Raw genomic sequence first — 56,778 nt, forward strand, 5'->3', positions numbered from 1 at the left:
CATCGTGTCAATACAACATCAGATTTTTACAACGTGCGGTGGCGGATTCTAGCCTTATTTTTCACGCTTTCAGGCCCTATTCGTAAGCACACCCTGTATTTCAGGGACGGCCTCTCGCAGACTGAACGGCACGTTTCAAGCCAGCGCCGCCGCAATGGCTTTGCCCACGTCGGCCGTGCCGGCGGTGCCTCCCAGGTCGGGGGTGCGAGGCGCACCACTGTGGGGAGCCAGGACTTTTTCAATCGCTGCGAGCACCGCGTCATGCGCATTCTTGTGCCCGAGGAATTCCAGCATCATGGCACCGCACCAGATCTGCCCGATCGGGTTCGCGATGGCGCGGCCCGCAATGTCCGGCGCCGATCCGTGCACCGGTTCAAACAGCGAAGGAAACTTCCGCTCGGGATTGAGGTTGGCGCTGGGGGCAATGCCGATGGTGCCGGTGCAGGCCGGACCCAGGTCGCTCAGGATGTCGCCGAACAGATTGCTGGCCACCACCACATCGAAGAAGTCCGGGCGCTGGACAAAATGCGCGGTCAGGATGTCGATGTGAAACTTGTCGAGCTTGATGCCCGGGTAACCCTTGGCCATCTCGACGACACGTTCATCCCAGTAAGGCATCGAGATGGAGATGCCGTTGGACTTGGTCGCACTTGTCAGGTGTTTCTTCGGACGCGACTGCGCCAGCTCGAAAGCGAACTTGAGTACGCGGTCCACGCCGATACGCGTGAACACCGACTCCTGCAACACGAACTCGCGCTCCGTTCCAGGGAAGGCCTTGCCGCCTATGCTCGAGTACTCGCCCTCGGTGTTCTCGCGCACGATGTAAAAATCAATTTCACCGGGGGCACGCGCCGAGCCATCGCGCCGCACCACGGGCGCGATAATGCCGGGCATCAGTCGCGCGGGCCGCAGATTGATGTACTGGTCAAACTCGCGCCGGAACAGCAGCAGCGAACCCCAGAGCGACACGTGGTCGGCAATCTTGTCGGGCCAGCCCACGGCGCCGAAATAGATCGCATCGTGTCCGCCGATCTGGTCCTTCCAGTTGTCGGGCAGCATCTGGCCGTGTTTCTCGAAGTAGTCCCAGCTCGAAAAGTCGAAATGATCAAACTGCAGGTCGATGCCGAACTTGACCGCCGCCGCCTCCATCACGCGGATGCCCTCGGGCATCACTTCCTTGCCGATGCCGTCGCCTGCGATGACTGCAATTCTTTTCTTTCCGGTGGTCTTGCTCATGTTTGTCTTCCTTGGGTTTCAGGGGTTCAGGGTTTGAAAAAATTCAGGGCTTGCGCCAGCAGCAGTGCCGGCGCCTCTTCCGCAATGTAATGCCCACAGGGCAGGCTCAGGCCCGAAACGTCTACGGCACGTTCGCGCCAGAGGCGCATCACGTCGAAACACTGGCCCACCGCGCCATGCTCGCCCCAGAGAACATGCACCGGCTGCGTCAGCCGCTTTGCTGCGGCCACATCGGCACGATCGTGCACCAGGTCCACCGTGGCCGACGCGCGGTAGTCCGCGCAAATGCTCTCTGCCGTGCGGGGAATCTGGATACAGCGCTCGTACTCGGCCAGCGCGGCCGGTGCAAAGGCGGCCAACCCGGCATGGCGCTTGCCCATCACGCTGCGCAGGTAACGTACCGGATCGGATTCGATCAGGGCTTCGGGCAGGGGCGGCGGCTGGATCAGGAAGAACCAGTGCCAGTAGGCACGTGCAAAAGCCTCCGAGGTGTTCTCGTACATGGCCAACGTGGGCGCGATGTCGAGCAGCATCAGGCGCTGCACGGCCGCGGGGTGATCGGCGGCCAGCCGGTGCGCCACACGCGCACCGCGGTCGTGTGCCAGCACCTGGAAAGTGTCGAAGCCGTGGTGCTGCATCACTGCCAGCGCATCGCGCGCCATGTCGCGCTTTGAATAAGCCAGGTGCCCCGGGTCGGCCGCCGGCCGGCCGGAATCACCGTAGCCGCGCAGGTCCATCATGACCACGGTGAAGTGCCTGGCCAGCGCGGGGGCCACCGCGTGCCACATCACGTGCGTCTGTGGATGGCCATGCAGGAGTAACAGCGGCGCGCCCTGCCCGCCCTTGCGGCCGTGCAGCCTGACCGCCCCGCGGCTGGTTTCAAAGGTCTCGAATGCTTCAAGCATGCAGCGATTGTGATTGCCAGCCTCCCCTGAATCAAGAAATAATAAGAGAATTGATTGTTCTCGGAATGGAAATTATGGAACGTGCCGACCTGGCCCTGGTGGTCGCGATTGAGCAGCATGGCAGTCTCGTGGCCACCGCCGAGGCCCTGCAGATGGCGCCTTCTGCCGTGACCAAGCGCCTGGCCCAGCTGGAGGCCGAACTCGGCCTGCTGCTGTTCCAGCGCACCACCCGCCGGGTAGCCCCCACCCTCGACGGCGAACTGCTGTGCGAACGTGCGCGCCTGATGCTGGCACAGTTCGATGCGCTGGAACAGTCCCTGCAGGAGCGCAAGACGGAAGCCTCAGGCCTGATCCGCCTGGCGGCGACCTTCGGCTTCGGCCGCCTCTGGCTGGGGCCGGTGCTGGCCGAATTCCAGGCCAGACACCCGGCCATCCAGATCCAGCTGCAGCTTTATGAACAGCTGCCCGATCTGGCGGCGGAAGGTTTTGACGGTGCCGTCTGGCTCTGGTCACCCCGGCCGCAACGCGCGAGCGAGTGGACAGCACGCAAGCTGGCCGGCAACCAGCGTGTGGTTGTGGCCGCCCCGGCCTATGTTCGCCAGCACGGTCAACCTGCCACGCCGGCGGAACTGGCGCAGCACAACTGCCTGATCACGCGCGAGAACGACCGCCAGTTCGACACCTGGCATCTGCAGGCCTTGCGCGGCGCACGCAGAAAATCAGGCATCACAGCAGAGACCCCCGCCGATCAGCGGGTTCGCGTGCAGGGCAAGCTGTCATCCAACTCGGGCGAGCTGGTGCGCGACTGGTGTTTGCAGGGTCGCGGCGTGATGCTGCGCAGCCTGTGGGACGTCCAGCCCCATCTCAACTCGGGCAAGCTGGTGCGGCTGTTACCCCAGTACGCCATGCTGGATGCCGACATCCAGTGGCTGGCGCCCTTCCGGCCGCAGACACCGAAGCGGGTGCGTTTGCTGATTGACTTCCTGGCGGAAAGATTCAAACACGAGCCCTGGCGGCTGCCCGCCTGATCCCAAAGAACCTCAGGCGGCGCGCATGCCGTTGCGCACCACCAGCCAGACCCCGAGCGCTGTCAGCGCCGTCCCCAGCACGGTGACCACGGTGATGGACTCGCCAAACAGCAACCAGGCCATCAGTGCGGTGGTGGGCGGCACCAGGTACAGCAAGCTGGTCACGGCCGTGGCTGCACCGCGCTGGATCAGCATGTAAAGCAGCGAGCTGCCGCCCAGCGTGAGCGCGAGCACCGACCAGGCCAGCGCCCCCAGGAACTCCGGGGTCAGAAGCACGGGCTCTGCCTCGAACCAGGCAAAAGGCAGTGTCACCAGCAGCGCTGCGCCGAGCTGGATGGCGTTGGCGCTGCGCACATCGGCCGCCTGGACAAACCGCTTCTGGTACAGCGTGCCGATGGTGATGCTGAGCAACGCAAAAACGGCACAAGCCAGGGTGTAGGCGGTCGCCTCGTTGCCCGCGCCAAACTTGCGCGAAACCACCAGCAGCAGGCCGGCCAGCCCGAGCACCAGGCCCAGCCACTGACGTGCACTGACACGGTTGTCGCTCTGGCTGGCGTCGCCCATGCGCGAGACCCAGACCGCCGTCAACACCGGCTGCAGGCCGACGATCAGTGCCGACAGGCCCGAACCCATGCCGCCCTTGATGGCCGACCAGACGCCGCCGAGGTAACCCGCGTGAATCAGGATGCCGGTGACCGCGAGATGCAGCCACTGCGAGCGGCTGGCAGGCCAGGCCACCCGTGCGATGGCGATCCAGACCAGAAAGCAGGCCAGCGACAACACATAACGGATCGCCAGAAAGGTCAGAGGCGGCGCATAAGGCAGGCCGTATTTGGCGACGATGAAACCCGTGCTCCAGATCAGCACAAAAACGGCAGGCATGGCCCGGATCAGGGCGCTGTTCGAGCCGGGAGAGCTCATTTGGCGCGCGCGCGGATTTCGGGAATGGCTTTTTTCAGGTAGTAGGCCATGGACCAGACCGTCAGGATGGCCGACAGCCAGATCAGCCAGGTGCCCCAGACGTTGGTGTTGATGACGCCGAACAGGATGCCGTCAAACAGCAGGAAGGGAATCGCGATCATCTGCACCGTGGTCTTGATCTTGCCGAGCATGTGCACCGCCACGCTTTTGGTCGCGCCTATCAGCGCCATCCACTCGCGCAGTGCGGAAATGGCGATCTCACGCCCGATGATGATGAGCGCCACAAACACATCGGCGCGACGCAGATGCACCAGCACCAGCAATGCGGCACACACGAGGAATTTGTCGGCCACCGGATCGAGGAAGGCGCCGAAGGACGAGGTCTGATTGAGTTTGCGTGCCAGAAAGCCGTCGAGCCAGTCGGTGGCCGCAAACACCACGAACATGGCGGTGGCAATCAGGTTCTGGCTGGCCGGCGTCATGTCGAGATAGAAAATGCCCACGATCAGCGGAATCGCCACAATGCGCGTCCAGGTCATCACGGTGGGTATGGTCAGGAACATGGCCCGATTTTGACATGCGCGGCGCCGGGCCGAACGTGCGCGCCGTCAGCACCGGTCAAATACCGCCGCTTTGAGCCCACTTTCACGCCGCTTCGTGGCGCAAATACGTCTCAGGCCATAAACCGGGTTCAGTGCAGCGCGCGGTAGATTTCTTCGGCGAGCTCGCGGGAAATCCCCTCCACCGTGGCGATGTCCTCGGCACTGGCCGAACTCACGCCGCGTATGCCGCCAAAACGCTGCAACAGGTTGGCGCGTTTTTTGGGGCCAATGCCGGCGATGTCCTCCAGGCGGCTGGCGCCGACCCGCACCTTGGCGCGTTTGGCCCGCATGCCGGTGATGGCAAAGCGGTGCGCCTCGTCGCGGATCTGGGCAATCAGCATCAGGGCCGCCGAGTCGCGACCGAGGTAGACCTTCTCGCGGCCATCGGCAAAGACCAGCTCCTCGAGCCCGACCTTGCGCCCCTCGCCTTTCTCGACGCCGGCAATCAGGCCGAGGTCCAGGCCGAGCTCCTCGAACACCTCGCGCGCCATCGAGACCTGCCCCTTGCCGCCGTCGATCAGCACCAGGTCCGGCAGCCGGGCGGTGTTGTTGCGCGCCGCTTCAGCGAGCTTGCTGTAGCGGCGCATCAGCACCTGGCGCATGGCGGCGTAGTCGTCGCCCGGCGTGATGCCCTCGATGTTGTAGCGGCGGTATTCGGCGCTTTGCATCTTGTGGCCATGGAACACCACGCAGGAGGCCTGGGTCGATTCGCCCGCCGTGTGCGAGATGTCGAAACATTCGATGCGCAGCGCATCGAGCTTGTCCAGCGACAGGTCCAGCGCCTCGGCCAGCGCGCGCGTACGCGCCTGCTGCGAACCCTGCTCGGCCAGCAGCCGGGCCAGCTGCAGGTCGGCGTTGGTCTGCGCCATCTCCAGCCAGATGCGGCGCTGCTCGCGCGGCTGGTGGATCGCCGTGACCTTGCTGCCCGTCTGCATGACCAGCGCAGCGATCAGCTCCCTGTCCACCGGTTCGCTGCACACCAGCACCGGCGGCACCGGCACGCCGACATAGTGCTGGGCGATGAAGGCTTCCAGCACCAGGGCCTCGAGCTTTTTGGTCTTTGCTGGCACGGCGAGCTCTGCGCCCTCAGCGCCTCCACCGCCTTCAACACCTTCGACACTGTCTTCATCGAGTCCGGCCAGGTCGGCCGCGTGTTCGACATGGGTGGGGAAATACGGCCGGTCGCCCAGGTGCCGTCCGCCGCGCACCATGGCCAGGTTCACACAGGCCTTGCCGCCATGCACCTTGACCGCCAGGATGTCCACGTCCTTGTCGCCGCCGGTTTCCATGGACTGCTGGTGCAGCACCTTGGACAGCGCCGAGATCTGGTTGCGCAGCTCTGCCGCCTGCTCGAACTCCAGCTTTTCGGCGCGGCCCCGCATCTGCTTTTCCAGCTCGGTCAGGATGTCCCCGGCCTGCCCCTGCAGAAAACGCTCGGCGTTGGCCACGTCCAGCGCGTACTGCTCGGGCGTCACATGACCGACGCAGGGCGCGGAGCAGCGCTTGATCTGGTACAGCAGGCAGGGCCGGGTGCGGTTGTTGAACACCGTGTCCTCGCAGGTACGCAGCTTGAAGACCTTCTGCAGCAGCAAGATGGTCTCCTTGACCGCCCAGGCGCTGGGGTAAGGCCCGAAGTAGCTGTGCTTTTTCTCGACCGCGCCGCGGTAGTAGGCCACGCGCGGAAAGGTGTGCGACGCGAGCTTGAGGTAGGGGTAGCTCTTGTCGTCCCGGAACAGGATGTTGAACTTCGGGTTCAGCGTCTTGATCAGGTTGTTTTCCAGCAGCAGCGCCTCGGCTTCGGAGCGCACCACGGTGGTTTCCATGCGCGCGATCTTCGTCACCATGTGGCCAATGCGCGTGCCGCCGTGGTTTTTCTGGAAGTAGGTGGAGACCCGTTTTTTCAGGTCGCGCGCCTTGCCGACATACAGCACCGCGCCGTCCGCATCGAAGTAGCGGTAAACGCCGGGCATGGCCGGCAGCGCCGCCACTTCGCTGAGCAGCTGGGGATCAAATTCGTGGGATGGGGTCATGGTGGTGGGTGCGCGTTGGGCCGGCGTGGGCCGGCGTGGGCCGTCATCGTGAAGAAGTATCGGCATTTCCGGCTGGCAGCCCCCGTATTGTGGACAATCCGGACATGGATCATCGCCCGCAATGGGACATTTTTTGCAAGGTCATCGACAACCACGGCGACATCGGTGTCTGCTGGCGGCTCAGCGCGGAACTGGCGGCGCGCGGGCAGCGTGTGCGGCTGTGGGTGGACGACGCGTCGGCGCTGCACTGGATGGCGCCCGACGGGTGCGACGGTGTCGACGTCCTGCCCTGGCTGGAACCGCTGGGCATGAACATCCTGCGTCTGGAGGCCGCCCCCTGCGAGGTGCTGGTGGAGGCCTTCGGCTGCGAAATTGCTCCTGAATTCATAGCTGCTTGCGCAGACAGGGAAAGGGCTACAGACCAAAAACCTGTATGGATCAACCTCGAATACCTTTCTGCGGAGCCCTGGGTGGAGCGCTGCCATGCCCTGCCCTCGCCGGTGCCACGTGGCCCCGCTGCCGGCTGGACCAAGTGGTTTTTCTACCCCGGCTTCAGCGCCGCCACCGGCGGGCTGCTGCGCGAGTCCACGCTGGCGGCGCGCCAGGCAGCCTTTGACCGCAAGGCCTGGCTGGCGGGGCGCGGCATGGAGTGGAGCGGAGAGCTGCTGGTGTCGCTGTTCTGTTACGAGCCCCCCGCCTTGGCGCAGCTGCTGGAGCAGCTGGTACAGGTGGGCTCGACCGCCGCGCCGGTGCGCCTGCTCGTGACCGCGGGCCGCGCCACGGCCGCCGTGCAGACCGCCATTCATGACAAAAAATGGCCTCAGCCCAATAAGGACGGGCGTGAGCCGCTATCAATTTCATACCTTCCCTGGCTGCGCCAGGACGATTTCGACCATCTGCTCTGGGCCTGCGACCTGAACTTTGTACGCGGCGAGGATTCTGTGGTGCGCGCGCTCTGGGCCGGCCAGGCCTTCGTCTGGCAGATTTACCCCCAGGCCGACCAGGCCCATCAGGCCAAGCTGCAAGCCTTTCTCGACATGTTGCAGGCCCCGCCGGCGCTGCGGCGTTTTCATGAAGTGTGGAACGGCCTGCAGGGCGACTTGCCGGTTCCCGACCTGCAGCTGTGGTCCGGCTGCGCCCGCGCGGCCGGTCAGCGCCTGAAGGAACAGGCCGACCTGGCCACGCAGTTGCTGGAGTTTGTCACGCTGAAACAGGTGCCTGCACCATGAGGCTGCTGCTGGTGGAAGACGACACCATGATCGGCCGGGCGATGCGCCAGGGTCTGGTCGACGCCGGGTTCAGTGTGGACTGGGTCATGGAGGGGCACGCCGCCGAGCGCGCGCTGGCCAACGGGGTCTACGACCTGGCCGTGCTGGACCTCGGCTTGCCGGGCCAGGACGGCATGGCGGTGCTCAAGGGCCTGCGCACACGCGGCAACGCCGTGCCGGTGCTGATCGTGACGGCACGCGACGCGGTCGCCGACCGCATCGCCGGGCTCAACGCGGGCGCCGACGACTATGTGCTCAAGCCCTTCGACCTGGATGAGCTGATCGCCCGGGTGCGCGCCCTGCTGCGCCGCCATGCCGGCGGCGGCTCCCCCCTGCTGCAATGTGGCGAGCTGATCCTTGACCCGGTCCACAAACAAGTCAGCCTGAAAGGTGAAAACGTGAACCTGTCCGCCCGCGAATTCGCGCTGCTGGAGACCCTGATGCAGCGGCCCGGCGCCGTGCTGTCGCGCGCCCAGCTGGAAGACTCCATTTACGGTTGGGCCGAGGAGATCGGCAGCAACGCCGTCGAGGTGTACCTGCACAAGCTGCGCCGCAAACTCGGCGCCGACACCATCCGCAATGTGCGCGGTGTGGGCTACAAGGTCTGCGCGCCATGAGCACCGGTCCGGTTCAATCCATCCACCACCGGGTCCTGCTGTGGACCATGGGCGCACTGGTGGCGGGCGCCAGCCTGCTGGTGGGCATCTCGTACTGGACGCTGGCCCACGAGATGGGCGAGGTGTTCGAAGACAACCTCAAGCAGGTCGCGCTCGCGGTGGCCAACCACCACGGCACCTACGGCATGGCACGCACCCCCAGCCTGGCCGAGCAGTTACCGCGGGTCTACGAGGAATACGGCAAGTTCGAGTTCGTCACGGCAGCGTGGACGCGTACCGGCACCCTGCTGCACCGGTCCGACCCGGCCGTCAACCTGCCCTTTCGCTCACGCAGCGGCCTGAGCGTGGTCAACATCGGCCATGAGCGCTGGCACCTTTACACCATCGTGCTGGAAGACGGCATTGTGCAGGCCGCCCAGCGCGACAGCGAGCGCCAGGCGCTGGCGCGTGAAACAGGCTCCGTGCTGATCCTGCCCGCCCTGGTGATGCTGGGCCTGCTCGCCGGCATGCTGACGCTGGCGCTACGGCGCGGTCTGGCACCGCTGGCGCTGGCGGCCAGCGAGGTCACGGCGCGCAGTGTCGAGGCGCTGCATCCGATCGCCCTGTCGGCCCACCCCCCGGAGCTGCACCTGCTGATAGGCGCCATCAACGACCTGATGGCCCGCCTGGGCGGGGCCCTGTCGATGCAGAGGCTGTTCCTGGCCGACGCGGCCCACGAACTGCGTACGCCGATCACCGCGCTGCGGCTGCAGTTGCAATTGCTCGAGCGCGCCAGCGATGCGGCCCAGCGCGAGGAGGCGCTGGGGCAACTGCGCGCCGGCATCGAGCGCGCCCAGCACCTGGTCGAGCAGTTGCTGCAGTTGTCGCGCCTGGCGCCGGAAACCCCGGCCCTGCGCCGGGAGCCGGTGGATCTGGCAGAGCTGGCCCGATCCACCGTGGGCCGCTTCAGCGCCCGCGCCGAGGACCGACAGATTGACCTGGGTGCGGTGACTGAAGGCACGCCGGCCGTTCACGCCGATGTGCAGCAGCTGGCCATCCTGCTGAACAACCTGGTCGACAACGCCCTGCGCCACACGCCTGCAGGCGGGCGCATCGACGTGTCCGCCCGGGTTGAGCAGGGCCGCCCCTGCCTGAGCGTGACCGACAGCGGGCCGGGCATCAGCGCCGCAGAGCGGGAACGGGTGTTTGACCGCTTTTACCGGGGCAGCAGCGTCAGTGCCGACGGCCATGCGCCGCATGGCAGCGGGCTGGGCCTGGCGATCGCCCGGGCAGTCGCCGAACGCCATGGCGCCGACATCACGCTGGAAGAAGCGCCCGGCGGCACCGGCTTGCGGGTCAGTGTGCTTTTTCCGGCCCGTTGAGGGCCACCACCGGCGCCGGACGGCAAGGCGCAAACAGATCACGCGACTTGTCATAGGCCTGGGTCTCGACATCAAGCACGCCGAGCAGCGAATGAAACAGGTTGTCGTGGCTGACCGCGGCGCCCGCGTTCGAGCGCAGGCAGTCCTGGTCGATCTTGAAGCTGCGACGAAACCCCGGCGACAGCCACATCACAAACGGCACCTGTGTCTGCACCGCGGGCGCGATCGGGTAAGGCATGCCATGCAGGTAGAGGCCACCCTCACCCAGCGACTCGCCGTGGTCCGAGACATACAGCATGGCCGTGTCGTACTGCTGCTGCGCGCCCGCCAGGAAATCGATCACCTTTGAAACAAAGAAGTCGGTGTAGAGCAGCGAGTTGTCATAGGCATTGACGATTTCCGCCGTCGTGCAGGTGCTCAGGTCCTCGTTCTGGCAAGCCGGGGAAAACTGCCTGAACACCGCCGGGTAACGCTTGAAATAGGCCGGACCGTGACTGCCGAGCTGGTGCATGACGACCAGCAGGTTGCCCTTGTTGTCACGGGCGATGCCATCCATGCCCTGCAGCAGCACCTCATCCAGGCAGTGGCCTTCGGCGCAAAGTGCCTCCACCTTCGCATCGTCGAGCTGCTCGGCGGGCAGGCCTTCGCAGACTCCCTTGCAGCCGGACTGGTTGTCGCGCCACAGCACCTTGAAGCCGGCACGGGCCAGCACGTGCAACACCGATTCATGCCCGCGGATCTTCTCCTCGTCATAGTGAACACGGCCATAGGGGGAAAACATGCATGGCAGGGAAACCTCGGTCGAGGTGCCGCAGGCGGTGGCATGCGGGAAATTGATCACGTCCTGCCTGGCCAGTTGCGGATTGGTCTGGCGCGCGTAGCCGTTGAGCGAAAAATTCTGTGCGCGCGCGGTTTCGCCAACGATCAGCACAAACATGACCGGCCGGGTCCGGCCGCTCCAGCTGGCACCCAGGCGGGCATCCTCGCCCACCGGCAGCCTGGGCTGCGACGGCCGCTGCGCGCCGCCCAGTGCATTGCCGGCCAGCGCGGCCACCACATTGCCCGGGGTCAGCAGATAACGCACCTCTTTGTGGTTGCGCATCAGAGAGGCAAAGTCGGCGAACACCAGCAGCAGGCTGGCCGCGCCCAGCGCCAGCGCGACCGCGATCCAGCCCAGCCGGACGGCCAGCGCCCGGCCCAGGCTGCGCTGCTTCAAGCGGGGCCACCAGATCAGCGCCGCCGGCAGCACGCCAAGCAACAGAACGCGTGGCACCATGCCCCAGACAAACAGTTCCCGGGCTTCGTTGACATTGGTGGCCAGCACATTGCGCAGCATGGCGCGGTCCAGGTAAATCGCGTAATGGTCCATGTACCACGCCGCGAAAGCCGTGCACACGACCAGCAGGCTCAGCAAGGGTCTGACGGTCAGGCGTGTTGCCAGCAGCGCCAGAAAAGCGAAATAAAAGGCCGAAAAAGCAGCAAACAGGGCGGCGGCAAACCCCCAGGTCGCCACCAGTTCCCAGCCCCGGCCCGCCAGCGCGGCGCGCCAGAACGGCCCGTTGCCGCTGAGGAGCAGAAAGCCGACGCACAGAAGCACCAGGGTTTCGACCTGCAGGGATGGCCGCTGAAACCAGGGTTTCGAAGGCAGAACTGGGGCCGGCGTCAGGGCGCCGGCGGCGGAAAGATTCATCATCGGGGCGGAGGGGATGACCATGGAAGGCCAGCCAGGAGTCAGGAAGCCTTGAAGTCTGTCTCCGGGACACTTAAACCACCCTTAAGGACGTCCGGCAAGGAGGTCGGGGCCATTCTGGGGGTTTGTCCGAAATAAAGTTAAAATAGCAGGCTTTGCATTGCCCCGGGTTTGGGCCATGCCGCATTCCCCGCCGCGGCCCCGCGTCACCCCAAAGGCATTTGGCGGCCAACTCACTACTAGAAACTGTTATGAAAATCGCTCAAGAAATACGCGCTGGCAATGTCATCATGCACGGCAAGGACCCGATGGTGGTGCTCAAGACCGAATACAGCCGCGGCGGCCGCAATTCGGCCACCGTGCGCATGAAGCTGAAAAGCCTGATTGCCAACTTCAACACCGAGCAGGTGTTCAAGGCCGACGACAAGATCGACCAGGTCATCCTGGACAAGAAGGATTGCACCTACTCGTACTTCGCCGATCCCATGTACATCTGCATGGACGCCGACTACAACCAGTACGAAGTCGAAGCCGAAAACATGGGCGACTCGCTGAACTACCTGCAAGATGGCATGGAGCTCGAAGTCGTGTTTTACGACGGCAAGGCCATCTCGGTCGAACTCCCCACCAGCGTCAACCGCGAGATCACCTGGACCGAGCCTGCCGTCAAGGGCGACACGTCCGGCAAGGTGCTCAAACCGGCCAAACTGGCCACCGGCTTTGAAATCGGCGTGCCGATTTTTGTCGCGCAAGGTGATGTGGTGGAAATCGACACGCGTACCGGCGAATACCGCAAACGCGTCTGATCCGCAACATCCCTGTATCCTGACAAAAAGGCTCCTGTTGGAGCCTTTTTGCATCCCGAAAACTTACTGAACGACCTATGGAACAAACAGACGACCTATCCGCCAGCCGGATCGCAGACGCGTGGGCAGAACTGCAGGCTCATTCCGACAAGGGTATGCCGCTGGAGGCCAACGCCTACCGGCTGGCCTTCGCCGACCCCGAGTTCCTGCTGCGGCGCGAGACCCGCGGCATCCGGTTCCAGCTGGAAATGCTCAAGCCGGACATGGAGCAGCAGTCCCAGGGCATCGAGAACACCATCGTGGTGTTTGGCAGCGCTCGTTTCCCGGCACCGGAACAGGCCGAGGAGGCCCTGAAACTCGCCCAGGCCTGCGGCGATGCCCAGGCCCTGGCGCTAGCCGAGCGGCAAGTACGCAACGCCGCCTACTACGATCAGGCCCGTTTGTTCTCGCGCCTGGTGGGTGCGCACAGCAAAACCCGTTCACCCGACGAGCAGCTGTTCATCTGCACCGGGGGCGGTCCCGGCATCATGGAGGCCGCCAACCGGGGGGCGCAGGAGATGGGCGTGCCGACGGTGGGCCTGAACATCGCGCTGCCACACGAGCAGAGCTCCAACCCCTACGTCACGCCTTCACTGAGCTTCAAGTTCCACTACTTCGCGCTGCGCAAGATGCACTTCATGATGCGCGCCAAGGCACTGGTGGCATTTCCGGGCGGTTTTGGCACGCTCGACGAGCTGTTCGAGGTCATCACGCTGGTGCAGACACGCAAGGCCAAACCGGTACCCATCATCCTGTTCGGCACGGAGTACTGGCAACGCCTGATCAACTTCGACGTGATGATCGACGAAGGGGCGATTTCACCCGAGGATCTCAAGCTCTTCCAGTACGTCGACGATCCCCAGGTCGCCTGGGACGCGATCAAGACCTTTTATCAGTTATAGAGCCCCCACGGTTGCTCACTCCGTGTAGCGCCCTGCCCCCCGAGGGGGCCGCTGCGCCTGCGGGCCGGCAAAGCCGGACCCGCGGCCCCTGCTTGAATGGAAACAAACCCCGTCGCCGCTGCGTGTGACTCAGTTTCGCAGGAGCCAGGCCACTCGCGCGCCGGCGCCCACCACCGCGCCGGTGGCCCAGAACACGCCGGCAATGCCGATCACCGCGCCCAGGGTGCCGAACAGCATGGGCATGACCACACTCGAGGCGTTGATCGCCATCAGGCGCAGGCCCAGCGCCTCCCCGTGCCTGGCCTCGGGCGTGATCTGGTGCAGCATGCTCATGATCATGGGCTGCACCGTGCCGAGTGCAAAGCCCAGCAGCACCGAACACAGGCCCATGCCCAGGGCTGTCCGCATGAACGGGTAGACGGCAAACAGCAGCGCGGTCACGAGCATCGCCGTGGCGAGAACGCGCCACTCGCGCAGGTGCGCCGCCACCAGCGGCATCACCATGCGAATCGCTGCGGCCGCCACGGCAAAGGCGCCCAGGATGGAGCCGATCACCGAGGCGCTGATGCCTCTTTCAAAGCCCAGCACCGGCACAACAAAGGTGTGCACGTCCCAGCAGGAAGACAGGAACCAGTTGACCAGCATCAGTCGGCGAAAAGTCGTGTCGCGCAGCAGGTCCCAGGCGCGGCCCCGCCTCGCGCCGTGTGCGGCAATCACTGGCGGCAACTCGCGCGTTTTGCGCACCAGAAACCAGCTGGCCAGCGGCAGCACCGCCATCAGGAAAAACGCCGCACGGTAGCCTGAGGTGCTGTTGGGCATGGCGCCCGCATGGTCAATCAGCAGACCGGCCGAGAACGGTCCGACAAAATTGGAAATCGCCGGGCCGATCGACAGCCAGCTGAACACCTGCCGCAACTGCAGGCCCCCCGTCGCCGCTCGACCCACATGGCGCTGCAGCGAAATCACGGCGGCACCGGTCGCCCCGCCGGTCGGCAGTGCCGCCAGGCAGAGCACCGGAAACACCGGAAAAGCCACCGCCAACCCGGCCCCCAGCACAGCCGCCACGACGCTGTAACCCATGGGCCGGCGCAGACCGTTCCGGTCGGCAAAACGCCCTGCCGGCAGGGCCAGAAACACCTGGGTCAGGGCAAACAAGGCCAGCAACACGCCGACCGCCGCCGGGCTGTAACCCTCGCGCAGCGCCAGCAAGGGCGCGGCCATGCGGGTGCCCGCCATGCAGGCGTGCAGGCAGATCTGGGCCAGGATCAGGCGGGCGAGTTCAGGCGTCATGCAACTCAGGTCACCAGGGTGCCGGTCAGCCTTCGTCCGGGTCCCGGTCCATGGGAATCAGCCGCGCCGAGTCAAGCTCCGGCAGGGCCTCGACGTTGCGCAGGGCCTTGCCCATGACCCGGCTGCGCTGCTCGGCGCTGCTCAGGGTATTGAGCACGGTTTCGGTCTGCGACTTGACCTTGGCGAGCACGTCGCCGAACTTGCCGAATTCGGTCTTGACCGCGCCCAGCACCTGCCAGACCTCGCTGGAGCGTTTTTCCAGCGCCAGGGTCCGAAAGCCCATCTGCAGCGAGTTCAGCATGGCCAGCAAGGTGGTCGGGCCGGCCAGCGTCACGCGATGCTCGCGCTGCAACACCTCCATCAGGCCGGGCCGGCGCAGCACTTCCGCATACAGGCCCTCGGTCGGCAAAAACAGGATCGCAAAGTCCGTGGTGTACGGCGGCTCGATGTATTTTTCCGAGATCGACCTGGCCTCCATGCGGATGCGCACTTCCAGCGCCTTGCCCGCCACTTCGGCGCCGGGCACATCGGCACGCTGCTGCGCATCGAGCAGACGTTCATAGTCTTCGTTGGGAAACTTCGCGTCGATCGGAAGCCAGACCGGATCGCCATTGTCCGAGCGGCCAGGCAGCCGGATCGCAAAGTCCACCGGGTTCTTGCCGCCGCGGCGCGTGATGACCTGGGCCGCGTACTGGTCCACGGTAAACACCTGCTCCAGCAGCGCCGAGAGCTGCGCCTCGCCAAAAATGCCGCGCGCCTTGACGTTGGTCAGCAGGTGCTTGAGGTCTCCCACACCCTGCGCCAGCGTCTGCATTTCGCCCAGACCCTTGTGCACCTGCTCGAGCCGGTCGGCCACCTGCTTGAAACTTTCGCCCAGGCGGGTTTCCAGCGTGGTCTGGAGCTTTTCGTCAACCGTCTGGCGCATCTCGTCGAGCTTGGCCGAGTTGGTCTGCTGCAACTGTGCCAGCTGTTTTTCCAGCGTTTCCCGGACCTCGCCCATGCGCCGCGCATTCGATTCGCTGACGGACTGGAGCTGCGTGGTCAGCGTGTCGGACAGGGTTTTCTGCAGCAGCGTCAGTTGCTGGGAAAACGCGTCGATCTGCGCATTCTGCGTGCGGATGGCCTCCGCGCTTTGCTGCACCAGGGTTTGCTGGAAGGTGGCAAAACTTGTCGCCAGTTCCTGACGACTGGCGCGCGAGCTGTCGCCGATTTCCCGCCGCAGCTCGCGCTCGAGTTTGTCGTTTCCGGCGGCCAGGCCGGCGAGCAGCTCTTCGCGGCCACTCTCGGCCGGCTTGCGCAACAGCAGCCAGACCAGAAGCAGCAGGACCAGCAGCAGTGCGGCGAGGATCAGCCAGGCTTGCAAGGAGTTCATCAGTGCTATTTATTTCGTAGCTAACACCGCAGGATTCAAGGGCGTCACCGGCCTTTTTTCCTTGAAGAAGCCGATCAGGTTGTCAGCCGCCAGCATGGCCATGGCCAGACGCGTGGGCACCGTGGCACTGGCGATGTGGGGCGTCAGCACGACGTTGGGCACCGTCAACAGGTCGGGATGAACCCGGGGCTCGCCTTCAAACACATCGAGACCCGCGGCGGCAATACGCCTGTCGCGCAGCGCCGCAGCCAAGGCGGCATCGTCCACGATGCCGCCGCGTGCGATATTGACCAGGGTCGCCGTGGGCTTCATCATGGCCAGCTCGGCAGCGCCTATCGTGTGGTGCGAGACGGGTGAATACGGCAACACCAGCACCACATGGTCGGCGGTGCGCAGCAGTTCTTCCTTGCTCACATAGGAAGCCTTGCATTCGGCCTCAAGTGCGGCGTCCAGGCGCGAGCGATTGTGGTAGATCACCTTCATGCCAAAGCCGTGTGCCCCGCGCCTGGCAATGCCCTGCCCGATGCGGCCCATGCCCAGCACGCCCAGCGTGCTGCCGTGGATGTCGGCGCCGGCAAACATGTCGTAGCTCCACTTGCTCCACTTGCCGGCACGCAGGTAATGTTCACTTTCGGTGATGCGCCGGGCTGTGGCCATCAGCAGGGCAAAACCGAAGTCGGCGGTGGTTTCGGTCAGTACATCGGGTGCGTTGGTGGCCAGAACTCCGGCGGCCGTCATGGCATCAATGTCAAAGTTGTTGTAACCCACCGCCATGTTGGCGCAGATTTTCAGCGTCGGGCAGGCGGCCAGCACCTCGGCATCGATGCGGTCGCCACCGGTGGTGAAGGCGCCGTCCATGCCGCGCAGCTTCTCCATCAGCTCGGATTTCGACCAGGCGTCGTCAGCCTGGTTGGCATGGACCTCGAAGTGCTGCTGCAGATGGGTGATGACCTCGGGAAAGACGGCGCGGGCAACAAGAATCTTGGGTTTGCTCATGGGACTTTTGGAGTGCGTTGAAGGGGACTTACCGGAACCAGATCAAGGTCATGACGATGAACAGCGGGATCAGGACCGCGCCCGACCACGCCATGTAGCCAAAGAAACTCGGCATCTTGACGCCACGGTCTTCGGCAATGGCCTTGACCATCAGGTTGGGCGCGTTGCCGATGTAGGTGTTGGCGCCCATGAACACCGCACCGGCGGAGATGGCGGCCAGCGTCGGTGCCAGCGTGGTCATCAGGGTGGCGGGGTCCCCGCCCGCCGTGTTGAAAAACACCAGGTAGGTCGGCGCGTTGTCGAGGAAAGAACTCAGTGCGCCGGTAGCCCAGAAATACATGGCCGGGTCGGGTTGGCCGTCGGGCCGGGTGACGGCCGACACCACGGCGCCAAATGGCCCGGCGGTACCTGCCTTGAGCATGGCAATGACCGGGATGATGGTCAGGAAAATGCCGGCAAACAGCTTGGCCACCTCGGCCATGGGCCCCCAGGAAAACTGGTTGTCCTCGTGCACCTTGTCGGCCGTCATGTTCAGCGACAGCAGCGTGATGGCAATGAGGCCGGCATCGCGCACCAGGCCAGGCAGGCCGACCTCGGTGCCGAAAACATCAAACACCACCGCCGACTTCCAGAAGCCGCTGAGCAGCACCAGGCCCGCAACGCCGGCCAGCAGCGCAAAATTGAAGGCGCCGTCAAAACCCAGCCGGCCGGTGTCCGGCGTCGGGTCCACCGGTTGCACGCCCTCCCTGCGGTAATACCAGCTGTCCAGCAGGTAAAAGATCACCAGCAGGCTGCCGATCAGAAAAAGCGTTTCCGGAAAAATATGCTTGACTGTCCAGAAGAAGTCCACGCCCTTGAGGAAGCCGAGGAACAGCGGCGGATCGCCCAGCGGGGTCAGCGAGCCGCCGGCATTGGAGACGATGAAAATGAAAAACACGACGATATGGGCAGAGTGTGTGCGGTTGTCATTGGCGCGGATCAGCGGGCGAATCATCAGCATGGAAGCCCCGGTGGTTCCCATGAAGCTCGCCAGCACGGCGCCGATCAGCAGCAGCCCGGCGTTGAGCCCGGGGCTGCCATGCAGGTTGCCGCGAATGAAGATGCCGCCGGCCACCGTGAACAGCGCCGTCAGCAGGATGATGAAGGGAATGTATTCGGCGACCAGCGCATGCACGAGGCTGGTGCCCGCCAGTGCCGGGCCGAAAAGCACGGCAAACGGCAGGAAAAACGCCAGCGTCCAGGCCGCCGATACCTTGCCGAAATGGTGGTGCCAGAACGTCGGAAGCAGTAGCGGCATCAGGGCGATCGACAGCAGCAGGCCCGCAAACGGAATGCCCCAGAGCGGCGACAGCTGGCTGCCGTCAAAGTCGGCCGCCAAGGCCCAGCCGGGAAGAAACGACAACAAGGCCGCAAGCGCGATCCAGCGCAATTTTTTCATGAGGTCTCCTGTATTTTCATGATGCCGCACGGCGGCACACCACCGCCCATTGTCCCTCTCAGGCAATGTCAAAAACCTGACGCAGGTAAGCCAGGTATTTCTCGTCATCACACATGTTCTTGGACGGTGTGTCAGAGAGTTTGGCCACCGGCTGGCCGTTGCAGCGCACCATCTTGATGACAATCTGCAGCGGTTCGTAGCCCAGGTCATTGGTCAGGTTGGTGCCTATGCCGAAGGCGAGCTGGCAGCGGTCCCGGAACTGCTGGTAAAGCTCGATGGTGCGGGGCACCGTCAGGGCATCGCTGAAAATCAGTGTCTTGGTCCGGGGATCGACCCGGTTCTTGCGGTAGTGCTCGATCAGGCGCTCGCCCCAGGCAAACGGGTCGCCGCTGTCGTGGCGCGCGCCGTCGAACAGCTTGCAGAAATAGAGGTCGAAATCACGCAGAAAGGCGCTCATGCCGTACACATCGCTGAGCGCAATGCCCAGGTCGCCGCGGTACTCCTTGGCCCAGGACTCGAAGCCGAACACCTGGCTGTCACGCAGGCGCGGCCCCAGGGCCTGGCAGGCCTGCAGGTACTCGTGCGCCATGGTGCCCAGCGGCGTCAGGCCCAGCTTCATGGCAAATAGCACATTGCTGGTCCCGGCAAACTGGCCGGCACTGCCGGCGCCCAGGCGCGCAATCAGGGTGCGCAGCACTTCTTCATGCCAGGCCTGGCCAAAGCGGCGGCGCGTGCCGTAGTCGGCGATCTTCAGGGCGGCCAGGCCTTCGCCCTTCAACAGTCCGATCTTGGCGTCGAGCCGCTTGCGTCCCTCCATCACATCGGCGAGCTTTTGCGTATTGCGGAAATAGACCTCGTTGATGATGGCCAGCACCGGAATCTCGAACAGGATGGTGTGCAGCCACGGCCCTTCGATCACGACCTCGATTTCGCCCGTGGGCAAGGCCTTGACGCTGACGTATTTTTCGTTGAGGTGAAACAGCCCCAGAAAATCGACAAAATCGCTCTTGATGAAACGCATGCCGCGCAGGTAGGCGAGTTCGGCATCCTGGAAATGCAAGCCGCACAAGGCACGGATTTCCTCGCGGATTTCACTGACGTACGGAGCGAGGTCGCTCACGCCGGGCGCACCGGCGTTGCGGCACTTGAAACGGTACTCGACCTGCGCACCCGGAAACTGGTGCAGCACCACCTGCATCATCGTGAACTTGTAGAGATCGGTGTCCAGCAGGCTGGTGATGATCATGGTCGGGCACCTCCATAAATCCATTTTTTGGGCGAATTGCGGCGTTGCGCGGTGCTCGGAATCCTCATGCACCCAAGTGCATTCCGGTATCCTGCGCGCCGTGCGCCTTGCACTTCATCCCAAAAAACTGAATTTCTGGAAGTGCCCAGGCCGCGTGGAATCACAGAATACTTAACCCAGAAAATCGACTTCGAACAGCAGCGTGGCGTTCGGCGGGATCACGCCGCCCGCGCCGCGTGCACCGTAACCGAGGTCGGCCGGAATGACGAGACGGCGCGTGCCGCCCACCGACATGCCCTGCACGCCTTCATCCCAGCCCTTGATGACCTGGCCGGCACCGAGCGAGAACTCGAAAGGCTGGCCGCGATCCTTGCTGGAGTCGAACTTGGCGCCCTGCACGCCATCGTTGTAGAGCCAGCCGGTGTAATGGACCTTGACATTTTGGCCGGCCTTGGCGATCGCGCCAGTGCCGAGCACGGTGTCTTCGTACTGCAGGCCGGAGGGAGTGGTGTTCATAGGGGTCTTTCTGTAAAAAAATGGAAACTACGCTATTCGGCGCCAACCCCTGACTTTACCCGCAAGCCCACCCTTTCCGCAGAGCCCTTCGACAGGCTCAGGACGAACGGAAAGGTGGGAGACCACGGATGCCCCCTTCAAGCCGGGGCCGCGGATCTGGCTTTGCCAGTCCGCAGGCGCAGCGGCCCCCTCGGGGGGAAGGGAGCGACACGCAGTGAGCGACCGTGGGGGCTCAATCAATCCAGCCAGGTCGTGAAGGCCTGCACACCGACGCGCGGCGTACGGAAAGTGTTGACCAGCGCCGACTCGTCGGCATAACCCAGCGCCATGCCGCAGACCAGCATTTCGTCGTCGCCGGCGCCGATATGCGGCAGGATGATCTTGGCAAAACCATTCCAGGCGGCTTGCGGACAGGTGTGCAGGCCATGGCCGCGCGCGGCCACCATGATGTTCTGCATGAACATGCCGTAGTCCACCAGGCTGCCGCGGCCCATGACGCGGTCCAGCGTGAACATCAGGCCGACGGGTGCGTCGAAAAACCGGTAGTTGCGCTGGTGCTGGGCATGCATCTTGTCCTTGTCACCCTTGCCGATGCCAAGCAGGCCGTACAGGCCCCAGCCGTTTTCGCGGCGCCGGTCAATGTAGGGAGAAACCCATTTTTCCGGGTAGTAGTCGTATTCCTCCTTGTACTGCGCGGCCAGCTCGGGGTTGGCGCGGATGGCGTCATGCGCGGCGCAGACCTTGCCGACCAGGCTGTCACGACTGCCTCCCTGCAGCACATACACCTTCCACGGCTGGGTGTTGGTGCCCGAGGGAGCGCGGCTGGCGATCGCCAGCAACTGTTCCAGGGTTTCGCGGGGCACGGCTTTGGGCAGGAAGGCGCGCACGGACATGCGGCTGTGGATGGCTTCATCCACGGCATTGAGGGGTTCGGTCACTTCAGGGTCTCCAGGGTGGTCAAAAGTTGGGGCGGCAAGGGCACGGGCCGACGGGTGTGCAGGTCCACATAGACGTGGATGAAATGGCCCCTGGCGGCGCTCAAGGCTGCACCGTCCCGGCCAGGGAACAGCCCGACCTCGTAGCGCACGCTGGACGAGCCGACATGCGCCACGCGGATGCCTGCGAGCACCGGCTCGGGAAAGGACAGAGGCGCAAAGTAGTTGCACTGCGTCTCGATGACCAGCCCGATGACAGGGCCCGCGTGAATGTCAATGGCGCCGCTCTCGATCAGGTAGCCGTTGACCGCGGTGTCGAACCAGCTGTAATACACCACGTTGTTGACGTGGCCGTACACATCGTTGTCGGACCAGCGTGTGGCTATCGGACGGAAGACCTTGTAGGCGCTGCGGGGCTCAGCCTGGGGGCGTGTCGGGGAAGTCATGAGGAAGCATTCTGCCAGCGCCGATGGTCAGGCAGGACCGCGCGCGGGGATCAGCCGTTCCAGCGTTTCCAGTACTCGATCGCCACGCGGAAGGTGTTCATCTGCACCTGCACCGTCTCGTCGATGTTGACGCCATAACCGCCGGCCATGGCGAAAGCCAGCGGAATGCGGCGTTGCCAGGCCCAGTCAAACACGCGCCGGTCCCTGGCCTCCAGGCCGTCATAACTGAGCTTGAGCCGTCCCAGCCGGTCGCCTTCGAACGGGTCGGCACCTGCCAGGTAGATCACCAGGCCAGGCGCGAAGCGCCGCTCGAGCTCGTCGAGTGCATGCTCCAGCGCCTGCAGGTAAGGGGCATCCGTGCAGCCGTCCGGCAGGTCCACGTCCAGGTCGCTGGCCTCCTTGCGGAAGGGGAAATTCTTTTGCCCATGCAGTGACAGGGTGAACACGCTGTCGTCAGCGCTGAAAATGCTGGCCGTCCCGTTACCCTGGTGCACGTCCAGGTCGATGATCGCTACCCGCAGCGGCGTGTAGTGGCTGCGCGCCCACTCCATCTGCATCTGGCGGGCCGCGACGGCCGCATCGTTGAACACACAAAAGCCCCCGCCCTTGCCTGCCGACGCGTGGTGGGTGCCGCCAGCCAGGTTGGCGGCCACGCCTTCAGCACGGCCCTGCAACCCCAGGGCCGCACGTGCTGCCGCCGATGTGGCGCCCACCGAGCGGCGTGAACGCTCGACCATCTCCGTGCTCCAGGGAAAGCCAATCTCGCGCATGGCCGCCGCGTCCAGCGTGCCGTCGGCCACCGCCTGGATGTAGGCCGGTGCGTGCGCCAGCGCCAGCTCGCCGTCGCTGGCCCGCGGTGCCACGCCCAAACGCACCTGTGGCAACTCGCGCGCCACGCGGTCACGCAGGCGCTGGTATTTGGCCATCGGAAAGCGGTGCCCGGCCGGCAAGGGCAGGACAAAGTGGTCGGCGTAGAAGGCTTGCACGGATGGATGTACCGGAAGAGTCGACAAGAGGAATGCGCCACCCGCGCGGTGGCGGTCGCCTGCATTGTGACGGGAACCCAAAACCCGCGGTTTTCCTCTGTCGCTAGAGCCTGATCTCTAAAATGCTGCATTGCAACATAAATCGCTTGCTATCGCGCATCCAGTCCGTATACTTCAGTTATGTTGCAGTGCAGCAATCGACAAGACAAGCCCAACAGCAGATTGTCCGGCAGCGCAACTAATTGAATTCTTAACCCACCTATTGGAGATTTAAATATGTTGACCGCTGAACAAATCATGGCTTCCCACAAAGCAACCGTTGAAACCCTGTTTGGTCTGACCAGCAAGGCTTTCGAAGGCGTCGAGAAACTGGTGGAACTCAATGTCCAGGCTTCCAAGGCTGCCCTGGCTGAAACCGCCAACCACACCCAGACCATGCTCGGCGCCAAAGACGCGCAAGAACTGCTGGCCCTGCAAGCGAGCCTGATGCAGCCCCTGGCTGAAAAAACAGCCGCCTACAGCCGCCACCTGTACGACATCGCCACCGGCACCGGTGCTGAAGTCGGCAAGGCCTTCGAAGGCCAGGCTGCTGAAGCCCAGGCCAAATTCATGGGTCTGGTTGACAGCGCCGCCAAAAACGCGCCGGCCGGTTCCGAGTCCGCTGTGGCCGTGATGAAAAGCGCCGTGGCTGCCGCCACCAACGCTTTCGAGTCGGTCCAGAAGGCCGTCAAACAAGCCAGCGACATGGCCGAAGCCAACCTCACCGCCGTGACCAACACGGCTGTGAACGCCACCAAAACCGCTTCCAAAAAGCGTTAATGAACAGGGCTTGAATTCGCTGGCCGAGCCGCCAGCTGATTCAAGCCGGGTTTGAAAAATCCAAACCCCTACAGATTCCGGAGCTGGCTGCCGATAGACAAGTATCGGGGCGCAAGTTTCCACCGGTTGTCTCCTCGGGTCCTTCCAGAAATCAAGTTTCACGGACCCCTTCAAAGCCTGATCGCAAGATCGGGCTTTTTTTTGGCAGAAACGGCCTTGAGCCCTGTCCCGCCGTTCGCGGTCAGCTATAAAAAGAAGAGCATCACCGGGCCGCGGTGCGCAAGGTGTCCATCCTGGTCCGCAGTGCAGGCAGGGCCGCCTGCATCGCCGCCCGACCGGCATCGATGGCCCGTTGCCGGGCCGAGAAGTCGGCGCTTTTCAAGCCCACCTGCGAGGGCTGCACCACCACATCGGCATCCTTCAACTCGTACTGGTTGATGCTTTTGCCCATGATGGCAAAGGTCTGCAGCAGGATCTGCAGCGTGCCGTCGGCGGTGTTGGCCTCAGGCGGGTTGGAGATATCGACGGCAATCACCAGCTCGGCGCCCATCTGGCGCGCAAAACGTACGGGCACCGGCGAGACCAGGCCGCCGTCCACATACTCGCGACCATTGATTTTGACCGGCACAAACACCGCCGGCACGGCGCTGGATGCCCGCACGGCCATGCCGGTGTCGCCGCGCCGGAACAGCACCGGCTGGCCATTGCCCAGGTCCGTCGCCACGATGCCCAGCGGAATGGCCATGTTCTCCATCAGACGGCCGGCGACCAGATCATTCACATAACGACTCAGGGCCTCGCCGCGAAACATGCCGCGGCCGAAAATCGGCAGCATCCAGTCGGTGATCGCGACCTCTTCCATGGCCAGGGCCGTCTGCTGCAGTTGCGCGCTGCTTTTGCCACTGGCGTAAAGGGCTGCGACCAGGCTGCCGGCCGAGGTGCCCACCACCACGGAGGGCCGGATGCCGGCCTCTTCCAGCACCGCAATCACGCCTACATGGGCAAAACCGCGCGCAGCCCCGCCACCCAGCGCCAGGCCGATACGCAGCGGGCGCTGGGCCGCGCTCCCGCTCACCGGCGCCCCCGGACCGGCAGGGCCGCTGGGCAGGCCGGCGCAACCGGCCAGCATGGCGAGCCCGGCCGCAACAGCAGACCGTGCCACCCGGCGACGCAGCCAGGTCGCCGCCCGGCCCGCCAAAGCTTTCGCGATCTCAAAGCTATTGCGAATAATTCGCGTTTGTATTACACTAATTTCCATTCCAACCTTCACAGCGAACACCATGTTGAAAAAATCCCCGATTCTGGCCACCCTGGCTGTGGCTGCCACCCTGATGGGCGGCGCAGGCGGCGTCAGTGCGCAGGAACAGGTGGTCAACCTGTATTCTGCCCGCCACTACCAGACCGATGAGGCGCTTTACAGCAATTTCACCAAAACCACCGGTATCAAGATCAACCGCGTGGACGCGGACGATGCCGGCATCCTCGCGCGCCTGAAGGCCGAGGGCGCAGCCTCCCCGGCCGACGTGATCCTGCTGGTGGACGCCGCGCGGCTGGCCAAAGGCGACAGCGAAGGCCTGTTCCAGCCGATCAAGTCGCCCCTGCTGGAAAAGGCGATTCCGGCACAGTTGCGTGCCCAGGCCACGCCTGAAGGCACGACCTGGTTCGGTTTTTCTACACGCGCCCGCCTCATCGTCTATGACAAGCTCAAGGTCAACAAGGCCGATGTCGACACCTACGAAGAACTCGCCGACCCGAAAAACAAGGGCCTGCTGTGCACCCGTTCGGGCTCGCATCCCTACAACCTGTCGCTGTTCGGCGCGGTGACCGAACACCTGGGCGCCGCCAGGGCCGAAGAGTGGCTCAAGGGCCTGGTGGCCAACATGGCCCGCCCGCCCAAGGGCGGCGACACCGACCAGATCAAGGGCGTGGCCAGCGGCGAATGCGGCATCGCGATCACCAACAGCTACTACCTCGCGCGCATCCTGCGGTCTTCCGCGCCGGAAGACAAGGCGATTGCCGACAAGGTCGGCGTGGTGTTTCCCAACCAGCAGTCCTGGGGTACCCATGTGAACATCGCCGGAGCGGCCGTTGCCAAAAATGCCAAGAACAGCGCCAACGCGGTGAAATTCATGGAGTACCTGGCCAGCCCCGACGCGCAGAACTACTTTGCCAACGGCAACAACGAGTGGCCCGTCGTCGCGGGGGTGAAGGTCAGCAACCCGGCCCTGCAGGCCATGTCGGGCGGCAGCTTCAAGTCCGAGACCATCCCGATCAGCACCGTCGGCGCCAACCAGGTGAAGGTGCAGCAGATGCTGGACCGCGTCGGCTATAAATAACGCTCCCACGTTCGCTCGCTTCGCGTAGCTTTCTGCCCCCCGAGGGGGCGCTGCGCCTGCAGGCCGGCAGAGCCGGACCCGCGGCCCCCGCTTGAAAAGAGAGCGCCCCGTTCATCAAAAAGCCCGGTCCGCCGGGCTTTTTGATGCGTGATTGTTATGCGTGATAATTGCCCCTTGACGTTGACGTTAACGTCAACTCCGCAACACCCTCCCCTCACTATTTCTCCAAGGAACATCACATGGACATCGCAGGCAAAGTATTCATCGTCACCGGCGGGGCATCGGGTCTCGGGGAAGGCACGGCGCGCATGCTGGCGGCCAAAGGCGGCAAGGTGGTGATTGCCGACATGCAGGTTGAAAAAGGCGAGGCGATTGCCAAAGACATCGGTGGCGCCTTCGTCAAGTGCGATGTCAGCCAGGAGGCCGATGGCCAGGCTGTCGTCGCCAAGGCTGTGTCCATGGGCAAACTCATGGGCCTGGTCAACTGCGCCGGCATCGCACCCGCCGAAAAAACCGTCGGCAAAAACGGCGCCCACAACCTTGGCGTGTTCAGCAAGACCATCACGGTCAACCTGATCGGCAGCTTCAACATGATCCGCCTGGCCGCCGATGCGATGTGCAAGAACGAACCCGAAGCCACCGGCGAGCGCGGCGTGATGATCTCCACCGCTTCCGTCGCGGCCTACGACGGCCAGATCGGCCAGGCTGCCTACAGCGCGTCCAAGGGCGGCATTGTCGGCATGACCTTGCCGATCGCGCGCGACCTGGCGCGCAACGGCATCCGCAACATGACGATCGCGCCCGGCATCTTCGGCACGCCCATGATGTTCGGCATGCCCCAGGAAGTGCAGGACTCGCTGGCCGCCTCCGTGCCCTTCCCCAGCCGGCTGGGCACGCCGCAGGACTACGCCAAACTCGCGCAGCACATTTTTGAGAACGACATGCTCAACGGGGAAGTGATCCGCCTTGACGGCGCGATTCGTCTGGCGCCGCGCTAAGCTGCTCAAAAAAATGCTATCGTATTGATAGCTTCTTGCGCCCGCCCCGTCTGGGCTGAAGGCCGATCTGACTGTAAACCCCGTCAGCTCGGCCTTTTTTCTGCTGCTTACAAAATCGGCCTCCCAGCGGGGCTGATCCGGCTCCGCCACACCGGGCTTGGGTTTACCATGACCCCTCCCCCACTGGAGAAGCCATGAAAACCGTTGCCCCCGCGTTCATGACCAAGCACCCCGCTTTCCCGTCACCGCTTGCTGGCCTGGCCCTGGCCGCCGCCCTGCTGATGGCCGGTTGTGCCACGGCCCCGCCCTTCGCCTACAACGTGCCGGCGCAGCCCGAAGGCGCGTCGGGGTACACCGAAAAGCCCGGTTGGGCTGCCAGCAAATTCGCCGTCGCTGCGGCCAACCCGCTGGCCACCGATGCCGGCTATCAGGTGCTCAAGGCCGGCGGCTCGGCAATCGACGCGGCGATTGCCGTGCAGATGGTGCTCACGCTGGTCGAGCCGCAATCGAGCGGCATAGGTGGCGGCGCCTTTTTGCTGCACGCCAGCGGCGGCAAGGTCGAGGCTTTTGACGGCCGCGAAACCGCGCCGGCAGCCGCCGACGAAAAACTCTTTGTCGGCGGCGACGGCAAACCCCTGGCCTTCATCGACGGCGTGGTGGGCGGCCGTTCGGTCGGTGTGCCGGGCACGGTGCGCATGCTGGAGATGGCGCACCAGCAATACGGCAAGCTGCCCTGGGCGCAGCTCTTCGTGCCGGCCATCACACTGGCCGAGGGCGGATTCAAGGTCAGCGCACGGCTGGCCACCCTGCTGAAAACCGAGCCGCACCTGAAAAAAGACCCGGTGGCCGCCGCCTACTTTTACCAGCCCAACGGCGAGCCGCTGGCCGCCGGCAGCCTGCTGCGCAACCAGCCGCTGGCCGATGTCTTGAAAAAAATCGCCGCCGGTGGCTCCAGAGCCCTGCTTGAAGGCGACATTGCCCAGGCCATCGTGAGCAAGGTGCAAAGCCACCCGACCAACCCCGGCAAATTGAGCCTGGCCGACCTGGCCGGCTACCAGGCCAGAAAACGCGAGCCGATCTGCCACGACTACCGGGCGCAGGCACGCGACTACCGCATCTGCGGCATGCCGCCGCCCAGCTCGGGGGCGATTGCGGTCGGGCAGATCCTGGGCATCCTGAACAACACACCCGCTGCCACGCTGGGTCTGGTCACCGGCACCGGTGGCGACGGCGTCACACCCGCGCCCACACCGTCGGCCGACTGGCTGCACCTGTACACCGAAGCCGCGCGGCTGGCCTTTGCCGACCGCGCGCAGTACCTGGCTGACCCCGACTTCGTGCAGCCGCCTGCAGGCAACTGGATGAGCCTGCTGGAGCCGGCCTACCTGGCCGAACGCGCCAGGCTGATCGCCGCGCAGCCCGGCGGACAAAGCATGAAGGTCGCCAAACCCGGCCTGCCCGGCGGCATGAAAAGCGCCTACGCGCCCATGGCCGACCAGCCCGAATACGGCACCTCGCACATCAGCATCGTGGATTCATTCGGCAATGCGATCGCCATGACCACCACCATCGAGGACGCTTTTGGCTCACGCCAGATGGTCAGGGGCTTCTTGCTGAACAACGAGCTGACCGATTTCAGCTTTGCGCCCACCGATGCCGATGGCAAGCCCGTGGCCAACCGCGTGCAGCCGGGCAAACGCCCACGTTCGTCGATGGCGCCCACCCTGGTGTTTGACAAGGCCACCGGCGAACTCGTGATGAGCGGCGGCAGCCCGGGCGGCGCGCTGATCATCCACTACACCGCCAAGACGCTTTACGGCGTGTTGAACTGGAGCCTGATGCCGCAGCAGGCCATCAACCTGCCCAACTTCGGCTCGCTCAACGGCCCGACCCTGCTGGAAGAAAAACGCTTTGCGCCGGCCACCGTCGACGCGCTCAAAGCCCGCGGCGCTGAAGTACGCGAAATGAACATGACCAGCGGCCTGCAGGCGATCACCCGCGGCCAGGCGCACGGCACGCCCTTGTGGCTGGGCGGCGCCGACCCGCGCCGCGAAGGCGTGGTGATGGGGGACTGAACAGAAAAAAAACGACTGCAGCCCTTGCAGGACGGGCGCAAAAAGCTATTGTTTTGGTAGCGCGCTGGTTCGCATCGGCTTGGCCGGTGCGTCCTGCTTGCCGGTGCCTAAACGTTCGTATTCCGAAATCACCTGCGCGCCCACCAGCAGCAGCGTCGCGGCCAGCTCCAGGCTCAGCAGGACAATGATGGCCGTGGTCAGCGAGCCGTACACCAGGCCAACCTGTGACAAGGTGCCAAAGTACCAGACCAGCAGATGGCGCGTCACTTCCCACAGCAGCGCCGCCGTGATGCCGCCAATCAGCGCATGGCGCAGCGAGAGCTTGCCGACCGGCATCACCAGGTAGACCGAGGTCAGCACAAAAATCTCGCCGGCCAGGCCCAGCAGGTAAAGCAGCACGCCCGACATCCCGCTGAGCGACCAGCTGTAGCCCAGAAACTCCAGGCTCTGGTCGCCCAGGGCCTGGAAGCTGCCCGAGACCAGCGTCACCAGCAGCAAGCCCATACCCAGACACAGGATGTAGACGTAAGGCAGCAGCGCGGACACCAGGAAACGGCGGCGGCGTATCGCCACGCGGTGCAGGAAAATCACCGACATCGCGTTTTCCAGCACGGTGAAGGCCAGCGAGCTGAAAAACAGCATGGTGGCCAGCAGCACCCAGCCCATCAGTTCGCGGTGGGCGAGAAAGTTTTCCAGCTCGCTCACGATGAAGTCGGCCTGGCCCGGCGCCAGCCAGCCGATGTAGCGCCCCAGCGCCTCCAGCAGCGCCGACTGGTCAATCACATGCGACAGCGCAATCGCCATCAGGATCAGCAACGGAACAATCGACAGCAAGGCGTAATAAGCCACCGCCCCGGCCAGCAGCAAGCCCTGGTTGGCGCGAAAACCCCGCAACACGCGCAGCGCAAAGGCGCCGGGGTGCCGGATCACATAAGCGGCCTGGGGTCCGGGGGTCATGGCAGCGGCCTGTTTAACATCAAATATGCCTCAAGCCCCTACCGGACATGCGCAAGCAGCTATTGTTTTTATAGCGAACCAGCCTGGTGTCATACATCAATCGCCGCCGCCGATCCGGCCAGCTTGCGCAGCTCGAACTTCTGGATCTTGCCGGTGCTGGTCTTGGGCAACTCACCGAACACCACCGCGCGCGGCACCTTGAAGCCGGCCAGGTGTTTCTTGCAGTGCGCCACGATGTCCTCCCTGGTCGCCGTCGCCCCGGCCTTGAGCTCGACAAAGGCGCAGGGGGTTTCGCCCCAGCGTTCGTCGGGCTTGGCCACCACGGCAGCGGCCAGCACGTCGGGATGGCGGTACAGCACGTCTTCGACCTCGATCGAGGAGATGTTTTCGCCGCCCGAGATGATCACGTCCTTGCTGCGGTCCTTGATCTTGATGTAACCGTCGGGGTACATCACGGCCAGGTCGCCGCTGTGAAACCAGCCCCCGGCAAAAGCCTCTTCGGTCGCCTTGGGGTTTTTCAGGTAGCCCTTCATGGCGATGTTGCCCCGGAACATGATCTCGCCCATGGTCTCGCCGTCTTGCGGCACCGGCTGCAGGGTCTGCGCATCGAGCACGCGCACATCGCGCTCCAGGTGGTAACGCACCCCCTGGCGCGCGTTGAGGCGGGCACGCTCGCCGATATCTAATTGTTCCCAGCCGTCCTGCGCGGCGCACACCGTCGCCGGACCGTAGACCTCGGTCAGGCCGTAGACATGGGTCAGGTCAAAGCCGAGCGCCTCCATGCCCTCGATCATGGACGCCGGCGGCGCCGCACCGGCCACCATGGCCTTGACGCCGCGCGGCAGGCCGTGCTTCATGCTGTCGGGCGAGTTGACCAGCAGGCCGTGCACGATGGGCGCGCCGCAGTAGTGCGTCACGCCATGCTGGCGGATGGCGTCGAAAATCGCCTGCGGCTCGACCCGGCGCAGGCAGACATTGACGCCGGCGCGCGCCGCCACCGTCCACGGGAAACACCAGCCGTTGCAGTGAAACATCGGCAGCGTCCACAGGTACACCGCGTGTTTGGGCATGTCCCATTCGAGGATGTTGGACACCGCATTGAGCGCCGCGCCGCGGTGGTGGTAAACCACGCCCTTGGGGTTACCGGTGGTGCCGCTGGTGTAGTTCAGCGTTATCGCGTCCCATTCGTCGTCAGGCTGGCGCCAGGCAAAACCCGCGTCGCCGCTGGCCAGAAACTCGTCGTAAGTGATGCTGCCTATACGCTCGACCGGCCCGGTGTAGAGCGCGTCTTCCACATCGATAACCAGCAGCGGCGCGACCGACTGGCGCAGGGCCAGCGCCTTTTTCATGACACCGGCGAACTCGGAATCAACGATGAGCACTTTGGCCTCGCCATGGTCCAGCATGAAGGCAATGGTTTCGGGGTCCAGCCGGGTGTTCAGCGCATTGAGCACTGCCCCGGTCACCGGAATGCCGAAATGCGCCTCCACCATGGGCGGGGTGTTGGGCAGCATCACGGCCACCGTGTCGCCCTTGACTATGCCGCGCTGCTGCAACGCGCTCGCCAGTTGCCGGCAGCGCGTGAAGACCTCGGACCAGCTGCGGCGCAAGCCGCCATGCACCACCGCCAGCCGATCCGGGTAGACCTCGGCGGTGCGCTCAATGAACGACAGCGGCGACAGCGCAGCGTAATTCGCCTCGTTGGGCGCTAAGTCCTGGTCAAAAATGCTGGGCATCTAAATCTCCTCGGGGTTGGGCGGTCTGTGCAGCCATGGTAGCCGCAGCCTGGCGCCTGGCCCTTGACCCGCCTCACGTCCGGCGCTGGAGGCACAATACAGCCGTGGCCATTCCCCAATCATTCATCCAGGAACTGCTGGCGCGCGCCGACGTGGTGGACATCGTCGGGCGTTATGTACAACTCAAAAAAGGCGGCGCCAATTTCATGGGGCTGTGCCCCTTCCACGGCGAAAAATCACCTTCCTTCAGCGTGAGCCCGTCCAAGCAGTTCTACCACTGCTTCGGCTGCGGAAAAAACGGCAACGCCATCAGTTTTCTGATGGAGCACGGCGGCATGACCTTCGTTGAGGCCGTGAAAGACCTGGCCCAGCAGTACGGCCTGCAGGTGCCCGAAGACGACGTCTCGCCGCAGGAGCGCGCCCGCGCCGCCCAGGCGCGCGAGCAGCAGGCCACGCTCACAAGCGTGCTGGAAAAAGCCGGCATCGCCTACATCAAGCACCTGCGGAGCGCACCGCGCGCCATTGATTACCTCAAGGGCCGCGGCCTGTCCGGTGAAATTGCAAAAACCTTCGGCCTCGGTTACGCGCCCGAAGGCTGGCGCGCACTGGCCAGCGTCTTCCCCGACTACAACGACCCGTTGCTGGTCGAAAGCGGGCTGGTCATCACCGGCGAGCCGGGTGAGGAAAATTCGCAGGGCGAAGCCAAGCGTTACGACCGCTTCCGCGACCGCATCATGTTTCCGATCCGCAACGTCAAGGGCGAATGCATAGGTTTCGGTGGGCGCGTGCTGGGCGACGAAAAGCCCAAGTACCTGAACTCGCCGGAAACCCCGGTGTTCAGCAAGGGCCGCGAGCTCTACGGCCTGTTCGAGGCGCGCACCGCCCTGCGTGAACACGGCTACGCGCTGGTCACCGAAGGCTACATGGACGTGGTGGCGCTGGCCCAGCTCGGTTTTGCCAACGCCGTGGCCACCCTGGGCACGGCCTGCACCGCCGACCATGTGCAAAAACTGTTCCGTTTTACCGATTCGGTGGTCTTCAGCTTCGACGGCGACAGTGCCGGCCGCCGCGCCGCGCGCAAGGCGCTGGACGCCGCCCTGCCCTTTGCCACCGACGTACGCACCGTCAAGTTCCTGTTTTTGCCGGCCGAACACGACCCCGACAGCTACATCCGCGAACACGGCCAGGAAGGGTTTGCCGCCTATGTCGCCAAGGCCGTGCCGCTGAGCAGATTCATGCTCGAAGCCGCCGGCGAAGGCTGCGACCTGGACACCGCCGAAGGCCGCGCCCACATGGCCAGCAATGCGCGCCCGCTGTGGAGCCTGCTGCCCGACGGCACGCTCAAGCACCAGTTGCTCGCCGAGATCGCCGACACCGTGCTGATCGACAGCCGCGAACTGCTGCAAATCTGGCAGCCGGCCGCGCCGCACTATAAAAACAGTAGCAGCTCGCGCACACCGGGCAAGGGCCAACGGCCTAAAACACCTGAAATGTCGGGCGGTGCGCCGGATTTCGGGGAGTTTTCCGGCAACTTCGCCGACCTGCACGACGAAGGCGCTTACGCTGCCTCGCTGCCCATGGACACGTCGCCGGCAGGCGGGTCTGCCGGCCGCAGCTTCGGCGCCAAGCCCGGTGCCAGCCGCCCGCCGCGGCGCATCGCCGGGCGGGTGTTGCCGGCCGGCCGGGAGGACCGGGTGCTGCGGCTGATGCTGACCGAGCCACAAAGCTGGGACAAGCTCAGCGGGGAAGAACACGTGCTGCTGTCGGAGCTGCCGGCGCCGCACGGCCCGCTGTTTGTCTGGCTGGAGAGCCAGCTGCACGAACACGGGCCGCAGCCCTGGGCGGCGCTGCGCGAGGGCCTGCGCGAGCACCCGCACGAGAAACACGCGATTGACCAGATCGCCCAGCTTCTGGACGGCATCGAGTGCGACTGGAACGAGGTCCGCGCCATCCTGGACCAGCTCCTCAAGCTCAAGCGCCAGCAGGAAATGGTTGATTTGCTGCCCCGGGTGCTGACCGACCCGGCGGCCAGGCAGCGTTACGAAGCCTTGTCCGGCCTGCTGAAAAATAGCTGATCCAGGCCCATTTTTGTTGCCCAAAAATGAGGCAACAGGGTATAATCCGATTTTCCGCTACGGCAAGCGCGACAGCAGCACCTCCGGTACCAGCCCCCCGCAAGAACGGGACCTCACAGGTTGAAGGGCCACCTCCCCGCAAGGACTGCACACCAAATGTTCGCCCAAACAACTTGCCTGCAAATGCCCAGCCGTCCGGCCCGGGCATTTTTTGTGCCCGCGTGCTGACTTTCGTCAGGTGCCCGGGAACCCAGTCTGTTGAAGGAAGTTTTTCATCGGGAGTTCGCCATGCCTGCTCAAAAGTCCAGCAAGTCCGCCAAAGCCGTGCCCAAGTCCAAAGCCGCAGCCAAGCCTGCGGCCCGACCGCCCGTCAAGAAGACTACCAGCAAGCTTGAAAAACCCGCAAAAACCGCCATATCCAGACCAGTTCCCGGCAAAAAAGCCGCAGCGCCCAAAGCGCCCCTGAAATCTGAAAAGCCCGTCAAGAAAGTGCCCCCTGTGCCGACCAAGTCTCCCGCCTCCACCGCCAAACCTGCTGCCAAAAAAGAAGCCGAGCTGAAAGTCACCCCGACCGCAGCCGGTGCCGACGTGCCCGTGAAAAAGAAACCCGGTCGCCCGCCGAAGAACCCCGCTGCCGCCGTGGAAGCCGGCGGCGCCAAGCGCGGCCGCAAGCCGAAGGTCGCCATCAAGGGTGACGGCGACGAGGACATGTCCGACATCGAGGACGATCTGGTCGGCGAGCCGGTGGTGGAAACCACCGAAAAGGTCAAACCGCTGCGCATGAAGATCAGCAAGGCCAAGGAACGTGCCTTGATGAAGGAATTCGGCCTGGACGAAACCGTGCTGTCCGAAGAAGACATGGCCAAGCGCCGTGCCCGCCTGAAAGCGCTGATCAAGCTCGGCAAGACCCGCGGCTACCTGACGCACGGCGAAATCTCCGATCACCTGCCCGACAAGCTGATCGACGCCGAGACGCTGGACGCAGTGATCGTCACCCTGAACGACCTCGGCGTGGCCGTGTACGAGCAGACACCCGATGCGGAAACCCTGCTGATCACCGCCAACGCGCCCGCCGGCTCCACCGAAGAGGAAGCCGAGGAAGCCGCCGAAGCCGCCCTGTCCACCGTGGACAGCGAGTTCGGCCGCACCACCGACCCGGTCCGCATGTACATGCGTGAAATGGGCACGGTCGAGTTGCTGACGCGCGAAGGCGAGATCGAGATCGCCAAGCGCATCGAGGGTGGCTTGATGAAGATGATGGAAGCCATCTCCGAAAGCCCGGCCACGATTGCCGAGATCCTGCGCCTGGGTGAAGACATCCGCGAAGGCAAGGTGGTCATCTCCACCGTGGTCGACGGTTTTTCCAACCCCAACGAAGCCGACGACTACGTGGCCGAAGAAGACTTTGACGAGTTCGACGAGGAAGACGACGACGACGGCAAGGGCGGCTCCAAGGCGCTGACCAAGAAGCTCGAAGAGCTGAAGAAGGAAGCGCTGAGCCGCTTCGACACCATCGCCTCCCTGTTCGAAAAAGTCCACAAGACCTACGACAAGGAAGGCTGGGGCACACCCGCCTATACCAAGGCCCAGAAAGCCCTGAGCGACGAACTCATGACCGTGCGGTTCACCGCCAAGACGATTGAAAAACTGTGCGATCTGCTGCGCGGCCAGGTGCTGGACGTGCGCAAGAAAGAGCGCGAGCTGCGCCGCATCATCGTCGAGAAGTGCGGGATGCCGCAGGAAGTCTTCATCAAGGACTTCCCGCCCAACCTGCTCAACCTCAAATGGGTCGAGAAACAGGTGGCTTCCGGCAAGCCCTGGTCCGTCATCATGGCACGCAACATTCCGCCCATCCAGGAACTGCAGACCAAGCTCGGCGAGCTGCAAGCCCGCGTGGTCGTGCCGCTGGCCCAGCTCAAGGACATCAACAAGCGCATGAACGAAGGCGAGACCAACTCGCGCGACGCCAAGAAAGAGATGATCGAGGCCAACTTGCGCCTGGTGATCTCGATCGCGAAAAAGTACACCAACCGCGGCCTGCAGTTCCTGGACCTGATCCAGGAAGGCAACATCGGTTTGATGAAGGCGGTCGACAAGTTCGAATACCGCCGCGGCTACAAGTTCTCGACCTATGCGACCTGGTGGATTCGCCAGGCGATCACGCGTTCGATCGCCGACCAGGCCCGCACCATCCGCATCCCGGTGCACATGATCGAGACCATCAACAAGATGAATCGCCTGTCGCGCCAGCATCTGCAGGAGTTCGGCTTCGAGCCGGACGCCAGCATCCTGGCCGAGAAGATGGAAATTCCTGAAGACAAGATCCGCAAGATCATGAAGATCGCCAAAGAGCCAATCTCGATGGAAACACCGATTGGCGACGACGACGATTCGCACCTCGGCGACTTCATCGAGGACAGCGCCAACACCGCACCGCTGGAAGCAGCCATGCAGGCCGGCCTGCGCGATGTGGTGAAAGACATCCTCGACAGCCTGACACCGCGCGAAGCCAAGGTGCTGCGCATGCGTTTCGGCATCGAGATGAGCACCGACCACACGCTGGAAGAAGTCGGCAAGCAGTTCGACGTGACGCGTGAACGCATCCGCCAGATCGAAGCCAAGGCCTTGCGCAAGCTCAAGCACCCTTCGCGTTCGGACAAGCTGCGCAGCTTCATCGACACGCTCTGATCCCCTGCCGGGGGCTTGTCCCGGGATGGATAAAAAAAGCCTCAGGCCCGCGTCCAGCGGTCCTGAGGCTTTTTTATGGGTAAACGATGCCCTGCAGGCGAGCTGGCCGTCATCTCAAAATCTTGATCAAATCGGCCCCCGACCCTTTCTGGACGGGCGCTACCAGCTACTCAAACGATAGCAACTGCCACTTGCTGGCCACAGCCTTTGGCGCAGGAGCCCGTGTCCTCGGGGCCAGCTCCCTACAATCCCATCACCAGCGCGGCAGGCGCCGTGACGAACCGGGAGTTCTTATGCAAGCTGCTGTCCTTCACACCTTCGGCCACACCCTCAGCATCGAAGAGGTGCCGCGTCCGGTCCCGGGGCCGGACGATGTGCTGATCGCGGTCGAGGCCTGCGGCGTCTGTCACTCGGACCTGCACGTGGCCGAGGGCGACCAGCCCGCGCTCCAGGCCATCACCAAGCCTGACCTGATTCCCGGCCATGAGGTGGTCGGCCGTGTCGTCGAGCGCGGTGCCAACGTGACGCACCTGGCCCTGGGCGAACGCGTGGGCGTGGCCTGGAACCACAGCACCTGCGGCATCTGCGCGCCCTGCCTGGAGGGCCTGGAAAACCTGTGCCGCCGGGCCGTCATCACCGGCGTCATGGTGGACGGTGGCTACGCCGATTACATGGTGGCGCGTGCCAGCCACGCATTGCCGATTCCCGCCACGCTGAGCTCCGAAGAAGCCGCGCCGCTGTTTTGCGCCGGGCTGACGGTGTACCGGGCGCTCAAGCGCGCCGGCGTGGCGGCCGGTCAGAAGGTCGCCGTGTTCGGCGTCGGCGGCCTGGGCCACCTGGCGGTGCAGATCGCGCGGGCCTGGGGCGCGGAGGTGATTGCGCTCGACCTGGATGCGGCAAAGCTGGTGCTGGCCAAGGAACTGGGCGCCGCGCAGGTGCTGAACGCCGGCAGCGCCGACGACATCAAGGCGCTGCGCAAGGCCGGCGGCGTGCACGTGGCCGTGGTCACCTCGGCCGCGCGGGCCGCCTACGACACGGCGCTCAAGTGCCTGCGGCCCAACGGCGTGTTGTCAGTAGTGGGCCTGCCCGCCGAGCCGCTGAGCTTTCCGGCACTGGCGCTGGTGGGGCTGGAAGCGCGCATTGTCGCCTCGTCGGTGGGCACGCGCGACGACATGCGCGCGGTGCTGCAGATGGCCGCCGACGGCCAGCTGCGCTGCATCATCGACACGCAGCCGCTGGCCGAGGTCAACGCGGTCTTCGAACGCATGCGCCGCGGCCAGATCAACGGCCGTGTGGTGCTGCGCTGTTGCGGCGACGCCCACGCAGACGGCCGCGCCGCTTGATTTATAAGGAAGAGGCCTCCAACCCTTTCTGGACGGGTGCACCAAGCTCCTGTTTCAATAGCACTCAAACCTGAAGCGCCCGGCCCCGACTGGCGCTTTAAAAGTCTTCAGTATCCACCTCGCTGCGGCTTTGGGTGCTGTAGCGATGACCGGTGACCGTGCCCTGGTTGATCAGCGCTTCCACCTTCGCGAAAACCTCGGTGCTGAGTTGCACCGCCGCCGAGCCCAGGTCCTCCTGCAGGTGCGCCACGCTGGTCGTGCCAGGAATCGGGATGATGTGCGGCGCCTTGTGCAGCAGCCAGGCCAGCGCGAGTTGTGCCGGCGTGCAGCCCGCCTCCTGGGCCAGCGCCTTGTAGGGCGGCAGCAGCTTCAAGTTGGCTGCGTAATTGTCGGGGGCAAAACGCGGCATGGCGCTGCGGATGTCCTTGGGCAGCAAGGTGCCGACATCGTGCAGCGCGTCACACAGAAAGCCGCGCGCCACCGGGCTGAAGGCGACAAAGGCCGCGCCCAGTTGACGGCAGGTATCGAGCACGGCGATCTCGGGGTTGCGCGTCCACAGCGAATACTCGGTCTGCACGGCCGCAATCGGATGCACCGCATGGGCCTTGCGCAGCGTGCTGGCCGAGACTTCGGACAGGCCGATGGCCCGCACCTTGCCTGCGCGTACCAGTTCCGCCATGGCGCCCACGCTGTCTTCGATCGGCACCTTCTTGTCCCAGCGGTGCGGGTAGTAGAGGTCGATCACATCGGTCTGCAGGCGCTGCAGGCTGTCCTCGCAATTTTTGCGGATCGTCTCGGGCCGGCCGTCGATGACGCGTTTGATGCCATCGTCAAACTGCACGCCCGCCATGCCGCCTTTGCTGGCCAGCGTGAAGCGGCTGCGGTGTTTTGAGAGCACCCTGCCAATCAGGGTTTCATTGGCGCCAAAGCCGTACAGTGCAGCGGTATCGAACAGCGTGACGCCGGCATCCAGCGCGGCCAGCAAGACGCGTTCGCCCTGCTCGGCCGACGGTGGCGTGCCGTAGGCGTGGCTCAGGTTCATGCAGCCCAGGCCGATGGCCGAGACGTCGAAGGGACCGATCTTGCGGACAGGAAGTGCCATGGTTTCTGTTCAGTTGTTGTTCAATGGCTGTTCAGTTGCTGTTCAGTTGCTGTTCCAGGTCGTGCAGCACCTGGTAACACGGCAGCACTTTGGCGACGCTGGCATTGGGTTCGCGGCCTTCGCGGATGGCGGCAAAAAATTCGCGATCCTGCAGCTCGATACCGTTCATGGACACGTCCACCTTGCTGACGTCGATCTTTTCTTCCTTGCCGTTGAAGAGGTCGTCGTAACGCGCCAGGTAGGTGGCGCTGTCGCCGATGTAGCGGAAGAAGGTGCCCAGCGGCCCGTCGTTGTTGAAGGACAGGCTCAGGGTGCAGATGGCGCCGTTGGCCGCCTTGAGCTGGATGCTCATGTCCATGGCAATGCCCAGTCCCGGGTGGATCGGCCCCTGGAGGGCATTGGCTTTCACGATGGGGCTGCCGCACTGATAAGCAAACAGGTCCACCGTGTGGGCCGCGTGGTGCCACAGCAGGTGGTCGGTCCAGCTGCGCGGCTGGCCCAGCGCATTCATGTTGCTGCGGCGGAAGAAATAGGTCTGCACATCCATCTGCTGGATGTTGAAGCGCCCTGCCGCAATTTCCTTGTGCACATACTGGTGGCTGGGGTTGAAGCGGCGCGTATGGCCGCACATGGCGACCAGCCCGGTCTGCTTCTGCAAGGCCACCACGTCCTGGGCGCCCTTGAGCGTGTCGGCCAGCGGGATCTCCACCTGCACGTGTTTGCCGGCCTTCATGCAGGCAATGCTCTGCTCGGCATGCATCTGGGTCGGCGTGCACAGGATGACGGCATCCACTTCCTTGAGCGCCAGGCTGTCGGCAAGGTTGGTGGTGACATGGCCGATGCCGTATTTGGCAGCGACTTCTTTCGTCTTCTCCAGATCGCGGCTGATCAGCGAAACAACTTCCACGCCTTCAATGTTCTTGATGCCGTCGAGGTGTTTGATGCCGAAGGCACCGGCGCCTGCGAGTGCAACTTTGATGGTTTTGCTCATTTACTTGTTCTCCAGGATCAGGTGGCCCACCGCGGTGTTGCTGGCAGGCACATGGTAAAAGCGGTGGGCGACCTTGGGCGCAGGGCCACCGGCCACGTCGGACATGGCGCCACGGGCGATCAGCCACATCACGAGCTCAATCCCTTCGGAACCGGCCTCACGCACATAGTCGATATGCGGTTTCGATGCCAGGGCTTCCGGGTCGGCGATCAGCTGATCCAGGAAGGCGTTGTCGAACTCCTTGTTGATCAGGCCGGCTCGCGGGCCCTGCAGCTGGTGGCTCATGCCGCCCGTGCCCCAGATCTGCACCTTCAGCGGTTTGTCAAAACTCTCAACCGCCTTGCGGATCGCCTTGCCCAGCTCGAAGCAGCGCCGGCCCGAGGGCACGGGGTACTGCACCACGTTGACGGCAAACGGAATCACCGGGCAGGGCCAGGCCTGCGGCTGGCCGCACATCAGCGAGAGCGGCACGGTCAGGCCGTGGTCCACGTCCATTCTGTTGACGATGGTGAGGTCGAAGTCCTGCTGGATGACCGACTGCGCAATGTGCGCGGCCAGTTCGGGGTGGCCGATCACCTTGGGCACCGGGCGCGGGCCCCAGCCCTCGTCGGCCGGCGTGAACTCGGCCGCCGTGCCGATGGCAAAGGTCGGAATCATCTCCAGGCTGAAGGCGGTGGCGTGGTCGTTGTAGACCAGGAAAATCACGTCGGGCGGGTTGTCCTTGAGCCACTGTTTGGAGTAGTCGTAACCCTTGAACACGGGTTGCCAGTAAGGCTCGCCGCTTTTGCCGAGGTCGAGCGCCGCGCCGATGGCGGGCACGTGGGAGGTGTAAACGGAGGCGGTGATTTTGGCCATGTCAGGTTCTCATTTCTTACCGGCTTTGCCTTGGGGTTGGTGCTGGGCCTGGGCCGTGCCGTCTTCCCCGACCACGCGGTTGCCCTCGACGGAGCGGCCGCCGGCAATCATCATGTCGCGGTATTCCTCTTCGGTCATGCCGGTCATGCTGCCGGCCATCTGCTGGAAGCTCTTGCCGTCGGTCGCGCCGATCTTGGCCAGGAAGTAGATGTTGCCACCGGCCTTGATGCAACGGTTCAGGTCGCGCGCCAGCACCGCCTGTTTCTGCTCCTCCGTCATCGGCCACTCGTCGAGGTAGGCGCGTTCGTTGGCCTTGAAGCGCGCACGGTTGTCGGCCTTCATCAGCGACATGCAGAACTGGTTCAGGTGGTAGCCCAGACGGGATTGTTCGGCGTCAAAAATGGTGGTACCGGGAACGTCGAGGTAGGGTTTTTCGAGGGACATGGTGGTTTCTCTTTGACCAGTGGTTACGCCTGGCGGCAGGTCAGCTCCAGTAAAGCCGGGTCGGGTTGTCCACCAGCAGCTTGTGCTGCAATGCGGGTGTGGTGGCGATATGGGGAATGTAGTCCACCAGCAGGCCATCGTCGGGCATGTGGTTTTTCAGGTTGGGGTGCGGCCAGTCGGTGCCCCACAGCACACGATCGGGGAAGCTCTCGACCAGGCGCCGGGCAAAAGGCACCACGTCGCGGTAGGCGTTCTGCTCGCCGTTCAGCGCCGGCGGGCCGGACACGCTGAGCCGTTCGGGGCAGCTGACCTTGCTCCAGATGTTGTCATGCTCGCGCATCATCTTCACAAACAGCCCGAACTCGGGGCCGTCCACCGGCTTGCTCACGTCTGGTCGGCCCATGTGGTCCACCACCACCGTGGTCGGCAGCGCGGTGAAAAAGTCGTACAGCTCGGGCAGGTCCTGGGCCTCGAAATACACCACCACATGCCAGCCCAGCGGCGCAATGCGCCTGGCAATTTCCAGCAAGACCTCGCGCGGCGTGAAGTCGGCCAGGCGCCTGACAAAGTTGAAGCGCGTGCCGCGCACGCCGGCGTCGTGCATGTCCCGGAGTTCGGCATCGGTGACGTTGCGGTTGACGGTGGCCACGCCGCGCGCCCTGTTGTTCGAGTGCCGCAGGGCATCGACCAGCGCACGGTTGTCGCTGCCGTGGCAGGTGGCCTGCACGATCACGTTTTTGTCAAAACCCAGGTGGTCGCGCAGTGCAAACAGCTGGCCTTTGGAGGCGTCGCAGGGCGTGTACTTGCGCTCGGGCGCATAGGGAAACTGCGCGCCCGGGCCGAACACGTGGCAGTGCGCATCCACCGCGCCGGCAGGCAGCTTGAAGCGGGGTTGGGCGGGGCCGGCGTACCAGTCGAGCCAGCCCGGGGTTTTGGTGAAGTCGCCCGTCGCAGGTTTTTCCATCATCAGCATTCAGTCGGTGTTTCAGTCGATGTACTTGAGGCCGGCCTTGGCCAGCGGTTCACGCATGTTGTACATGTCCAGACCCAGGATGCCGGAGCCCAGCCTGGCGCGTTTTTCACCTTCGTTGGCTTCACGCGCGGCGGCGGCATCGGCGGTCTTTGCCGCCAACGCGGCCGGCACCACCACCACGCCATCGTCATCGGCGACGATCACATCGCCGGGGTTGACGCTCATGCCCGCGCACACCACCGGGATGTTGACCGACCCCAGCGTCGCCTTGACCGTGCCCTTGGAACTGATGGCGCGGCTCCACACCGGAAAGCCCATCTCCTGCAGGGTTTTGACGTCGCGGCAGCCGCCGTCGATGATCAGGCCACGGGCGCCCCGCGCCATGAAGCTGGTGGCCAGCAGGTCACCGAAGAAGCCATCGGTGTTGTCGGTGGTGCAGGCCGCCACCACGATGTCGCCGGGCTGGATCTGCTCGGCCGCCACATGCATCATCCAGTTGTCGCCGGGCTGCAGAAGCACCGTGACCGCCGTGCCCGAGATCTGCGCTCCGGGGTAAATCGGCCGCATGTATGTTTTCATCAGGCCCACACGGCCCATGGCTTCGTGCACGGTGGCCGAGCCGTATTTCGCCATGCGATCAGCCGCAGCGCGGTCGGCCCTTGTGATGTTGCGGTAAACAACGCCCAGTTCGTACATGTTCATTTCCCCTGTTTTTTGAGCAGCGCGTCGAGGCGCGGGAACACGCGGCGCGTGTTGGCTTCGTAAATCTGGTGCTTGTCCTCGGCGCTCAGGATAGGGGAAGCCTCGATGTAGCGCTTGGTGTCGTCGTAGTAGTTGCCGGTCTCCGGATCGATGCCCCGCACCGCGCCAATCATCTCCGAGGCAAACAGGACGTTTTTCACCGGGATCACGGTGTTGAGCAGGTTGATGCCCGGCTGGTGATACACGCAGGTATCGAAGAACACATTGTTGAGCAGGTGGTCCTTGAGCAGCGGACGCTTCATTTCCTGTGCCAGACCGCGGAAGCGCCCCCAGTGGTAGGGCACCGCGCCGCCGCCGTGCGGAATCAGAAAACGCAGCGTCGGGAAGTCCTTAAACAGATCACCCTGAATCAGCTGCATGAAGGCCGTGGTGTCGGCATTCAGGTAGTGCGCGCCGGTGGTGTGGAAAGCCGGGTTGCACGAGGTCGAGACGTGGATCATGGCCGGCAGGTCGTACTCGACCATCTTTTCATAGATGGGGTACCAGAGCCTGTCGGTCAGCGGCGGGCTGGTCCAGTGCCCGCCGGAAGGATCGGGGTTGAGGTTGATGCCGACGTTGCCGTAATCCTTCACGCACTTTTCCAGCTCAGGGATGCAGGTGGCCGGATCGACACCGGGCGACTGCGGCAGCATCGCCACCGGCACGAAGTGGTCCGGGAACAGCTGGCTGACGCGGTAGCAGAGCTCGTTGCAGATGGCCGCCCAGGTGGACGAGACATTGAAGTCGCCGATGTGGTGGGCCATGAAGCTGGCGCGTGGCGAAAACAACGTGATGTCGCTGCCGCGCTCTTTCATCAGCCGCAGCTGGTTGGTCTCGATCGACTCGCGCAGCTCGTCGTCGCTGATCTTCAGCTCGGCCACCCTGGGCATCAGGGCCGGGTCCTGGATGCCGGCGATCTGCCGGTTGCGCCACGCTTCCAGCGCCTTGGGCGCCGTGGTGTAGTGGCCGTGGCAGTCGATGATCAATGATTTTTTCACAAGGGTCTCCTGGGGAAGCAATGCAGGGGGTGTCTGTCAGGCCGGGTCCATGCCCTGGCGGCGCTTGGCCTCGGCGGCTTGCGGTGTGGTCATGAAGGCCAGCATGGCGCGCACCGCGTCGGCGTGGCGGGTGGCGCTGCACACGCCGGCAGAAAAAGTGGTGATGATCTGGATCGCCGGTGGCAAGGGCCCGAGCACGGTGATGCCTTCGAGGTGCATCAACTCACTCAGTTGCTGAAAGCCCAGCTCGACCTCGCCGCGCGCCACCAGCGAACCGACCGGAATGCCCGGCGGCGGTGTGATGATACGGCTCTTGATTTCGTCGGTCATGCCCCAGCGCTCGAACAAGCCGGCCAGCGCCACGCCGCTGGGCCCGGTCGAGTAACTGATGCTGCGCGCAGCCCGCACCGCCTCTCGCAGCGCGTCCTCCGTCGAGATGTCGGGTCTGGCCGCACCGGCGCGCACGGCAACGGCCACACCCGAACGGACCAGGTCCACCCTGCTGCCGGCCAGCACCTGGCCGGAGGCGATCAGCTTGTCGATCGCGTCGGACGCCAGGATCACCACATCCAAGGCCTCGCCGGCCTGCACGCGTTTGGCCGCATCGACCCCGCCGACCGACTCGACGGCCACGCGGCAGCCCGACTGCTGCTGGAAAGCCGCCACCAGATCGCCCAGTACCAGGCGGGTCGCCATGGAGGAAATGCCCTTGATGTCGGTTGTCATGGCAGTCAGTCAGCGTGAGTGAGCGTGGAGGGTCATGCCTTTGATTGTGACGACGGCACTGCCCCGCGCCAAGGCAGCGCGGTTTCTAGCTGATATAACATACCGGCATTGATCGCAGCCTGTTATATCCATTCAGGACAACTGCAGAACAATGCCAGGACAACGCCGCAGACGCACCACCCCTCCCCGTCATGGACCTCAAGCAGCTTGAATATTTTGTACGCGTGGCCGAACTCGGCAGCTTCACGCGCGCCTCGATTGCGCTGGACATTGCCCAGCCCGCACTGAGCCGCCAGATCCGCCTGCTCGAAGTGGAGCTGCGGCAGAACCTGCTGACCCGCAACGGGCGCGGCGCCCTCCCGACGGAAGCCGGCAAGCTGCTGCTCAAGCACGGGCGCGGCATCCTGCACCAGGTGGAAGTGGCCCGCGAAGAACTGGGCGCCGCGCGTGGCGCGCTGGCCGGCCGGGTGTCCATCGGCCTGCCGCCCAGCCTGTCCAAACTGATCACGGTCCCGCTCACCCGGGCTTTCCGCCAGCAGTTGCCGCTCGCCCAGCTGACGCTCACCGAGGGCTTTTCGGTGCTCATGCACGAGGGCCTGCGTGTGGGCAACCTCGACATGGCCGTGCTCTACAACTCCGAGCGTTCACCCGAGCTGGACATCACGACGCTGCACACCGAAGAGCTGGTGCTGATTTCCCCCCGGACCAGTCTCAAGGCCGGTGCGGCGAAAAAAGGCCGGGCAGGCAAGCGGCAGCCCATCAGCCTCGCCGAGGTGGCCGAGCTGCCCCTGATCCTGCCCAGCCGCCCCAACGCTTTCCGCATCCTGATCGAGAGCGAAATGATCACCATCGGCCGCAAGCCGCAGATCACGCTGGAAGTAGACGGCCTGAACGCCATCCTGAGCCTGGTCAAGGAGGGCATGGGCCATGCCGTGTTGCCAAGCTACACGCTGAGCAACGTCGATGATCCAGCGCCCTTCCTGCTGCGCAGCATCCACTCGCCGCGCATCATGAGCGAGCTGATGCTGGCGCGCTCCTCGCGCCGCGCCAGCACCGACACGCAGAAAATGGCGGTCGAGGTGGTCAAGTCGGTGGTGGTCGAGGCCATCAAGCCTTATGCCTGACCCGGTGGTTGCAGCAAGCGGTCCGCATAGTCCTGCCAGCGGGCGTCCTTGCCAAGGCCGGCAAACACGCCGGCCCGGGCCTGGTCGGCCACCCACTGCTGCTTGCCGGCAATCGCCGCCGCCATGAAAGGCTCGAAGCCGCCGCCGGCCTCTCGCACGGTGTTGGCCGCCTCGCGCATTTCCTCGGCACGGCGCTGGCCGTGCTGCACCACACGGCTGAAAAAGTAGGCGCCCTGCTTGTCCCAGTCGATGCTGGGGAAGGTTTCGGCCAGCGTCGGCAGCACGTGGTCCTCGACGCCGTAGGCGCGGGCCGTGGTGTAACTCTCGATGACCAGCGCCTCCAGGCCCTTGATCATCACGCTGCGGCACATCTTGATGGCGCTGGCCACACCAATCTTCTCGCTGACGACCTTCGCATCCATGCCCCAGCCCGCCAGCACGCCGGCCAGTTCGGCCGCACGCGCGCCGCCCAGCAGCATAGGCACCTGGATGCCGTAGGGCGGCACCGAGGTCATCACACCGGCTTCGACATAGTGCCCCCCCGCAGCGTCTATCAGTGCCGCGGCCTGCTGCCTGGTGCCGGGTGACGCGGAATTGAGGTCCAGAAAAATCGTGCCGCGCCGCACATGGGCGGCGGCCGCCTGCGCCACGGCCAGCGTGCTGGACGCCGTGACCGCCGAGATGATGAGGTCGGCCCGCGCGCACAAGGCCGCCATGGATGCAGACCCCGCCACACCGGCCTGCGCCGCATGGGCGCGCTGCGCGTCGCTCAGGGCCGGCGCCTCGAAGCTGAGGTCCCAGGCGCTGATGCCCGCCACCCGGTCCTTGAGGCCGGCGGTGAAAATTTTGCCGACCTCGCCATAACCCACCATGCCGATATGTTCAAACTTCACGGATGTTTCTCCTGTGCTTGATGGGTCCGCCTTGTCGCCGACCCGATCGCTTCATGCGCTTCGTTACTGGGTCGGAATCCTGGCGCGACGGATCACCTCGCCCCAGCGCCTGGTTTCACCGGCCAGCAGTTCGGCGGCCTGTTCGGGTGAACTGCCGCGCGCTTCGACGTTCAGCGCGGCCAGCTTCCTGCGCACCTCGGGCGCGTTGACGGCGGCCACCACTTCGCGGTTCAGCCGCGCAATCACACCGGGCGGCGTTTTGGCCGGTGCGGCCAGCGCGTTCCAGCTGGAGGCCACAAAGGTGGGCAGGCCGCTTTCTTTGGCCGTCGGCACCTCGGGCAGCACCGCGGCGCGCCTGTCGCCGGTGACAGCCAGCGCGCGCAGGGTGCCGGCCCGGATCTGCGGCAGGAGGGGGCCGAGGATCTCCACCGCCGCGTCGATCTGGCCGCCGCGCAGGGCCGTGACCACCGCCGGTGTGCCGTTGAACGGGACAATCTGCACGTCGGCCCCGGAGCTGATCTTGAACAGCTCGGCGGCCAGGTTCTGCGTGCTGCCGACGTTGATGCTGCCGAGGTTGAGTTTGCCGGGGTTGGCCCTGGCAAACGCCAGCAGGTCGCCAAGCGTGCGGAATTTCGAATCGGCGGGCGTCACCACGGCAATGTCGAAAAAGCCGAGCGTGGAGACCGGCGCGAAATCGCGCACCGCATCAAACGGCAGCGACTTGAACAGACCCGCACTGACCGCCGTGCCGTTGGACATCAGCAGCAGGGTGTGGCCGTCGGGCTCGGCCCGGGCCACCATCTCGCCGGCCACCACCCCGCCGGCGCCGGGCTTGTTGTCGATCAGCACCGGCTGGCCCAGCGACTCGCCGAGTTTTTGCGCCACCGTGCGCGCGGTCAGGTCGGCCACGCCGCCTGCGCCAAAAGGCACCACGATGCGGATCGGTTTGCTGGGAAAGGTCTGGGCCGCGGCCGGCAAGGCCAGCATCAGGCAGGCCAGCAGGCTGGCGGCCAGGCGTTTAAAAATCATGGTGTCCTCGCGATCATTGGCACCGAGCCATTTTGGTCCATCCGGCGGCGCAGCCGGCACCAGCCAGGGGCTGCGCCGGCAGGACCATGAATCAAAAGTGGCTCCAGCCCTTATCTACCATGCGCAACCAGCTATCAATTCAGTAGCCAATCAATAGCCAATCAACAGCAAATCAATGACAAAGCAGGGTCAGCGCGCCACACCCAGCAGTTGCTCAAGCAACTGCGGCTGATCAAGCAACTCGTCCGCCGTGCCGGCGTGCACCACCGTGCCGCGGTCCAGCACCACCGCGCTGTCGGAGATTCTCAGGATCGCCTGCGGATGCTGCTCGACGATGATGGCCGACAGTCCTTCGTCCCGTGTCACGCGGCGAATCGCCAGCAGCAACTCCTCGACGATGATGGGCGCCAGGCCTTCGAGCGGCTCGTCGAGCAGCAGCAGGCGCGGGTTGAGCACCAGCGCGCGGCCGACTGCCAGCATCTGCTGCTCGCCGCCCGACAGCTGCGTGCCCAGGTTGGTCTTGCGTTCGCCCAGGCGCGGAAACATCTCGTAGACCCGGTCCGGTGTCCAGCGGCCCGGCCGCGCCACCGCGGTCAGGTTTTCATGCACCGTCAGCGACTTGAAGATGTTGCGCTCCTGCGGCACCCAGCCTATGCCGGCGGCGGCGCGTTCGTGCGGCGCCATCTTGTGCAGCGCCTTGCCCGCCAGCAGGATACTGCCACCGTGCTGGCGCGTGGCGCCGGCCAGCGTGTTGATCAACGTGGTCTTGCCGGTGCCGTTGCGCCCCAGCAGCGCCAGCGTCTTGCCTTCATCCAGCGACAGCGACACACCCTGCAGCACCACCGCCTCGCCGTAACCGGCGCTCAGATTTTCAACCCGAAGCAGTTCAGCCATGCCGGGCCTCCCCTCGGGCGTCTTTTTTCGCGTCTTTCGCGTCTCTGGCATCGTCGCCATGACCCAGGTAGACCGCCTTGACCTCGGGATCGTTGGCAATCTGCGCCGGGTCGCCTTCGGTCAGCACCGTGCCGTTGACCAGCACCGTCATGCGGGTGGCAAAGCTGAACACGAGGTCCATGTCGTGTTCGATCAGCAGCACCGACACGTCGGCCGGCAGCGCTGCCACGGTTTGCAGCAGCTCTTCGCGTTCGCCGGCGGGCACACCGGCCACCGGCTCGTCGAGCAGCAGCACGCGCGGCTCGCAGGCCAGTGCAATCGCAATTTCCAGCAGTCGGCGCTTGCCGTAGGCCAGCACGCGGGTCGGCTGGTCCATCACCTCGGTCAGGTGAAACTGCTCCAGCAGCTGCGCACAACGCTCGTTCACCGCGGCGTTGCGCCCCAGCGCCTGCCACCAGCGCAGGCCCAGGCCCCGGTGTTGCGACACCGTCAGCGCCAGCGTCTGCAGCGGGCTCAGGGAGTCGAACAGCTGGTTGATCTGGAAGGTGCGCACCATGCCGCGCTTCACACGCTGGTGCGGCGCCAGTTGCGTGATGTCTTCGCCAAGCAGGGTGATGCGCCCTTCGGTCGGCTGCAACACCCCCGTCAGCAGGTTGATCAGCGTTGTCTTGCCGGCGCCGTTGGGGCCGATCAGCGCGTGGCGCGCGCCTTTTTGCAGGTTCAGCGTGACGTTATTGGTGGCGGTGATGCCGCCAAAACGCATCACCAGACCGCTGGCCTGAAGCACGGTCTGTGTCATGCGCCGCCCCGCTTCCGGAACCAGGTCCAGGGCCGCAGCAGGCGCTCGCGCCCGACCAGCACCAGCACCACCAGGAACAGGCCGATCCAGAAGGTCCAGTATTGCGGCGTGATGTTCGACAGCGTGTCCTGCATCAGCTTGAACACCACCGCGCCGACGATGCCACCGTAGAGCCAGCCGACACCGCCGACCACCAGCATCAGCATCACGTCCGCCGAACGGTGAAACTCGAACAGGTCCAGCGACGCAAAACCCGTGGTCTGGGTCAGCAAGGCTCCGGCCGCCCCGGCCACACCGGCCGCCACGGTGTACGACAAGGCGAGCCGCGACGACACCGGAATGCCAATGGCCATGGCGCGCAGCCGGTTGTCGCGGATCGCCGTCAGCGTCGCGCCAAACGGGGAATGCACAACGCGGCGCATCAGCAGGAAGAAAACCAGCAGCACGCTCAAGGCGTAATAAGCCGCCGTGCGGCCGGTCAGGTCAAACTCAAAACGCCCCAGCACCGGACCCATGACCACACCCTGCAGGCCGTCGGCGCCGCCTGTGAGCCAGTCCAGCTTGTTGGCCAGCTCCATCAGGATCAGGCCCGCACCCAGGGTCACCATGAGGCGTGTCAGGTCACTGCCGCGCATGATGGTCAGCGAGAACAGCGCCCCCGTGAGCGTCGCCACCGCCATGCCGAAGGCCAGACCCACCAGCGGATCGGGCATGACCAGCTTGGCAAACAGGGCCGCGGCATAACCGCCCAGGCCAAAAAAGGCCGCATGGCCCAGCGAGACGATGCCGGTGTAGCCGAGGATCAGGTCCAGCGATATCGCAAACAGGGCAACGATGGCGATCTCGCTGATCAGCATGGCATGGCCGGGCAACACCACGGGCGCGGCAAAGGCCAGCAGCCACAGCAGCGGCTCCCAGGCTTTCCATCGGCTTTGCTTGAGCAAGGATTGTTGGGCAGTCATGTCACTTGCCTCCCTGGCGCACAAACAGGCCCTGCGGGCGCCAGATCAAAATCAGGATCATCAGGCTGTAGACAATAAAGGCGCCCAGCTTGGGGATGTAGTACTTGCCCGCCACGTCGGCAATGCCCAGCAGCAGCGCCGCCAGCAAGGGGCCGGTGATGGAAGAGGTGCCGCCCACGGCCACCACGATCAAGAAGTAAATCATGAATTTCAGGGGAAAGGTCGGGTCCAGGCCCAGCACCTCGGCACCCAGCGCGCCACCCAGGCCGGCCAGGCCAGAGCCGAAGGCAAAGGTGGAGAGGAACACCAGGTTGACGTTGATGCCCAGCCCCGCGGCCACGCGCTGGTCGTCGACCGAAGCACGCAAACGGCTGCCGAAACGGGTGCGTGCCAGCACATACTGCAGCGCCACCGTCAGCGCGGCGCAAACGGCGATGATGAACAGCCGGTAGTGGCCCATGCCCAACACCCAGTCGCTGCTGCCGATTTCGGTGCGGCCCTTGAGCCAGCTCGGCAACTGAATGATCTGCTGGGTCGAGCCTATGAAATAGTCCACGCTGGCCACCGCCATGAAAACCAGGCCAATGGAAAACAGCACCTGGTCCAGGTGCGGCTTGTTGTACAGCGGCCGGTACAGGGTGCGCTCCAGCACAGCGCCCAGCAACGCCGAACCGATGAAGGCTATCGGCAGGCACCAGAGAAAAGGCACATCCAGGCGCTGCATCAGCAGCACCGTGATGTAGCCCCCCACCATGGCGAAGGCGCCATGCGCCAGGTTGATGAAATTCATCAACCCCATGGTCACGGCCAGACCCACCGCAAGGATGAACAGCAGCATGCCGTAGGCAATGCCGTCAAAAAGAATGGTCAACATGTTTTGGCCAGATAGTCAGAAGCTGATTGAAGGAGCCATTCCAGGAACGCCGCGGAACCGGCCTCGGCCGGCCCTGGGCCTGCCGAAGGGCCGGCCGCAGGCCTTGCCCCCCCCCCCTTGCAAGGGGGAAACAGGTTACACGCAGTGAGCCTGGGGGGGGGTGTTCAATTACTTGGCCTTGCCGGGGTCCTTGACGTCCTTGATCACATCAAATTCCACGTTGTACAGCTGGCCATCTTTTTTCTCGACCTTGCGCAGGTACACGTCCTGCACAATGTCGCGCGTCTGCGCGTCGATGAAAATCTTGCCGCGCGGGCTCTCGAAGATCTGGCCCTTCATGGCCTCCAGCAAGGCGTCGCCGCCGCCCTGCCCTTTGCTGGTTCTGAGCGCTTCGTAAATCACCCGCATGCCGTCGTAACCCCCCACGGCCATGAAGTTCGGGCGCAAGCCCTTGTTCGCCTTCCCGAAGGCCTCGACAAACTTCTTGTTCATGGCCGAGGGATGGGCCGCCGAATAGTGGTGGGAGGTGACCACACCCAGCGCGCCGTCACCCATGTCGTTCAACTGGTCGTCGTCGGTCACGTCGCCGGTAGCGATCAGCCTGATGCCGGCCTTGTCCAGGCCGCGTTCCAGAAACTGCTTCATCACCGCCGCACCCGCGCCGGACGGCACAAACACAAACAGCGCATCGGGCTTGCCGTCACGCACTTTTTGCAGGAAAGGGGCGAAGTCGGGGTTGCGCAGGGGCACACGCAGCGCTTCCGTCACCTGGCCGCCGTTAAAGGTCAGGCGTTCCTTGAAGTATTTTTCGGCATCCAGGCCGGGGCCGTAATCGGACACCAGCGTGATGACTTTCCTGATGCCGTTCTTGGGCGCCCAGTCGGCCAGCGCGACCGACACCTGCGGCAGCGTGAAACTGCTGCGCACGATGTAAGGCGAAGCCTGGGTGATGCTGGAAGTGGCCGCGGCCATCACCACCATGGGGGTCTTGGACTGCGTCGCAATCGGGGCCGTGGCCATGGCCGAAGGCGTGATGCCGAAGCCGGCCAGCACGTTGACCTTTTCATTGACCACCAGTTCCTGCGCCAGCCGGCGCGTGACGTCAGGCAAGCTGGTGTCGTCCTTGACGATCAGCTGGATTTTCTTGCCGGCAACCGTGTCGCCGTTTTGCGCCATGTACAGGCGGGCGGCCGCTTCGATCTGGCGGCCTGTGGTGGCTTGCTGCCCGGTCATGGGCAGGATCAGGCCAATCTTGAAGGTGTTGCTGGTCTGCGCCATCACGCCGCCTGCGGCCAGTGTGGCGACAGCGAGGGCGATGCTGCCGAGAAAGATTCGTTTTTGCATGGTCTCTCCAGAGGGTTCAAAAAAGGGGCGTTCAACGGGTCACGGGGAACTATCCCTGCGCGCGGGCAGATGCGCAAGATGGATTTCAGCCTTGCAGATATAGCAAATATGCATATCGAGGCGTTGGGGGGTTGGAGTGCTCAGCCGCGCTTGCGGATCAGGCGCACGCCGGGCATGCGCTCCAGGTCCTGGCTTTGCATGGCCTCGAGCAGGTTGCGCTGGGCGATGCGCGAGTGCTCGCGCATGATGGCTTCGGCACGTGCGCCTTCGCGCCGCTCGATGGCGTCCAGCACCTGGCGGTGCTGGTCCTGCGCCACGATCAGCATGTCACGCGCCTGCGGCGAGTTGGCCTGCGCCACGACAAAGCCGGAAGGTGAGGCAAACGGCAGGTTCACGACGCGTTCGAGTTCACGCGCAATCACCGTGCTGCCGGCCATCTCGCTGAGCAGGTTGTGAAAGCGCTGGTTCAGCGTGACGTAACGCAGAAAAGACTCGTCGTCGAGGGCCGGCTGGCTCAGCACGCCGTCGATCTGCCCAAGACAGGCGCGCGCCTCGGCCAGCAGCGCGCCAGCTACCCCGCGTTCGGCCGCCAGCCGGGCTGACAACCCTTCGAGCGTGCCGCGCAGTTCAATCGCCTCGGACACATCGCGTTCCGAAAATGTGCGGACCGCATAACCGCCATTGACCAGCCCCTCCAGCAGGCCCTCCTGCTCCAGCCGCATCAGCGCCGCGCGAATCGGCGTGCGCGACACCCCGAGCTTTTCAACAATGGCCAGTTCGGCAATACGTGCGCCGCCGGGCAGCTCGCCAGCCAGAATCATTTCGCGCAGGCGCAGCTGCGCCTTGACGGTCTGGGAAGCGGACGGCTCCTGCGCTTCGGCGGCGGCCAGGGAAGTGGTTTTGTCGTTCATTCGGATCTCAATGTATACAGCAATGACCTGTTCAGCATGAATTTTGCCCTATTCAACGCATATTTTGATAAATTAATGAAGTCAATGTATACATCAATCTTGTTTTTTTGCATAATCGCCGCCTGAGACGCCAGCCGTTCGAAGCGGCCTTTATCTCCCAAAACGTCCCACCACCTACCCTCACACCTCTACGGACAAGCGTCATGTTTCCCAAAAACACCTGGTATGTTGCCTGCACCCCCACCGAAATCGACGACAAGCCGCTGGGCCGGCAGATTTGCGGCGAGAAAATTGTTTTTTACCGCGGCCCAGAAGGCAAGGTCGTCGCGATGGACGACTTCTGCCCGCACCGCGGAGCGGCCCTGTCGCTGGGAACGGTCTGTGAAGGCAAGCTGGTCTGCGGCTACCACGGCCTGGTGATGGAATGCGACGGCAAGGTCGCCTCCATGCCCGGCCAGCGCGTGCAGGGTTTCCCGCGCAACCGCAGCTTCCCGGTGGTCGAGCGCCACGGCTTCATCTGGGTCTGGACCGGTGACGAAAAACTGGCCAACGAAAGCAAAATCCCGCACCTCGACTGGGCCAACAACCCCGAGTGGGCCTATGGCGGCGGCCTGTACCACATCCACTGCGACTACCGCCTGATGATCGACAACCTGATGGACCTGACCCACGAGACCTACGTCCACACCACCAGCATCGGCCAGAAGGAAATCGACGAAACGCCCGTCAGCACCAAGACCGAGGGCGACAGCGTGGTCACCAGCCGTTTCATGGAAAACGTGATGGCACCACCCTTCTGGCGCGCCAACCTGCGCGCCAACAACCTGGCCGACGACGTGCTGGTGGACCGCTGGCAGGTCTGCCGCTTCACGCCGCCCAGCCACGTACTGATCGAGGTCGGCGTGGCCCACGCCGGCAAGGGCGGCTACCACGCCGACCCTAAAGACAAGGTCAGCAGCATCGTGGTGGACTTCATCACGCCCGAAACCGAAACCTCGATGTGGTACTTCTGGGGCATGGCGCGCAACTTCAACCCGAAGGACAAGGCGCTGACCGCGCAGATCCGCGAGGGCCAGGGCAAGGTGTTTGCCGAAGACACCGCCGTGCTGGAAGCGCAGCAGCGCAACCTTACGCTGTTCCCGCAGCGCAAGCTGCTGATGCTCAACATCGACGCCGGCGGCGTGCAGTCGCGCCGCATCATCGACCGCCTCATCGCGCAGGAACAGGCACCAGCGCAAGCCCCAGCTCAACAGCAGGCCGCCTGACCATGGACAGTCTTGAAGTCAAGGTCATCCGGAAAACCATGGAAGCCGAGGGCATCACCAGCTTCGAGCTGGCCCGCGCCGACGGCGCGCCGCTGCCGGCCTTCAGCGCGGGCTCCCATGTCGATGTGCAGATCCCCGGCGGGCTGACGCGCCAGTACTCGCTGTGCAACGACGCCACCGAGCAGCACCGCTACCGCATCGCCGTGCTGCGCGACCCGGCCTCGCGCGGCGGCTCCATCGCCATGCACGATGCCGTGAACGAGGGCGACGTGATCCGCATCAGCCCGCCGAAAAACCACTTTCCGCTGCAGCACGCGCCGCGCACGCTGCTGCTGGCCGGCGGCATCGGCGTGACACCGCTGCTGTGCATGGCGCAGCGGCTGGCGGCCATCAACGCGGACTTCACCCTGCACTACTGCACCCGCTCGGCCGAACGCACGGCCTTCCGCCAGGAGATCAACAGCTCGGCCTTTGCCGACAAGGTACGTTTCCACTTCGACGCCGGCCCGGCCGAGCAGAAACTCGACCTGCCGACCGTGCTGGCCGCTGCCACCCCCGAGCACCAGCTGTATGTCTGCGGCCCCGCCGGTTTCATCACCCACGTGGTGGACAGCGCCAAGGCCAGCGGCTGGGCGAGCGAGCAGATTCACCTCGAGTATTTCGGCGCCGCGCCGCAGGACACCGCGGGCGACACCGGCTTCGAGGTGAAGATCGCCAGCACCGGCAAAAGCTACACCGTGAGCGCGGAGCAGAACATCATCCAGGTGCTGAAGGACAACGGCATCGAGATCCTCACCTCCTGCGAGCAGGGCGTCTGCGGCACCTGCATCACGCGTGTGCTCGAAGGCGAACCCGACCACCGCGACATGTATTTCACCGACGAGGAGAAGGCGAAGAACGACCAGTTCACGCCCTGCTGCTCGCGCGCCAAAAGCAAAACCCTGGTGCTGGACCTGTAGACCCGCCATCGGTCGCTGTACCCTAGCAAGACATCCATAAATCGCGACTGGCAACTTGTTACCGTTCGCCCTGAGCCTGTCGAAGGGCCCTTCGTCAAGCTCTGGACAGGCTTCGACAGGCTCAGCCCGAACGGTGTGGTGTCACGACTGGTGGAAACATCATTAATATTCACATTGCCCTGCCCGATTTCAACGACCTCAAAGGAAAAAGAGACATGACCCAGCTCCCCGCCCGTTACGACCACGTTGGCAGTTTTCTGCGCCCCAAATATTTGCTGGAAGCCCGCGAGCAAAAGGCCAAGGGCGAGATCACGCCCGAGCAGCTGCGCAAGGTGGAAGACAAGGCCATCACCGAGATCGTCAAGTTCCAGGAAGACGTGGGCCTGAAAAGCATCACCGACGGAGAGTTCCGCCGCACCTACTTCCACATTGACTTCCTCGAGCAGATCGGCGGCGTGAAAACCGACATCCCGGTCACCATCGTGCGGCCCGACGGCACGCAGGAGCTGGCCCCGCCGGTGATGCGCGTGATCGACAAGGTGCGCCACGTCAAGGACATCCAGCTCGCCGACTTCCAGTACCTCAAGAGCCAGGTGAGCGCGGGCAACACGCCCAAGGTGACCATCCCCTCACCCACCATGCTGCACTTCCGCGGCGGCCGCGCCGGCATCAGCCGCGAAGCCTACCCCGAGCTCGACCCGCAGTTTTATGACGATGTGGCCAAGGCCTACGGCGACGAGCTGCGCAGCCTGGCCGCCGCCGGCTGCACCTACGTGCAGATGGACGACACCAACCTCGCCTACCTGTGCGACACCAAGATGCGCGAAGCCGCCCGCCAGCGCGGCGACGACCCCGACGAGCTGCCGCACCGTTACGCCGGCTTCATCAACAAGGTGGTGGCACAAAAGCCCGCCGGCATGCTGCTGGCCATGCACCTGTGCCGCGGCAACTTCAAGAGCACCCACGCCGCCGCCGGTAACTACGAACCGGTGGCCGAAGCGCTGCTCAAGGAGATGAACCTTGACGCCTACTTCATGGAGTACGACGACGACCGCTCCGGCGACTTCAAGCCCCTGCGTTTCCTGCCCAAAGGCAAAACCGTGGTGCTGGGCCTGGTAACCACCAAGTTCGGCACGCTGGAAAGCAAGGACGACCTGAAACGCCGCATCGAGGAAGCCGCCAAATACGCGCCGCTGGAGCAACTGGCCCTGTCACCGCAGTGCGGCTTTTCCAGCAC

The 56,778-nt window shown here is 64.3% G+C and carries 51 protein-coding genes (1 of these 51 only partly in view); 17 read left to right on the forward strand and 34 right to left on the reverse strand.

Translation table 11 applies throughout. The features are described 5' to 3' along the window. Positions 1-135: 135 nt before the first annotated feature. The gene (locus PSV26_RS13225; protein ID WP_300518933.1) at positions 136-1,236 is read right to left on the reverse strand and encodes a tartrate dehydrogenase; all 1,101 of its coding nucleotides are present in this window, start codon (positions 1,234-1,236) and stop codon (positions 136-138) included. A 26-nt stretch (positions 1,237-1,262) separates the two neighbouring features. After that, a complete protein-coding gene (locus PSV26_RS13230) occupies positions 1,263-2,141 on the reverse strand; it encodes an alpha/beta fold hydrolase (RefSeq protein WP_300571356.1) in 879 nt (292 codons plus the stop codon). A 74-nt stretch (positions 2,142-2,215) separates the two neighbouring features. Between PSV26_RS13230 and PSV26_RS13235 the strand changes: the two genes are divergently transcribed. Continuing rightward, positions 2,216-3,169: a LysR family transcriptional regulator gene (locus tag PSV26_RS13235; protein ID WP_300571358.1), complete on the forward strand. Its 954-nt coding sequence runs from the start codon at positions 2,216-2,218 to the stop codon at positions 3,167-3,169. 12 nt (positions 3,170-3,181) lie between these two features. Here PSV26_RS13235 and PSV26_RS13240 read toward each other — a convergent pair whose 3' ends face one another. The 3 genes from PSV26_RS13240 to uvrC form a co-directional block, all read right to left on the reverse strand. Beyond that, positions 3,182-4,051: a DMT family transporter gene (locus tag PSV26_RS13240; RefSeq protein ID WP_300571360.1), complete on the reverse strand. Its 870-nt coding sequence runs from the start codon at positions 4,049-4,051 to the stop codon at positions 3,182-3,184. A 35-nt stretch (positions 4,052-4,086) separates the two neighbouring features. Then, the gene (gene pgsA / locus PSV26_RS13245; RefSeq protein ID WP_300518921.1) at positions 4,087-4,653 is read right to left on the reverse strand and encodes a CDP-diacylglycerol--glycerol-3-phosphate 3-phosphatidyltransferase; all 567 of its coding nucleotides are present in this window, start codon (positions 4,651-4,653) and stop codon (positions 4,087-4,089) included. Positions 4,654-4,781: 128 nt separating this feature from the next. Further along, a complete protein-coding gene (gene uvrC / locus PSV26_RS13250; protein ID WP_300571362.1) occupies positions 4,782-6,722 on the reverse strand; it encodes an excinuclease ABC subunit UvrC in 1,941 nt (646 codons plus the stop codon). Positions 6,723-6,826: 104 nt separating this feature from the next. Here uvrC and earP point away from each other — a divergent pair, with 104 nt between their 5' ends. From earP to PSV26_RS13265, 3 genes are read left to right on the forward strand one after another with little or no spacing between them, the layout of a single operon-like run. Continuing rightward, on the forward strand, positions 6,827-7,951 hold the full coding sequence (gene earP / locus PSV26_RS13255; RefSeq protein WP_300571364.1) for an elongation factor P maturation arginine rhamnosyltransferase EarP: 1,125 nt from the start codon (positions 6,827-6,829) through the stop codon (positions 7,949-7,951). Then, on the forward strand, positions 7,948-8,607 hold the full coding sequence (locus tag PSV26_RS13260; protein ID WP_300571366.1) for a response regulator: 660 nt from the start codon (positions 7,948-7,950) through the stop codon (positions 8,605-8,607). Before earP ends, PSV26_RS13260 begins: the two co-directional genes overlap by 4 nt. Then, entirely contained in the window at positions 8,604-9,968 is a 1,365-nt protein-coding gene (locus tag PSV26_RS13265) for an ATP-binding protein (protein ID WP_300571368.1), read from the forward strand. The genes PSV26_RS13260 and PSV26_RS13265 overlap by 4 nt, the downstream gene beginning before the upstream one ends. Here the strand turns inward: PSV26_RS13265 and PSV26_RS13270 are convergent. After that, complete coding sequence (locus PSV26_RS13270) at positions 9,943-11,682, reverse strand: phosphoethanolamine transferase (protein WP_300571370.1); 1,740 nt, start codon at positions 11,680-11,682, stop codon at positions 9,943-9,945. The genes PSV26_RS13265 and PSV26_RS13270 overlap by 26 nt on opposite strands. 227 nt (positions 11,683-11,909) lie before the next feature. Between PSV26_RS13270 and efp the strand changes: the two genes are divergently transcribed. Then, positions 11,910-12,464 carry an elongation factor P gene (gene efp / locus PSV26_RS13275; RefSeq protein ID WP_096667885.1) on the forward strand — a complete coding sequence of 185 codons (555 nt, stop codon included), beginning with the start codon at positions 11,910-11,912 and terminating at the stop codon, positions 12,462-12,464. 77 nt (positions 12,465-12,541) lie between these two features. After that, positions 12,542-13,405 (forward strand): TIGR00730 family Rossman fold protein, encoded by an 864-nt coding sequence (locus PSV26_RS13280; RefSeq protein WP_300571372.1) that lies wholly within the window; start codon positions 12,542-12,544, stop codon positions 13,403-13,405. Between the two features lie 129 nt (positions 13,406-13,534). Here PSV26_RS13280 and PSV26_RS13285 read toward each other — a convergent pair whose 3' ends face one another. From PSV26_RS13285 to PSV26_RS13325, 9 genes are all read right to left on the reverse strand, one after another. Next, positions 13,535-14,695, reverse strand: a complete 1,161-nt coding sequence (locus tag PSV26_RS13285; protein WP_300571374.1) for an MFS transporter — start codon at positions 14,693-14,695, stop codon at positions 13,535-13,537. Positions 14,696-14,720: 25 nt separating this feature from the next. Next, entirely contained in the window at positions 14,721-16,067 is a 1,347-nt protein-coding gene (rmuC, locus tag PSV26_RS13290) for a DNA recombination protein RmuC (protein ID WP_300571376.1), read from the reverse strand. Positions 16,068-16,076: 9 nt separating this feature from the next. Continuing rightward, a complete protein-coding gene (locus tag PSV26_RS13295) occupies positions 16,077-17,063 on the reverse strand; it encodes a D-glycerate dehydrogenase (protein ID WP_300571378.1) in 987 nt (328 codons plus the stop codon). Positions 17,064-17,091: 28 nt separating this feature from the next. After that, positions 17,092-18,501 carry a sodium:proton antiporter gene (locus PSV26_RS13300; protein WP_300571380.1) on the reverse strand — a complete coding sequence of 470 codons (1,410 nt, stop codon included), beginning with the start codon at positions 18,499-18,501 and terminating at the stop codon, positions 17,092-17,094. Positions 18,502-18,559: 58 nt separating this feature from the next. Beyond that, positions 18,560-19,747, reverse strand: coding sequence for a nicotinate phosphoribosyltransferase (gene pncB / locus PSV26_RS13305; RefSeq protein WP_300518889.1), 1,188 nt, complete (start codon positions 19,745-19,747; stop codon positions 18,560-18,562). Positions 19,748-19,918: 171 nt separating this feature from the next. Continuing rightward, the gene (locus PSV26_RS13310; RefSeq protein ID WP_293592346.1) at positions 19,919-20,263 is read right to left on the reverse strand and encodes an FKBP-type peptidyl-prolyl cis-trans isomerase; all 345 of its coding nucleotides are present in this window, start codon (positions 20,261-20,263) and stop codon (positions 19,919-19,921) included. 236 nt (positions 20,264-20,499) lie between these two features. Further along, the gene (locus tag PSV26_RS13315; RefSeq protein ID WP_300519638.1) at positions 20,500-21,156 is read right to left on the reverse strand and encodes a nitroreductase; all 657 of its coding nucleotides are present in this window, start codon (positions 21,154-21,156) and stop codon (positions 20,500-20,502) included. A gap of 41 nt (positions 21,157-21,197) precedes the next feature. Further along, positions 21,198-21,644, reverse strand: a complete 447-nt coding sequence (locus tag PSV26_RS13320) for a thioesterase family protein (protein WP_300518886.1) — start codon at positions 21,642-21,644, stop codon at positions 21,198-21,200. A gap of 50 nt (positions 21,645-21,694) precedes the next feature. Further along, positions 21,695-22,630 carry a histone deacetylase gene (locus PSV26_RS13325; protein WP_300571382.1) on the reverse strand — a complete coding sequence of 312 codons (936 nt, stop codon included), beginning with the start codon at positions 22,628-22,630 and terminating at the stop codon, positions 21,695-21,697. Positions 22,631-22,906: 276 nt separating this feature from the next. On the opposite strand from PSV26_RS13325, the gene phaP reads away from it, so the two are divergent. Then, positions 22,907-23,449, forward strand: a complete 543-nt coding sequence (gene phaP / locus PSV26_RS13330) for a TIGR01841 family phasin (RefSeq protein WP_300518876.1) — start codon at positions 22,907-22,909, stop codon at positions 23,447-23,449. A gap of 262 nt (positions 23,450-23,711) precedes the next feature. Here phaP and PSV26_RS13335 read toward each other — a convergent pair whose 3' ends face one another. Then, entirely contained in the window at positions 23,712-24,578 is an 867-nt protein-coding gene (locus PSV26_RS13335; RefSeq protein ID WP_300571755.1) for a patatin-like phospholipase family protein, read from the reverse strand. A 151-nt stretch (positions 24,579-24,729) separates the two neighbouring features. Between PSV26_RS13335 and PSV26_RS13340 the strand changes: the two genes are divergently transcribed. From PSV26_RS13340 to PSV26_RS13350, 3 genes are all read left to right on the forward strand, one after another. After that, on the forward strand, positions 24,730-25,785 hold the full coding sequence (locus PSV26_RS13340; protein ID WP_300518874.1) for an extracellular solute-binding protein: 1,056 nt from the start codon (positions 24,730-24,732) through the stop codon (positions 25,783-25,785). 239 nt (positions 25,786-26,024) lie between these two features. Then, positions 26,025-26,783 (forward strand): 3-hydroxyacyl-CoA dehydrogenase, encoded by a 759-nt coding sequence (locus PSV26_RS13345; protein ID WP_293592354.1) that lies wholly within the window; start codon positions 26,025-26,027, stop codon positions 26,781-26,783. A 218-nt stretch (positions 26,784-27,001) separates the two neighbouring features. Next, complete coding sequence (locus PSV26_RS13350; protein ID WP_300571757.1) at positions 27,002-28,858, forward strand: gamma-glutamyltransferase family protein; 1,857 nt, start codon at positions 27,002-27,004, stop codon at positions 28,856-28,858. A gap of 45 nt (positions 28,859-28,903) precedes the next feature. Here PSV26_RS13350 and PSV26_RS13355 read toward each other — a convergent pair whose 3' ends face one another. Both PSV26_RS13355 and PSV26_RS13360 read right to left on the reverse strand, forming a co-directional pair. After that, positions 28,904-29,815 carry a YihY/virulence factor BrkB family protein gene (locus PSV26_RS13355; RefSeq protein WP_300571384.1) on the reverse strand — a complete coding sequence of 304 codons (912 nt, stop codon included), beginning with the start codon at positions 29,813-29,815 and terminating at the stop codon, positions 28,904-28,906. An 89-nt stretch (positions 29,816-29,904) separates the two neighbouring features. After that, positions 29,905-31,551, reverse strand: a complete 1,647-nt coding sequence (locus tag PSV26_RS13360) for an acyl-CoA synthetase (RefSeq protein WP_300518869.1) — start codon at positions 31,549-31,551, stop codon at positions 29,905-29,907. 104 nt (positions 31,552-31,655) lie between these two features. On the opposite strand from PSV26_RS13360, the gene dnaG reads away from it, so the two are divergent. The 3 genes from dnaG (at position 31,656) to PSV26_RS13375 (ending at position 37,657) form a co-directional block, all read left to right on the forward strand. Next, positions 31,656-33,626 (forward strand): DNA primase, encoded by a 1,971-nt coding sequence (gene dnaG, locus PSV26_RS13365; protein ID WP_300571385.1) that lies wholly within the window; start codon positions 31,656-31,658, stop codon positions 33,624-33,626. Between the two features lie 288 nt (positions 33,627-33,914). Further along, a complete protein-coding gene (gene rpoD, locus PSV26_RS13370) occupies positions 33,915-36,314 on the forward strand; it encodes an RNA polymerase sigma factor RpoD (protein WP_300571387.1) in 2,400 nt (799 codons plus the stop codon). A gap of 293 nt (positions 36,315-36,607) precedes the next feature. Continuing rightward, positions 36,608-37,657, forward strand: coding sequence for a zinc-dependent alcohol dehydrogenase (locus PSV26_RS13375; protein WP_300571389.1), 1,050 nt, complete (start codon positions 36,608-36,610; stop codon positions 37,655-37,657). A gap of 97 nt (positions 37,658-37,754) precedes the next feature. Here PSV26_RS13375 and PSV26_RS13380 read toward each other — a convergent pair whose 3' ends face one another. The 8 genes from PSV26_RS13380 to PSV26_RS13415 are packed head-to-tail and all read right to left on the reverse strand — an operon-like array spanning position 37,755 to position 44,487. Further along, entirely contained in the window at positions 37,755-38,759 is a 1,005-nt protein-coding gene (locus PSV26_RS13380; protein ID WP_300571391.1) for an aldo/keto reductase, read from the reverse strand. A gap of 31 nt (positions 38,760-38,790) precedes the next feature. Next, a complete protein-coding gene (locus PSV26_RS13385; RefSeq protein ID WP_300571393.1) occupies positions 38,791-39,750 on the reverse strand; it encodes a Gfo/Idh/MocA family oxidoreductase in 960 nt (319 codons plus the stop codon). After that, the gene (locus tag PSV26_RS13390) at positions 39,751-40,605 is read right to left on the reverse strand and encodes a class III extradiol dioxygenase subunit beta (RefSeq protein WP_300571395.1); all 855 of its coding nucleotides are present in this window, start codon (positions 40,603-40,605) and stop codon (positions 39,751-39,753) included. It abuts the gene before it with no gap. Between the two features lie 9 nt (positions 40,606-40,614). Next, complete coding sequence (gene ligA, locus PSV26_RS13395; protein ID WP_300518850.1) at positions 40,615-41,049, reverse strand: protocatechuate 4,5-dioxygenase subunit alpha; 435 nt, start codon at positions 41,047-41,049, stop codon at positions 40,615-40,617. Between the two features lie 40 nt (positions 41,050-41,089). Further along, on the reverse strand, positions 41,090-42,013 hold the full coding sequence (locus PSV26_RS13400; RefSeq protein WP_300571758.1) for an amidohydrolase family protein: 924 nt from the start codon (positions 42,011-42,013) through the stop codon (positions 41,090-41,092). A 21-nt stretch (positions 42,014-42,034) separates the two neighbouring features. Beyond that, the gene (ligK, locus tag PSV26_RS13405; protein ID WP_300519626.1) at positions 42,035-42,718 is read right to left on the reverse strand and encodes a 4-carboxy-4-hydroxy-2-oxoadipate aldolase/oxaloacetate decarboxylase; all 684 of its coding nucleotides are present in this window, start codon (positions 42,716-42,718) and stop codon (positions 42,035-42,037) included. A 2-nt stretch (positions 42,719-42,720) separates the two neighbouring features. Then, positions 42,721-43,749 carry an amidohydrolase family protein gene (locus PSV26_RS13410; protein WP_300571760.1) on the reverse strand — a complete coding sequence of 343 codons (1,029 nt, stop codon included), beginning with the start codon at positions 43,747-43,749 and terminating at the stop codon, positions 42,721-42,723. Between the two features lie 48 nt (positions 43,750-43,797). Then, entirely contained in the window at positions 43,798-44,487 is a 690-nt protein-coding gene (locus PSV26_RS13415; protein WP_300571397.1) for a substrate-binding domain-containing protein, read from the reverse strand. Between the two features lie 191 nt (positions 44,488-44,678). Between PSV26_RS13415 and PSV26_RS13420 the strand changes: the two genes are divergently transcribed. After that, on the forward strand, positions 44,679-45,611 hold the full coding sequence (locus tag PSV26_RS13420; RefSeq protein WP_300518846.1) for a LysR substrate-binding domain-containing protein: 933 nt from the start codon (positions 44,679-44,681) through the stop codon (positions 45,609-45,611). Here PSV26_RS13420 and PSV26_RS13425 read toward each other — a convergent pair. From PSV26_RS13425 to PSV26_RS13460, 8 genes are all read right to left on the reverse strand, one after another. Next, complete coding sequence (locus PSV26_RS13425) at positions 45,602-46,504, reverse strand: NAD(P)-dependent oxidoreductase (protein WP_300571399.1); 903 nt, start codon at positions 46,502-46,504, stop codon at positions 45,602-45,604. The two genes, PSV26_RS13420 and PSV26_RS13425, sit on opposite strands and share 10 nt — an antisense overlap. A gap of 63 nt (positions 46,505-46,567) precedes the next feature. Continuing rightward, complete coding sequence (locus PSV26_RS13430) at positions 46,568-47,533, reverse strand: tripartite tricarboxylate transporter substrate binding protein (RefSeq protein ID WP_300571401.1); 966 nt, start codon at positions 47,531-47,533, stop codon at positions 46,568-46,570. Between the two features lie 189 nt (positions 47,534-47,722). After that, positions 47,723-48,427 carry an ABC transporter ATP-binding protein gene (locus PSV26_RS13435; protein WP_300571403.1) on the reverse strand — a complete coding sequence of 235 codons (705 nt, stop codon included), beginning with the start codon at positions 48,425-48,427 and terminating at the stop codon, positions 47,723-47,725. Beyond that, positions 48,420-49,226, reverse strand: a complete 807-nt coding sequence (locus tag PSV26_RS13440) for an ABC transporter ATP-binding protein (protein ID WP_300571404.1) — start codon at positions 49,224-49,226, stop codon at positions 48,420-48,422. Before PSV26_RS13440 ends, PSV26_RS13435 begins: the two co-directional genes overlap by 8 nt. Next, positions 49,223-50,188, reverse strand: coding sequence for a branched-chain amino acid ABC transporter permease (locus PSV26_RS13445; RefSeq protein ID WP_300518835.1), 966 nt, complete (start codon positions 50,186-50,188; stop codon positions 49,223-49,225). Before PSV26_RS13445 ends, PSV26_RS13440 begins: the two co-directional genes overlap by 4 nt. A 1-nt stretch (position 50,189) precedes the next feature. Then, complete coding sequence (locus tag PSV26_RS13450) at positions 50,190-51,062, reverse strand: branched-chain amino acid ABC transporter permease (RefSeq protein ID WP_300571406.1); 873 nt, start codon at positions 51,060-51,062, stop codon at positions 50,190-50,192. A gap of 168 nt (positions 51,063-51,230) precedes the next feature. Beyond that, positions 51,231-52,406 (reverse strand): ABC transporter substrate-binding protein, encoded by a 1,176-nt coding sequence (locus PSV26_RS13455; RefSeq protein WP_300571407.1) that lies wholly within the window; start codon positions 52,404-52,406, stop codon positions 51,231-51,233. 140 nt (positions 52,407-52,546) lie between these two features. Then, positions 52,547-53,317, reverse strand: coding sequence for a GntR family transcriptional regulator (locus tag PSV26_RS13460; RefSeq protein WP_300571409.1), 771 nt, complete (start codon positions 53,315-53,317; stop codon positions 52,547-52,549). Between the two features lie 203 nt (positions 53,318-53,520). Between PSV26_RS13460 and PSV26_RS13465 the strand changes: the two genes are divergently transcribed. From PSV26_RS13465 to PSV26_RS13475, 3 genes are all read left to right on the forward strand, one after another. Beyond that, positions 53,521-54,582, forward strand: a complete 1,062-nt coding sequence (locus tag PSV26_RS13465) for an aromatic ring-hydroxylating dioxygenase subunit alpha (RefSeq protein ID WP_300571411.1) — start codon at positions 53,521-53,523, stop codon at positions 54,580-54,582. A gap of 2 nt (positions 54,583-54,584) precedes the next feature. Next, positions 54,585-55,541 (forward strand): PDR/VanB family oxidoreductase, encoded by a 957-nt coding sequence (locus PSV26_RS13470; protein WP_300571413.1) that lies wholly within the window; start codon positions 54,585-54,587, stop codon positions 55,539-55,541. Between the two features lie 215 nt (positions 55,542-55,756). Then, positions 55,757-56,778, forward strand: partial view of a 5-methyltetrahydropteroyltriglutamate--homocysteine S-methyltransferase gene (locus tag PSV26_RS13475; RefSeq protein WP_300571415.1) — the 5' portion only. 91 nt of this gene lie beyond the right edge of the window; the window shows 1,022 of its 1,113 coding nt (coding positions 1-1,022); it begins with the start codon at positions 55,757-55,759; its stop codon lies off the right edge, out of view.

This window comes from Polaromonas sp. (assembly GCF_029945685.1).
Classification (GTDB): domain Bacteria; phylum Pseudomonadota; class Gammaproteobacteria; order Burkholderiales; family Burkholderiaceae_C; genus Polaromonas.

Bases quoted from the DNA above. Each gene is read 5' to 3' on its own strand.
- PSV26_RS13225 (WP_300518933.1), bottom strand. From the start codon at position 1,236: ATGAGCAAGACCACCGGAAAGAAAAGAATTGCAGTCATCGCAGGCGAC.
- PSV26_RS13230 (WP_300571356.1), bottom strand. From the start codon at position 2,141: ATGCTTGAAGCATTCGAGACCTTTGAAACCAGCCGCGGGGCGGTCAGG.
- PSV26_RS13235 (WP_300571358.1), top strand. From the start codon at position 2,216: ATGGAACGTGCCGACCTGGCCCTGGTGGTCGCGATTGAGCAGCATGGC.
- PSV26_RS13240 (WP_300571360.1), bottom strand. From the start codon at position 4,051: ATGCCTGCCGTTTTTGTGCTGATCTGGAGCACGGGTTTCATCGTCGCC.
- pgsA (WP_300518921.1), bottom strand. From the start codon at position 4,653: ATGTTCCTGACCATACCCACCGTGATGACCTGGACGCGCATTGTGGCG.
- uvrC (WP_300571362.1), bottom strand. From the start codon at position 6,722: ATGACCCCATCCCACGAATTTGATCCCCAGCTGCTCAGCGAAGTGGCG.
- earP (WP_300571364.1), top strand. From the start codon at position 6,827: ATGGATCATCGCCCGCAATGGGACATTTTTTGCAAGGTCATCGACAAC.
- PSV26_RS13260 (WP_300571366.1), top strand. From the start codon at position 7,948: ATGAGGCTGCTGCTGGTGGAAGACGACACCATGATCGGCCGGGCGATG.
- PSV26_RS13265 (WP_300571368.1), top strand. From the start codon at position 8,604: ATGAGCACCGGTCCGGTTCAATCCATCCACCACCGGGTCCTGCTGTGG.
- PSV26_RS13270 (WP_300571370.1), bottom strand. From the start codon at position 11,682: ATGGTCATCCCCTCCGCCCCGATGATGAATCTTTCCGCCGCCGGCGCC.
- efp (WP_096667885.1), top strand. From the start codon at position 11,910: ATGAAAATCGCTCAAGAAATACGCGCTGGCAATGTCATCATGCACGGC.
- PSV26_RS13280 (WP_300571372.1), top strand. From the start codon at position 12,542: ATGGAACAAACAGACGACCTATCCGCCAGCCGGATCGCAGACGCGTGG.
- PSV26_RS13285 (WP_300571374.1), bottom strand. From the start codon at position 14,695: ATGACGCCTGAACTCGCCCGCCTGATCCTGGCCCAGATCTGCCTGCAC.
- rmuC (WP_300571376.1), bottom strand. From the start codon at position 16,067: ATGAACTCCTTGCAAGCCTGGCTGATCCTCGCCGCACTGCTGCTGGTC.
- PSV26_RS13295 (WP_300571378.1), bottom strand. From the start codon at position 17,063: ATGAGCAAACCCAAGATTCTTGTTGCCCGCGCCGTCTTTCCCGAGGTC.
- PSV26_RS13300 (WP_300571380.1), bottom strand. From the start codon at position 18,501: ATGAAAAAATTGCGCTGGATCGCGCTTGCGGCCTTGTTGTCGTTTCTT.
- pncB (WP_300518889.1), bottom strand. From the start codon at position 19,747: ATGATCATCACCAGCCTGCTGGACACCGATCTCTACAAGTTCACGATG.
- PSV26_RS13310 (WP_293592346.1), bottom strand. From the start codon at position 20,263: ATGAACACCACTCCCTCCGGCCTGCAGTACGAAGACACCGTGCTCGGC.
- PSV26_RS13315 (WP_300519638.1), bottom strand. From the start codon at position 21,156: ATGTCCGTGCGCGCCTTCCTGCCCAAAGCCGTGCCCCGCGAAACCCTG.
- PSV26_RS13320 (WP_300518886.1), bottom strand. From the start codon at position 21,644: ATGACTTCCCCGACACGCCCCCAGGCTGAGCCCCGCAGCGCCTACAAG.
- phaP (WP_300518876.1), top strand. From the start codon at position 22,907: ATGTTGACCGCTGAACAAATCATGGCTTCCCACAAAGCAACCGTTGAA.
- PSV26_RS13335 (WP_300571755.1), bottom strand. From the start codon at position 24,578: ATGCTGGCCGGTTGCGCCGGCCTGCCCAGCGGCCCTGCCGGTCCGGGG.
- PSV26_RS13340 (WP_300518874.1), top strand. From the start codon at position 24,730: ATGTTGAAAAAATCCCCGATTCTGGCCACCCTGGCTGTGGCTGCCACC.
- PSV26_RS13345 (WP_293592354.1), top strand. From the start codon at position 26,025: ATGGACATCGCAGGCAAAGTATTCATCGTCACCGGCGGGGCATCGGGT.
- PSV26_RS13350 (WP_300571757.1), top strand. From the start codon at position 27,002: ATGACCAAGCACCCCGCTTTCCCGTCACCGCTTGCTGGCCTGGCCCTG.
- PSV26_RS13355 (WP_300571384.1), bottom strand. From the start codon at position 29,815: ATGACCCCCGGACCCCAGGCCGCTTATGTGATCCGGCACCCCGGCGCC.
- PSV26_RS13360 (WP_300518869.1), bottom strand. From the start codon at position 31,551: ATGCCCAGCATTTTTGACCAGGACTTAGCGCCCAACGAGGCGAATTAC.
- rpoD (WP_300571387.1), top strand. From the start codon at position 33,915: ATGCCTGCTCAAAAGTCCAGCAAGTCCGCCAAAGCCGTGCCCAAGTCC.
- PSV26_RS13375 (WP_300571389.1), top strand. From the start codon at position 36,608: ATGCAAGCTGCTGTCCTTCACACCTTCGGCCACACCCTCAGCATCGAA.
- PSV26_RS13380 (WP_300571391.1), bottom strand. From the start codon at position 38,759: ATGGCACTTCCTGTCCGCAAGATCGGTCCCTTCGACGTCTCGGCCATC.
- PSV26_RS13385 (WP_300571393.1), bottom strand. From the start codon at position 39,750: ATGAGCAAAACCATCAAAGTTGCACTCGCAGGCGCCGGTGCCTTCGGC.
- PSV26_RS13390 (WP_300571395.1), bottom strand. From the start codon at position 40,605: ATGGCCAAAATCACCGCCTCCGTTTACACCTCCCACGTGCCCGCCATC.
- ligA (WP_300518850.1), bottom strand. From the start codon at position 41,049: ATGTCCCTCGAAAAACCCTACCTCGACGTTCCCGGTACCACCATTTTT.
- PSV26_RS13400 (WP_300571758.1), bottom strand. From the start codon at position 42,013: ATGGAAAAACCTGCGACGGGCGACTTCACCAAAACCCCGGGCTGGCTC.
- ligK (WP_300519626.1), bottom strand. From the start codon at position 42,718: ATGTACGAACTGGGCGTTGTTTACCGCAACATCACAAGGGCCGACCGC.
- PSV26_RS13415 (WP_300571397.1), bottom strand. From the start codon at position 44,487: ATGACAACCGACATCAAGGGCATTTCCTCCATGGCGACCCGCCTGGTA.
- PSV26_RS13420 (WP_300518846.1), top strand. From the start codon at position 44,679: ATGGACCTCAAGCAGCTTGAATATTTTGTACGCGTGGCCGAACTCGGC.
- PSV26_RS13430 (WP_300571401.1), bottom strand. From the start codon at position 47,533: ATGATTTTTAAACGCCTGGCCGCCAGCCTGCTGGCCTGCCTGATGCTG.
- PSV26_RS13435 (WP_300571403.1), bottom strand. From the start codon at position 48,427: ATGGCTGAACTGCTTCGGGTTGAAAATCTGAGCGCCGGTTACGGCGAG.
- PSV26_RS13440 (WP_300571404.1), bottom strand. From the start codon at position 49,226: ATGACACAGACCGTGCTTCAGGCCAGCGGTCTGGTGATGCGTTTTGGC.
- PSV26_RS13445 (WP_300518835.1), bottom strand. From the start codon at position 50,188: ATGACTGCCCAACAATCCTTGCTCAAGCAAAGCCGATGGAAAGCCTGG.
- PSV26_RS13450 (WP_300571406.1), bottom strand. From the start codon at position 51,062: ATGTTGACCATTCTTTTTGACGGCATTGCCTACGGCATGCTGCTGTTC.
- PSV26_RS13455 (WP_300571407.1), bottom strand. From the start codon at position 52,406: ATGCAAAAACGAATCTTTCTCGGCAGCATCGCCCTCGCTGTCGCCACA.
- PSV26_RS13460 (WP_300571409.1), bottom strand. From the start codon at position 53,317: ATGAACGACAAAACCACTTCCCTGGCCGCCGCCGAAGCGCAGGAGCCG.
- PSV26_RS13465 (WP_300571411.1), top strand. From the start codon at position 53,521: ATGTTTCCCAAAAACACCTGGTATGTTGCCTGCACCCCCACCGAAATC.
- PSV26_RS13470 (WP_300571413.1), top strand. From the start codon at position 54,585: ATGGACAGTCTTGAAGTCAAGGTCATCCGGAAAACCATGGAAGCCGAG.